The 57,671-nt window shown below is 72.6% G+C and carries 45 protein-coding genes (2 of these 45 only partly in view); 21 read left to right on the top strand and 24 right to left on the bottom strand.

Translation table 11 applies throughout. The annotated features are described in order from the left end of the window. Nucleotides 1–1,368, top strand: partial view of an MFS transporter gene (locus tag BCD48_RS31070; RefSeq protein ID WP_071051937.1) — the 3' portion only. Its footprint begins 111 nt before the window's first position; 1,368 of the gene's 1,479 nt are visible here — the last part of the coding sequence; its start codon lies off the left edge, out of view; its stop codon occupies nucleotides 1,366–1,368. Here BCD48_RS31070 and BCD48_RS52585 read toward each other — a convergent pair. Both BCD48_RS52585 and BCD48_RS31065 read right to left on the bottom strand, forming a co-directional pair. Further along, the gene (locus tag BCD48_RS52585; protein ID WP_198543463.1) at nucleotides 1,365–1,511 is read right to left on the bottom strand and encodes a hypothetical protein; all 147 of its coding nucleotides are present in this window, start codon (nucleotides 1,509–1,511) and stop codon (nucleotides 1,365–1,367) included. The two genes, BCD48_RS31070 and BCD48_RS52585, sit on opposite strands and share 4 nt — an antisense overlap. Before the next feature lie 144 nt (nucleotides 1,512–1,655). Continuing rightward, nucleotides 1,656–2,504, bottom strand: coding sequence for an NAD(P)H-binding protein (locus tag BCD48_RS31065; protein ID WP_071051936.1), 849 nt, complete (start codon nucleotides 2,502–2,504; stop codon nucleotides 1,656–1,658). 91 nt (nucleotides 2,505–2,595) lie between these two features. Here BCD48_RS31065 and BCD48_RS31060 point away from each other — a divergent pair, with 91 nt between their 5' ends. From BCD48_RS31060 to BCD48_RS31040, 5 genes are all read left to right on the top strand, one after another. Continuing rightward, nucleotides 2,596–3,105, top strand: coding sequence for a MarR family winged helix-turn-helix transcriptional regulator (locus BCD48_RS31060; RefSeq protein ID WP_071051935.1), 510 nt, complete (start codon nucleotides 2,596–2,598; stop codon nucleotides 3,103–3,105). 104 nt (nucleotides 3,106–3,209) lie between these two features. Next, the gene (locus BCD48_RS31055; RefSeq protein ID WP_071051934.1) at nucleotides 3,210–3,896 is read left to right on the top strand and encodes an NUDIX hydrolase; all 687 of its coding nucleotides are present in this window, start codon (nucleotides 3,210–3,212) and stop codon (nucleotides 3,894–3,896) included. Between the two features lie 236 nt (nucleotides 3,897–4,132). Next, nucleotides 4,133–4,921: a tyrosine-protein phosphatase gene (locus BCD48_RS31050; RefSeq protein WP_071051971.1), complete on the top strand. Its 789-nt coding sequence runs from the start codon at nucleotides 4,133–4,135 to the stop codon at nucleotides 4,919–4,921. A 225-nt stretch (nucleotides 4,922–5,146) separates the two neighbouring features. Continuing rightward, complete coding sequence (locus BCD48_RS31045) at nucleotides 5,147–5,584, top strand: PPOX class F420-dependent oxidoreductase (RefSeq protein ID WP_071051933.1); 438 nt, start codon at nucleotides 5,147–5,149, stop codon at nucleotides 5,582–5,584. 5 nt (nucleotides 5,585–5,589) lie between these two features. Beyond that, entirely contained in the window at nucleotides 5,590–6,570 is a 981-nt protein-coding gene (locus tag BCD48_RS31040) for a zinc-binding dehydrogenase (RefSeq protein ID WP_071051970.1), read from the top strand. A gap of 66 nt (nucleotides 6,571–6,636) precedes the next feature. Here BCD48_RS31040 and BCD48_RS31035 read toward each other — a convergent pair whose 3' ends face one another. Continuing rightward, nucleotides 6,637–8,046, bottom strand: a complete 1,410-nt coding sequence (locus BCD48_RS31035) for a sensor histidine kinase (RefSeq protein WP_071051932.1) — start codon at nucleotides 8,044–8,046, stop codon at nucleotides 6,637–6,639. Nucleotides 8,047–8,463: 417 nt separating this feature from the next. On the opposite strand from BCD48_RS31035, the gene BCD48_RS31025 reads away from it, so the two are divergent. Both BCD48_RS31025 and BCD48_RS31020 read left to right on the top strand, forming a co-directional pair. Further along, nucleotides 8,464–9,300 (top strand): undecaprenyl-diphosphate phosphatase, encoded by an 837-nt coding sequence (locus tag BCD48_RS31025; protein WP_071051930.1) that lies wholly within the window; start codon nucleotides 8,464–8,466, stop codon nucleotides 9,298–9,300. A gap of 185 nt (nucleotides 9,301–9,485) precedes the next feature. Next, nucleotides 9,486–10,172 carry a DedA family protein gene (locus BCD48_RS31020; RefSeq protein WP_071051929.1) on the top strand — a complete coding sequence of 229 codons (687 nt, stop codon included), beginning with the start codon at nucleotides 9,486–9,488 and terminating at the stop codon, nucleotides 10,170–10,172. 99 nt (nucleotides 10,173–10,271) lie between these two features. Here BCD48_RS31020 and BCD48_RS31015 read toward each other — a convergent pair whose 3' ends face one another. Then, nucleotides 10,272–11,036: an ABC transporter permease gene (locus tag BCD48_RS31015; protein ID WP_083419463.1), complete on the bottom strand. Its 765-nt coding sequence runs from the start codon at nucleotides 11,034–11,036 to the stop codon at nucleotides 10,272–10,274. A gap of 104 nt (nucleotides 11,037–11,140) precedes the next feature. Between BCD48_RS31015 and BCD48_RS31010 the strand changes: the two genes are divergently transcribed. Together BCD48_RS31010 and BCD48_RS47535 are read left to right on the top strand one after the other, a co-directional pair. Further along, entirely contained in the window at nucleotides 11,141–11,824 is a 684-nt protein-coding gene (locus BCD48_RS31010) for a response regulator transcription factor (RefSeq protein WP_071051927.1), read from the top strand. Nucleotides 11,825–11,898: 74 nt separating this feature from the next. After that, the gene (locus BCD48_RS47535; RefSeq protein ID WP_241842131.1) at nucleotides 11,899–12,039 is read left to right on the top strand and encodes a polysaccharide deacetylase family protein; all 141 of its coding nucleotides are present in this window, start codon (nucleotides 11,899–11,901) and stop codon (nucleotides 12,037–12,039) included. Nucleotides 12,040–12,132: 93 nt separating this feature from the next. On the opposite strand, the gene BCD48_RS31005 is transcribed toward BCD48_RS47535, so the two are convergent. The 4 genes from BCD48_RS31005 to BCD48_RS30990 are packed head-to-tail and all read right to left on the bottom strand — an operon-like array spanning nucleotide 12,133 to nucleotide 17,055. After that, entirely contained in the window at nucleotides 12,133–14,793 is a 2,661-nt protein-coding gene (locus tag BCD48_RS31005; RefSeq protein WP_071051926.1) for an FtsX-like permease family protein, read from the bottom strand. Then, the gene (locus BCD48_RS31000; protein ID WP_241842130.1) at nucleotides 14,790–15,620 is read right to left on the bottom strand and encodes an ABC transporter ATP-binding protein; all 831 of its coding nucleotides are present in this window, start codon (nucleotides 15,618–15,620) and stop codon (nucleotides 14,790–14,792) included. The genes BCD48_RS31005 and BCD48_RS31000 overlap by 4 nt, the downstream gene beginning before the upstream one ends. Before the next feature lie 50 nt (nucleotides 15,621–15,670). Then, nucleotides 15,671–16,360 carry an ABC transporter ATP-binding protein gene (locus tag BCD48_RS30995; RefSeq protein ID WP_241842129.1) on the bottom strand — a complete coding sequence of 230 codons (690 nt, stop codon included), beginning with the start codon at nucleotides 16,358–16,360 and terminating at the stop codon, nucleotides 15,671–15,673. Between the two features lie 14 nt (nucleotides 16,361–16,374). Beyond that, nucleotides 16,375–17,055, bottom strand: coding sequence for a hypothetical protein (locus BCD48_RS30990; protein WP_071051925.1), 681 nt, complete (start codon nucleotides 17,053–17,055; stop codon nucleotides 16,375–16,377). Nucleotides 17,056–17,233: 178 nt separating this feature from the next. On the opposite strand from BCD48_RS30990, the gene BCD48_RS30985 reads away from it, so the two are divergent. Next, nucleotides 17,234–18,520, top strand: coding sequence for a HAMP domain-containing sensor histidine kinase (locus BCD48_RS30985; RefSeq protein WP_071051924.1), 1,287 nt, complete (start codon nucleotides 17,234–17,236; stop codon nucleotides 18,518–18,520). A 9-nt stretch (nucleotides 18,521–18,529) separates the two neighbouring features. On the opposite strand, the gene BCD48_RS30980 is transcribed toward BCD48_RS30985, so the two are convergent. From BCD48_RS30980 to BCD48_RS30940, 9 genes are all read right to left on the bottom strand, one after another. Further along, nucleotides 18,530–19,228, bottom strand: a complete 699-nt coding sequence (locus BCD48_RS30980) for a response regulator transcription factor (protein WP_241842128.1) — start codon at nucleotides 19,226–19,228, stop codon at nucleotides 18,530–18,532. 68 nt (nucleotides 19,229–19,296) lie between these two features. Further along, entirely contained in the window at nucleotides 19,297–19,974 is a 678-nt protein-coding gene (locus tag BCD48_RS30975) for a response regulator (protein ID WP_071051922.1), read from the bottom strand. Then, nucleotides 19,971–21,314 carry a sensor histidine kinase gene (locus BCD48_RS30970; protein ID WP_071051921.1) on the bottom strand — a complete coding sequence of 448 codons (1,344 nt, stop codon included), beginning with the start codon at nucleotides 21,312–21,314 and terminating at the stop codon, nucleotides 19,971–19,973. The genes BCD48_RS30975 and BCD48_RS30970 overlap by 4 nt, the downstream gene beginning before the upstream one ends. A gap of 177 nt (nucleotides 21,315–21,491) precedes the next feature. Next, nucleotides 21,492–22,340 carry a hypothetical protein gene (locus BCD48_RS30965; RefSeq protein ID WP_071051920.1) on the bottom strand — a complete coding sequence of 283 codons (849 nt, stop codon included), beginning with the start codon at nucleotides 22,338–22,340 and terminating at the stop codon, nucleotides 21,492–21,494. Next, the gene (locus BCD48_RS30960; protein WP_071051919.1) at nucleotides 22,337–23,275 is read right to left on the bottom strand and encodes an ABC transporter ATP-binding protein; all 939 of its coding nucleotides are present in this window, start codon (nucleotides 23,273–23,275) and stop codon (nucleotides 22,337–22,339) included. Before BCD48_RS30960 ends, BCD48_RS30965 begins: the two co-directional genes overlap by 4 nt. A 188-nt stretch (nucleotides 23,276–23,463) precedes the next feature. After that, nucleotides 23,464–24,099, bottom strand: a complete 636-nt coding sequence (locus BCD48_RS30955) for a GNAT family N-acetyltransferase (protein WP_071051967.1) — start codon at nucleotides 24,097–24,099, stop codon at nucleotides 23,464–23,466. Nucleotides 24,100–24,248: 149 nt separating this feature from the next. Continuing rightward, the gene (locus tag BCD48_RS49865; RefSeq protein ID WP_131804134.1) at nucleotides 24,249–24,794 is read right to left on the bottom strand and encodes a hypothetical protein; all 546 of its coding nucleotides are present in this window, start codon (nucleotides 24,792–24,794) and stop codon (nucleotides 24,249–24,251) included. 563 nt (nucleotides 24,795–25,357) lie between these two features. Continuing rightward, nucleotides 25,358–26,530 carry a low temperature requirement protein A gene (locus BCD48_RS30945; RefSeq protein ID WP_083419460.1) on the bottom strand — a complete coding sequence of 391 codons (1,173 nt, stop codon included), beginning with the start codon at nucleotides 26,528–26,530 and terminating at the stop codon, nucleotides 25,358–25,360. Nucleotides 26,531–26,824: 294 nt separating this feature from the next. Then, a complete protein-coding gene (locus BCD48_RS30940) occupies nucleotides 26,825–28,114 on the bottom strand; it encodes an MFS transporter (protein ID WP_071051917.1) in 1,290 nt (429 codons plus the stop codon). A 301-nt stretch (nucleotides 28,115–28,415) separates the two neighbouring features. Here BCD48_RS30940 and BCD48_RS55085 point away from each other — a divergent pair, with 301 nt between their 5' ends. The 4 genes from BCD48_RS55085 to BCD48_RS30920 all read left to right on the top strand — a co-directional run bounded on the left by BCD48_RS55085 (nucleotide 28,416) and on the right by BCD48_RS30920 (nucleotide 35,457). Next, the gene (locus BCD48_RS55085; RefSeq protein WP_198543462.1) at nucleotides 28,416–31,406 is read left to right on the top strand and encodes an ATP-binding protein; all 2,991 of its coding nucleotides are present in this window, start codon (nucleotides 28,416–28,418) and stop codon (nucleotides 31,404–31,406) included. Nucleotides 31,407–31,493: 87 nt separating this feature from the next. Next, nucleotides 31,494–32,900, top strand: a complete 1,407-nt coding sequence (locus BCD48_RS30930; RefSeq protein ID WP_071051915.1) for an FAD-binding oxidoreductase — start codon at nucleotides 31,494–31,496, stop codon at nucleotides 32,898–32,900. Next, entirely contained in the window at nucleotides 32,897–33,832 is a 936-nt protein-coding gene (locus BCD48_RS30925) for an SDR family oxidoreductase (protein ID WP_071051914.1), read from the top strand. Before BCD48_RS30930 ends, BCD48_RS30925 begins: the two co-directional genes overlap by 4 nt. A 179-nt stretch (nucleotides 33,833–34,011) precedes the next feature. Continuing rightward, a complete protein-coding gene (locus BCD48_RS30920; protein WP_071051913.1) occupies nucleotides 34,012–35,457 on the top strand; it encodes an amidase in 1,446 nt (481 codons plus the stop codon). A 103-nt stretch (nucleotides 35,458–35,560) separates the two neighbouring features. Here the strand turns inward: BCD48_RS30920 and BCD48_RS30915 are convergent, their stop codons facing one another. Next, nucleotides 35,561–39,427, bottom strand: a complete 3,867-nt coding sequence (locus BCD48_RS30915; protein WP_071051912.1) for a HAMP domain-containing protein — start codon at nucleotides 39,425–39,427, stop codon at nucleotides 35,561–35,563. Between the two features lie 231 nt (nucleotides 39,428–39,658). On the opposite strand from BCD48_RS30915, the gene BCD48_RS30910 reads away from it, so the two are divergent. The 5 genes from BCD48_RS30910 (at nucleotide 39,659) to BCD48_RS30890 (ending at nucleotide 48,632) form a co-directional block, all read left to right on the top strand. Then, nucleotides 39,659–42,040 (top strand): SpoIIE family protein phosphatase, encoded by a 2,382-nt coding sequence (locus BCD48_RS30910; RefSeq protein ID WP_083419459.1) that lies wholly within the window; start codon nucleotides 39,659–39,661, stop codon nucleotides 42,038–42,040. 170 nt (nucleotides 42,041–42,210) lie between these two features. Then, the gene (locus tag BCD48_RS30905) at nucleotides 42,211–42,567 is read left to right on the top strand and encodes an ATP-binding protein (RefSeq protein ID WP_116271719.1); all 357 of its coding nucleotides are present in this window, start codon (nucleotides 42,211–42,213) and stop codon (nucleotides 42,565–42,567) included. Nucleotides 42,568–42,969: 402 nt separating this feature from the next. Next, entirely contained in the window at nucleotides 42,970–45,168 is a 2,199-nt protein-coding gene (locus BCD48_RS30900; protein ID WP_071051911.1) for a serine/threonine-protein kinase, read from the top strand. Nucleotides 45,169–45,627: 459 nt separating this feature from the next. Beyond that, nucleotides 45,628–47,517, top strand: a complete 1,890-nt coding sequence (locus BCD48_RS30895) for a glycosyltransferase family 2 protein (protein WP_071051910.1) — start codon at nucleotides 45,628–45,630, stop codon at nucleotides 47,515–47,517. Further along, nucleotides 47,514–48,632, top strand: coding sequence for a glycoside hydrolase family 26 protein (locus BCD48_RS30890; RefSeq protein ID WP_071051909.1), 1,119 nt, complete (start codon nucleotides 47,514–47,516; stop codon nucleotides 48,630–48,632). Before BCD48_RS30895 ends, BCD48_RS30890 begins: the two co-directional genes overlap by 4 nt. Nucleotides 48,633–48,703: 71 nt before the next feature. Here BCD48_RS30890 and BCD48_RS30885 read toward each other — a convergent pair whose 3' ends face one another. After that, nucleotides 48,704–50,407 (bottom strand): glycosyltransferase family 39 protein, encoded by a 1,704-nt coding sequence (locus BCD48_RS30885; protein WP_071051908.1) that lies wholly within the window; start codon nucleotides 50,405–50,407, stop codon nucleotides 48,704–48,706. A 242-nt stretch (nucleotides 50,408–50,649) separates the two neighbouring features. Further along, nucleotides 50,650–52,707: an NAD(+) synthase gene (locus BCD48_RS30880; protein WP_071051907.1), complete on the bottom strand. Its 2,058-nt coding sequence runs from the start codon at nucleotides 52,705–52,707 to the stop codon at nucleotides 50,650–50,652. A gap of 497 nt (nucleotides 52,708–53,204) precedes the next feature. Here BCD48_RS30880 and BCD48_RS30875 point away from each other — a divergent pair, with 497 nt between their 5' ends. Beyond that, nucleotides 53,205–53,837, top strand: coding sequence for a TetR/AcrR family transcriptional regulator (locus tag BCD48_RS30875; RefSeq protein ID WP_071051906.1), 633 nt, complete (start codon nucleotides 53,205–53,207; stop codon nucleotides 53,835–53,837). An 87-nt stretch (nucleotides 53,838–53,924) separates the two neighbouring features. Here BCD48_RS30875 and BCD48_RS30870 read toward each other — a convergent pair whose 3' ends face one another. The 4 genes from BCD48_RS30870 to BCD48_RS30855 all read right to left on the bottom strand — a co-directional run. Continuing rightward, nucleotides 53,925–55,130, bottom strand: coding sequence for an alpha-hydroxy acid oxidase (locus tag BCD48_RS30870; RefSeq protein WP_071051905.1), 1,206 nt, complete (start codon nucleotides 55,128–55,130; stop codon nucleotides 53,925–53,927). A gap of 122 nt (nucleotides 55,131–55,252) precedes the next feature. Then, nucleotides 55,253–56,044, bottom strand: a complete 792-nt coding sequence (locus tag BCD48_RS30865) for an ABC transporter ATP-binding protein (protein ID WP_071051904.1) — start codon at nucleotides 56,042–56,044, stop codon at nucleotides 55,253–55,255. Further along, nucleotides 56,044–57,000 carry an ABC transporter permease subunit gene (locus BCD48_RS30860; protein WP_071051903.1) on the bottom strand — a complete coding sequence of 319 codons (957 nt, stop codon included), beginning with the start codon at nucleotides 56,998–57,000 and terminating at the stop codon, nucleotides 56,044–56,046. Before BCD48_RS30860 ends, BCD48_RS30865 begins: the two co-directional genes overlap by 1 nt. A gap of 2 nt (nucleotides 57,001–57,002) precedes the next feature. Further along, on the bottom strand, nucleotides 57,003–57,671 hold the 3' portion of the coding sequence (locus BCD48_RS30855) for an ABC transporter substrate-binding protein (RefSeq protein WP_071051902.1). 333 nt of this gene lie beyond the right edge of the window; only the last 669 of its 1,002 coding nucleotides appear in the window; the start codon falls outside the window, past its right edge — the gene reads right to left on this strand; the stop codon is at nucleotides 57,003–57,005.

Raw genomic sequence — 57,671 nt, 5'->3', positions numbered from 1 at the left:
CTGGCGGTCGGCCTCGCCGCGCTGATGGTGTCGATGGCGCAGGGGCTGCTGGTGCCGGTGCTGCCGATCCTGCCGGCCGAACTGCACACCAGCCAGACCAACGCCGAGTGGCTGCTGACGTCGACGCTGCTTGTCGCCGCGGTCGCCGTGCCGGTGTTCGGACGGCTGGGCGACATGTTCGGCAAGCGCCTGATGCTGCTGATCGCGGTCGCGGCGCTGACGGTCGGATCGCTGATCTGCGCGCTGACCAACGACGTCGGCCTGATGATCGCCGGCCGCGCGCTGCAGGGGGCGTCGGGAGCGGCGATTCCGCTCGGGATCAGCCTGCTCAGCTCGCTGCTGCCCCGGGAACGCGCCGGTTCGGCGATCGCGCTGATCAGCGCGATGCTCGGCGTCGGCACCGCGCTCAGCCTGCCGGTGGCCGGCGTGATCGGCGAGCATGCGGACTTCCACGTGCTGTTCTGGATCACCTGCGTAGGCGGCGTGATCGCGTTCGCCAGCGTGCTCGGGCTGGTGCCCGAGGCGCCCAACCGCAGCGGCGGGCGCGTGGACCTGGTGGGAACCGCGCTGCTGAGCGCCGCCCTCGTCGCCCTCCTGCTGCCGCTGGCGGAGACCGCCAACTGGGGCTGGGGCTCCGCCCGGGTGCTCGGCCTGCTGGCGCTCGCCGTGGTGCTGCTCGTGGCGCTGGTCGTCGCCGAGCGCCGGGTCCGTGGGCCACTCGTCGACATCGCGACGCTGCGCCGCCGGCCGCTCGTCCTGACGAACCTCGCCTCGCTGCTGTTCGGGTTCGCCCTGTTCGCCTCCCTGATCGGGACGTCGTCCTACGTCCAGGCGCCCGAGGCGACCGGGTACGGCTTCGGGTCATCGATGCTCGTCGGCGGTCTGACGCTGCTGCCCAGCGGCATCTGCATGCTCGTGCTCGCGCCGGTCTCCGCCCGGCTGGTCGCCATGCGCGGCGCCGGGCAGACCCTCGCGCTCGGCGCGATCATCGTCGCCCTCGGGTGGGGAATGCGCATCATCCTCACCGGCTCGCTCTGGGAGGTCATCCTCGGCGCCTCCGTGGTGGGCATCGGCACCGGCATCGGATACGCCGCCATGCCCTCCCTCATCAACGCCTTCACCCCACCGGCGGAGATCGCCGCGGCCAACGGGATGAACACCCTGTTCCGGGCCATCGGCAGCTCGCTGGCGAGCGCCATCGGCGGCAGCATCCTCGCGGCGCAGACGATGTCCCTCGGCTCGGCCGAACTCCCCTCCCTCGCCAGCTACCGGGAGCTGTTCGCGCTCTGCGCCGCGGCCGGCGTCGCGGCCGCGATCGCCGCGCTGTCCATCCAACGCCGCGGCTCAGCCGGCGATACCACCGCCTAGGTCGCCCGGCAGGTGAACAGGCTCGGATCGGCGCCCGCCCTGGTGAGCAGCGCCCGCAGGCGCAGCTGCTCGTCCGGGGCGGGCACCGACCGGTGGCTGTCGTTCTCGTCCAGGATCTCGTTCGCCGACCTCGCTGACTTCATGCTCGCCCAGCTCACCCGGGACGACCTCGTCCGCCAGGCCGTCGCCGTCACCTCGTAGTCGCCAGATCCGACGTCAGCACGCACTGGGCCGCGGCGTGGCCCGGAGCCGGGCGGCTCCGGGCCACGCGGCGCGGAGGGCTGTCGTCAGTTGCGCTCGAAATCCGCCCGGTGGGTTTCGACCCAGGAGCGAAACGGTCGGGCGGGGTGGCCGGTGATGCGTTCCACGGTGTTGTTGACGGGGGCCGCCTGGCCGATGCTCGCCGCGGCCACGTCGAGCAGGGTTTCGAGGATCGGGCGAGGCATGCGGCCCTTCGCCTGCTCGAGTGCCTGGTCGCGCGTCAGGTCATCGACGGGTATCTCGACGCCGAGCACGTCGCCGACGGTCGTGACCACGTCCCGAAGGTGGAGCGAGCGCGGTCCGGTGAGGATCTGCATCCGGGCGCGGTGGGTGCCGCGGGTGAGCAGGTCGGCGGCGACCTGCGCGACGTCGTCAGGATGGATCGGCGTGACGGTCGCGTCGCCATAGGCCATGGCCACCCGTCCGGTTGTCCGGATCTGGTCGGCCCAGTCGCGCTGGGCGTTCGTCGCCAGCCAGCTCGGGTAGAGCACAGTGTGCTCGAGACCGGCCCCGGCGACGGCCCGCTCGACCGCGCGGTGGACCAGCCCGATCGGCCGGTCGAACTCCCCGGCCTCGTAGGCCGCCGGCGAGGACAGCAGCACCAGGTAGCGCACGCCGGCCGTAGCCGCCGCCGCCAGGAACGCGTCCACCGAGCCGATGACCGGGTAGAGGAAGACCGCCTCGACGCCACGCAGCGTGTCCGCCGCGGCCGGCCCGGGGTCGGTGATGTCGAGTTCGGCCGGCTCGGCGCCGGCAGGCAGCCGTAGGGTCGTGGCGTCACGGGCCGAGCCGCGGACCGGGCAGCCGGCCGCGGCCAGCGTCGCGACCAGGCGTGACCCGAGGTTCCCGCGCGCGCCAGTGACGAGGATGGTCATAACACTCCTACGGTGAGCTACGAAGACGCGACAAATAGCGTTTGCTAGCAAAGTAGTTTTGCCGACAAAGCTAAATACGGCGAGGAGGGCGATGTCAACCGGGCCCGGGCGCGGCGGCGAGCTCGACGTGGACGAGGCGGTCCGCGCGTTGTTGCTGTTGATGCCGCAGCTGGTCGGTCGGGCCAAGCGGACACCGCCGCCGGCCGAGCTGGCCGGGCTGGCCCTCGGCCCACGGCACCTGTCGTTGCTGTCCTACCTGCTGTTCGACGGACCCATGACCGTCAATGCCCTGGCCGCGCGGTTGGAGGTGGCGCCGACGACGGTCAGCCTCATGGTCGCCGACCTCAGCCGGGGCGGAGTCGTGGAACGCCGCGAGGACCCCGACGACCGCCGACGACGGATCGTGAGCATCACCGAAGCCGGTCGCCCGGCGATCGAGGGATGGCTCGGCCGAGGCGCCACCGCATGGCGGGAGGCACTCCAGCCACTGACCCCGGCCGAGCGACGGCTGGTCGTCGACACCCTGCGTGCCTACGAACGTGCCACCGCGGGCGAGCCGCAGCCGCATGGTGAGCAGGCTCCCGCTTCCACCTCACGCTGACCGGCGACGCCCGTCCGTCGTCGTCATCAGGCCCGGCCCCGACCCCGGCCGCGGTGACCGGCGATTCCGTCGGTTGTCACCAGGCACGTCCTACGATCGGCCGTATGACCTCGCCGTTGGCCGTGCCCGCCGCCAGTGCCGTGTTGCTGCGCGACCGGCCGTCCGGGCCGGAGGTGCTGTTGCTGCGGCGCAGCCCGACGGCATCCTTCGCGCCCGGTGCGTGGGTGTTCCCCGGCGGGCGGGTCGATCCCGGCGACCTCGGCGGCGAGATTCCGGGCGGTGGGTCGGCCGAGCTGGTGGCCGCCCGCCGGGCCGCCGCGCGGGAGACGGCGGAGGAGGCGGGCATCAGCATCGACGGCGCCGAGCTGACCCCGCTGTCGCACTGGTGCCCGCCCGCCGTGGCCGCGCGTCGGTTCCTGACCTGGATGCTGCTCGGCCGGGCGCCCGAGCAGGACGTCGTCGTGGACGGCGCGGAGATCACCGAACATCGCTGGATACGCCCGGCGGACGCCCTGGCGGCGCGCGACCAGGGCATCCTCGAGCTGCTGCCACCGACCTGGGTGACGCTGTGGACGCTCGCGCCGCACGCCGGCGTCGCCGACGCCCTGACGGCCGCGGCGGGCGCACCGCCCGAGCTGTTCGAGACCCAGTTCACCCAGGTCCCCGGCGGACTACTCGCGATGTGGCACGGCGACGAGGGGTACGCCGGCCCGGCGCCCGGCGCCCGGGAGGGCGCCCGCCACCGGCTGTGGATGCTCGACACCGGCTGGCGGTACGAACGCGTGGCCTGATCCCCGGGCCGGAAACCGACAACGCAAAAAATGAGCGCGGCCGCCTGGTTCGGCGGCCGCGCTCCCGCACTTCCTGACCCTCAGCCGGACGGCGACCACGGTCCGTCTCCAGGCCGTTCGCCTTTGCTGATGCGGTGGCGCGGGTGCCGCGGCCGGCGCCGCCGTTTCGACCGGCCGAGCCAGGCTGACCAGTGCATGTTCACCCGCGCTTCATCGGTCAGTTCTACGGTTCTGGGATGACTACCGCCCATCACGTGCCCAGCTGGATCCAGCTAGCCGGGGCCCACAACGTGCGGGACCTCGGCGGGCTGCCCGCAGGCGGGGGGACCGTCCGCCCCCGCGTGCTGCTTCGCGGTGACAACCTGGACAGCCTCACCACCGAGGACATCGCGTTACTGCGTGACGACGTCGGGCTGCGTGGCGTCGTGGATCTGCGCGCGCCCTTCGAGAACCCCAAGGAGGCCGAGTGGTTCCCCCAGCTCGGCGTCACCTGGCTGCACGAGCCGCTCATGGACTTCACCGGTCTTAGCAACCAGCAGGCGATGCGCGACCGTATCGGCAACGACTACACCTCGTTCTACGGCGTCATGCTCGAGGGGTCCGGTGCCGGGTTGGCCCGTATCCTGGAGTTCCTCGTATCGGGCCCGCGCACACCCGCCCTCGTGCACTGCGCGGCCGGCAAGGACCGCACCGGCATCGTGACCTCGGTCCTGCTCGCCGTCGCCGGCGTCGAACGCGACGCGATCGTCGCGGACTACCTGGCCACGGAACAGCGGATCCAGGCGGTCCGGGAGGCGCTGGCCCAGCGGGAGGAATACCGGCACCTGCGCGAACAGGCCGCCTCGAACCAGTCCACCGGGGCCACCGGGTCCCTCGGGTCCCTCTCGCTCGACCCGCGCGCCATCATCCACGTCCTGGACACCGTCGAGGCCGCGCCCGGTGGCGTGGCCGGCTTCCTCATCGCGAACGGCGTGACCCAGGAGCAGATCGACCGCTGGCGCGAAATGATCATCGAGCCGAGCTAACCGAAGAGAACGCCGCCGTGGGTTTCCGCCCACGCCATGTGTCATCCGCGGGGCCCGGGCGGGCGCGCTGCCCGCCCGGGCCCGGCTGGACCGCGCGGGACTCGGCTGTGCGCGCACGTCGCGTGTCGCCGCCGTCGCGATTTGGCCGAATCCGCGACTGCGACGACACGGAGGTAGTGATCTGCCCGTTGACCTCAACCTCACTTGAGGTCCTACGGTGAGGGCATGATCTTCAGCGACGCCGAGCAGCGGTTTCTGCTCCGCCAGCCCCGAGGCCACCTGTCGACCATCGGACCGGACGGCGTGCCGCAGGTCAAGCCGCTCGGGTTCACCTACAACCCCGCCCTGGGAACGATTGACATCGCGGGGTACAGGATGGCCTCCAGCGCCAAGTACCGCAACGTCCAGGCCAATCCGCGGGTGGCCTTCGTCATCGACGAGGTGACCGAGGCGACCATGCAGGGCGCGCACTTCCTGGAGATCCGCGGGGTCGCCGAGATCGCGACGCTCCCGTCCGCCGACCCGCATCTCGCGGCGGAGATCATCCGGATTCACCCGCGGCGCGTGGTCGCCTACAACGTCGACCCGGACAGTCCCGGCCTGCACACGCGCGACGTCACGCACGGCGTCACGCACGACAGCGCCTGGCCGGGCCGGGTGTGAACACCATGCGCGCGATCGAGGTGGCCCGCTTCGGCGGCCCGGAGGTTCTCGTTCCCACCGACCTTCCCGACCCGGTTCCCGGCCCCGGCGAGGTCCTTCTCGCCGTCACCGCCATCGACGTGATGTTCGTGGACATCCTGGTCCGGTCCGGGCTGGGCAAGGACTTCTTCCCGATCCGACCCCCTTACGTGCCAGGCAACGGCGTCGGCGGGCAGGTCGTCTCGGTGGGCGACGGCGTCGAGGACGGCTGGCTGGGACGACGGGTCATCGCCCACACGGGCGGCCCCGGCGGCTGGGGCGGCTACGCCGAGCGGGCCGTCGCCCCGGCGGACGAACTGGTCGCGGTACCCGACGGTGTCGACCCGCTCGAGGCCGTCGCGGTGCTGCACGACGGGCCCACCGCCCTGCGCATCGTCGAGCTCGCCCGCGTCGAGCCCGGGCAGCGAGTCCTGGTCCTGGGTGCCGCCGGAGCGATGGGCATCCTGCTCGTCCAGCTGCTGCGCGCCCGCGGCGCGCGGGTCGTCGGCGCGGCCCGCGGCAAGGCCAAGCTCGACGCGGTGGCGGCCGTGGGCGCCGAGGCCGTCGTCGACTACAGCCTCCCCGGCTGGACGGACCAGGTGCTGGAGGCGACGAGCGCCGCCCGCCCCGACGTGGTGCTCGACGGCGTCGGCGGCACCCTCGGCCTGGACGCCTACGGACTCGTCGCCGACGGCGGCCACTTCTCCGCCCACGGCACGCCCAGCGGATCCTTCGCCCAGGTCGATCCCGACGAGGCCCGCCGGCGTGCCGTCACGATCACGGGCATCGGTGACCTGCGGATCCCGGCGGCCGAACGGACCCGGCTCGCCCGCGACCTCCTGCCCGCCCTGGGTCGTCGGCTACACCCCGTCATCGGGCAGACCTTCCCGCTCGACGAGGCGGCGCGGGCCCATGCGGCGCTGGAGAACCGGGACTCGGTCGCCAAGACCGTGCTGACCGTGGGCTGACCGTCGGCGGGACGCACACGGGCGACGCGGAAAGCCCGCGTGCCTGTCACCCGCTCGGTGGCCGCGTCACGCGGTCGGTGGCCGCGGCCCGCTCTCGCCGAGCGGGAGGACGACGGTGACCACGGCGCCGCCGTCGGGATGGTTGGCGGCGGTCACGTGGCCACCGTGGGCGGTCGCGATCGCGGCCACGATGGCGAGGCCTAGACCGGCGCCGCCGTCGACCCGGCCGCGGGCGGCGTCGGCGCGGGTGAACCGTTCGAAGGCATGCGGGAGGAAGTCCGGCGGGAAGCCCGGGCCACGATCACGAACCTCGATCATCACCGCGGGTAGCGCCGTCGCGCCGTTGGCGCTGAGGTCAGTGAGCTCGGCGCGGACGTCGATGGATGAGCCGGCGGGCGTGTGCCTGATGGCGTTGCTGAACAGGTTGTCGACGGCCTGCCGGACCCGGTCCGGGTCGGCGTGGAGGACGACGGCCTGCGTGGTGGCGAGCCGAAGCGTCGTCCCGGCGCCCTGGGCCGCGGGCATGGCGGCCTTGACGGCGCGTTCGAGAAGCGGCGTGAGAGGCATCCGCTCTCGGTAGACGAACTGGTCGGGATCGGCGTCGTAGCGGGCGAGACCGAGCAGCGTCTCGGCCAGACGGATGAGGCGGTCGGTTTCGACGGCCGCGCTGGACAGCGCCTCGGTAAGGTCCTCGCGGGTCCGACCCGGTCGCTGGGCCAGGTCCAGCTCCGCCTTGAGGTTGGTCAGCGGGGTGCGCAGCTCGTGGCCCGCGTCGGCGACAAAGGCCCGGTCGCGGGTGCGCGCGGCATGGAGGCGATCCAGCAGGTCGTTCATCGTCGCGGCCAGCGCGGCGAGCTCATCGCGGGTGGGCGGGATCTCCAGGCGGCCACCGAGGTCGGCCACGCCCAGCGCGGCGGCCTGCCGGCGCATGCGCTCGACGGGCCGCAGCGCCGCGCCGGAAAGCCACCACGCCGCCAGGGTGGACAGGGCGACCAGGGGGACGCAGGCGATCGCCATCACGTCACGGATGCGGTCCTCGGCGTCGTCGGTGATGTCCCGGGGCGCGGCGACGACAAGCACCACCGGACCGACGGACAGGACGTTGACGGGCTCCGCGAGAACTCTCGCCTTCTCCCCCTGCATTCGGACGGTGACCAGCGTCGTCCTGTGCTGGGCCGCCTGGAGGACGTCGGCGCCGACCAGCGGCCGGGTCTCGGTGCTGGGGGACGCCGCGAGCACCCGGCCGTCGGCCGTGACCAGCTGGGTGAGCGGGCTCGCGGACGCCAACGCGCGCTCGGGTGACGTGCCGGTCACGGCGATGCGGGTGCGCAGCGCCTCGGCGCGAGCCGAAAGGGTCGCGTCCAGCGACCGCCACAGACTGGCCCGCAGCTGGAGGTAGAACAGCACGCCCGCGCCGGCGAGCACGAGCGTCGTGCCCAGCCCGAACAGCGCCGCGAGCCGAATCCGAAGGGACATCGACCGACCGTTCAGGCCGCCCGGCCGCGGAGCGGTCGTTCCACGGTCCGCGTCTCGTCATCCACCAGCATGGCCGCACGATAGGACCACCGAGATGTGGATTCGATGTATGCCCGCGTCGACCCACCGTCGGCCGTTCGCTTTCCACCCTCCACCGCCGGCTTTCGGCCACGGCCGGGCCGACGTGGTCCGCCGTTGGCGCCGGTGGCGCCGGTGGCGCTCACACAGTCCTCACATCCCCGGCCCGATAACGTCCACTTCGTCATGTCAAGGCCGCGCGGCCCCTGGCGTGGGCGGCTGGCGGACGGGCTCCCGGATGCATCTCCGTACTGTGAACGGCTTCGAGGCCGTGGCCGCCTCGCCTCGCCGGCGCGGGAGCGGCGCGAGTGCGCCGGAACCAGCGGAGGATCCGATCACGTGAGTGCGATCAGTGCCGGCCAGGCCGTCGTCCTGGGGATTGTGGAAGGGCTGACGGAGTTCCTGCCGGTATCGTCCACCGGCCACCTGAAGATCACCGAAGGCCTGATGAACATACCGGTCGACGACAACTCGGTCGTCGGTTTCACGGCGGTGATCCAGGCGGGCGCGATCCTGGCCGTGCTCGTGTACTTCTTCAGCGATATCCGGCGCTTCGCCGTCGCCTGGGGGCGTGGCCTCGCCAGCGCGCCCGCCCGGCGCGACCCCGACTACTCGTTCGCCTGGTGGGTCATCCTCGCGACCATCCCGGTCGTGCTCGTCGGGCTCGCGGCCAAGTCGCTCATCGACGGCCCGCTCGGCTCGCTGTGGGTGGTGGCCGGCTCGCTGCTGGTCGGCAGCGCGTACATGTGGGCGGGTGACCGTTTCGGTCGACACAAGCGCGGCGAGGGGGACATCCGGCTACCCGACGCGATGATCGTCGGCTCGTCCCAGATCCTCGCGCTGCTGTTTCCCGGGTTCTCGCGGTCCGGCGCCACCATCACCACCGGCCTCTTCCGCGACCTTGACCGGGTCGCCGCCACCCGGCTGTCGTTCTTCCTCTCGATACCGGCGTTGACGGGCGCGGGGCTGTACGAGCTGAAGGACGCCACCAGTGGCTCGGTGTCCACCACCGCCCTCGCGGTGGGAACCCTGGTGTCCTTCGTCGTCGCCTACGCCTCGATCGCCTGGCTGCTGAGGTTCGTCGCCGGCCACACCTTCCGCGCGTTCGTCGTCTACCGCGTGGTCATCGGCGTGCTCCTGTTCGGGCTTCTCGCCACGGGCGCCCTGAACGCCTGACCGCCGCGCGGGCCGGAGCCAGCCAGGCCCGGATCCGTTCCCCCGGCGGGCCGCTCGTCGGGCTCGGGCCCCGGCCGCCGCCAACGGCGCCCGCCCAGCCGGCCCGTCGGACAGTCGCCACCGACCCCGCCCAGTCGTTGTTCCCAGGCCCACCCCTCAGCATCGTTCTCGAAGGGACATCCACCATGCCAGGCCCACTGGCCGTCAACTTTCTTGACCCAGCTTCGCTCGCCTCGACCTTTGGCCTGACCGGGCTCATCCTGATCATCTTCGCCGAGACCGGCCTGCTCATAGGGTTCTTCCTGCCCGGCGACTCGCTCCTTTTCCTCGCCGGCGCCTACAGCGCGACCGCCGCCACCGGTGACCGCCCGCATTTCAACATCGGCGCCGTGCTGGTCGGTGTCGCCGTGGCGGCGCTTCTCGGCGCGCAGACGGGCTATTTCATCGGCCGGCGGACCGGCCCCAGGCTGTTCAACCGACCGGACTCCCGGCTGTTCAAGCAGGAGAACGTCGCCCGGGCCCAGGAGTTCCTCGAGCGATACGGCTACGGAAAGTCGATCATCCTGGCACGGTTCGTCCCGATCGTCCGCACCTTCATGAACCCGGTCGCCGGTGTCATCGGTGTCCCGGCCCGCACCTTCCTGCTTTACAACATCGTCGGCGGCCTGGTGTGGTCTGTGGGCGTGACGCTGCTCGGGTACGGCCTCGGCCGGTCGGTTCCGATCGACCACTACATCATCCCCATCACCCTGGTCATCGTCCTGCTCTCGGCCATCCCGGTCCTGCGGGAGCTGGCCAGCCGGCGCTCGGCCAGCGGCAGGCACCGCTCCCCCGAGCACGCCGAGGACACCGACCCCCGGCCGACCCGCTGAGCTCGGGCGCGAAATCGTCGAAACCAGTCGGGCGACCGGGCGCGCCGCTCCCACGCGCCCAGGCGTCCGCGCCTCCAGGAGTCCATAACCTCCAGGCGCCTACGCGCCGCCGCGGTGTTCGGAGGGCTGGGGGCCGAGGGGAAGCACCCGGGGCGCGCCGAGCAGGTAGGCGAGCGCGACGGCGGCGACCGTCTCCGCCGTGAGCAGACCGGTCAGGATGACGATCTGGAAGCGGGCCGCGTCCCCGGGGCTCGCCCCACCCAGCAGCGCCCCGACGAACGCCCCGGGCAGGGTCACCAGTCCCGTGGTGCGGGTCTGGTCCAGCGCGGGCACCAGCGCCTCACCGACCGACCTGCGGGCGATCGGCGCGCAGGCCTGCCGGGGCGTGGCACCGAGCGCGAGCCAGCCCTCGACCTCGTCACGACGCTGCGCCAGCCCGTCGGAAAGCCGGCGACCGACCAGGGTGCAGGCCGTCATCGTGCCGCCGAAGACGCTGCCGGACAGCGCGATCAGGTGGCGCGTAGACAGGTCGAGAACCGGAACCGCGAACACGATGCCCAGCGTGACCGCGGCGCCGGCCACACACGAGCCTGCGACGGCCAGGAACGGCCGCCGGAAGGCCGTCAGCCTGCGCGTGGAGGTGATCACGGCGGCGCCCAGCATCACGGCCAACGCCGCCGCGGCGGCCGGCGGGGCCGAGAACACCCCACGCAGCGCGAGGCTGACGAGCGCGAGCTGGACGACCGCGCGCACCACCGCCGTCACCGCCGCCGCGGCCCCGTCGACCCGCGCCCACAACAGGCACCCGACCGCCACCGCGAGAAGGCACCCAAGCCCGACAATCATGCGTACGTCCACCGGCACCGACGAGATTCTCCTCGCGCTGGCGGGCAGCGAACCGGCACGCCCGGCGCCGCACTGGCCGGGTGCACATCGAATTCACATCTTGGTGGTCCTATCGTGCGGCCATGCGGGTGCTGGTTGTCGAGGACGAGACGCGCACCGCCGCGTTGCTGCGCCGGGGGCTGACCGAGGAGGGGTTCGCCGTCGACATCGTCGCGGACGGCGCCGACGCGGTGTGGCAGGCCAGCGAGGTCGCCTACGACGTGATTGTTCTCGACCTGATGCTGCCGGGGCTCGACGGGTTCGAGGTGTGCAAGCGCCTGCGGGCCGCCGGCCGCTGGGCCCCGGTGCTGATGCTCTCGGCCCGAGGTGACGTCACCGACCGGGTCCGCGGGCTGAACGTCGGCGCCGACGACTACCTGCCCAAGCCCTTCAGTTTCGACGAGCTCTCGGCCCGGGTACGGGCGCTGATCCGGCGCGGATCCCACGAACGCCCCGTCGTGCTCGACGTCAGCGGGCTGCGCCTGGACCCGGCGGGCCGGGCCGCGAGCCGCGACGGCGTCGGCCTGGACCTGTCCCCGAAGGAGTTCGCGCTCCTGGAGTACCTGATGCGCCATCCCGGCGAGGTCCTCAGCCGCACGGCCATCCTCGAACACGTCTGGGACTTCGCCTACGACGGCACCTCCAACGTGGTCGACCAGTACATCGCCTATCTCCGACGCAAGATCGACAAACCGTTCGGGGTCTCGCAGCTGGAAACAGTGCGCGGGGCCGGCTATCGGCTGAGGACGAGCGCCCAGGCCGACTGACCCACCGACACGGCGCTGGTCACAGCTTGTTCGGATGAAGTCACGGGCACGCTGTCGACGGCAGGGGAGCCCGGGTGCGGGCCGGTGCGCGACCGGGCTCGATCGTGAACATGCACTTCGGCCATCCGGGAACGGTCCGCGCGTTTCCTCGGATCGTCGCGAACCTGCGCGCGGCCGGTCTGGCTCCGGTCCTGGTGCACGACCTCCTCGCCTGACCTGCCCCCTGGCCGCACGCGGCGGCGGGCCAGGTGGGCACGGGCGTCGAGGCCCGGCGTCGGGAGCCGGCGTCGACGGCGCCGTGGCCGTCCTCACAGCTCCCGCAGCAGGGTCAGGGCGGGGCGGCGAGCGAGGTGGCTTGCCACGACGGCAACGCCGAAGAGGGTGACGACGGCGGCCGCGAGGGCGCCGAGAAGGTAGGCCCAGGGCACCGCGAGCGCCGACGGCGGCGGGTCGAAGACGCCGGTGAGGACCTTGGCCAGCATGAGGGACAGACTGGCGCCGGTCGCGACGCCGGCGACCAGCCCCCCGATGGACACGGCCGCCGCCTCGCTGAGGATCATGGCGCGCAGGTGCCGCGGACGCGCGCCGAGCGCGGTGGCCAGGGCGACGGTGCGCCGGCGCTCGCTCAGGCCGAGCCCGAAGACCAGGCCGCCGGCGGCCGCGGCGAGCACCAGGGCGAAGGCGAGCTCGACGCGGGTCAGGCCGGCGAGGTCGACCGAGGTCAGGCTGGAGCCGACGCTCCCCCGCACGGTCGCGATGTCGGTGACGGTGGCGGCCGACCCGAGCAGGGACGCCGCCGTGTGCGCCACCGCCGTTGTGTGGTGCCCACCGGTGTCGATCAGGAACGCTCCGGCGGCGCCGTTCCCGGTCCGCTGGGCGACGTAGTCGGCGTTGGCGACGAAGAAGCTGTCCTTCGGCGCCGTCGGGAACTCGGTCACGACGCCGACGTACCGGAACCGGACGGGAACCTGGCGGCCGGAGCCTCCCTCGAGCAGCCGCAGGGTCAGCGGGTCACCCGGCGAGAGCTGGTAGTCCTTGACCGTCTCGGCCGAGACGAGGATGGCATCCGGCTCGGTCGCGATCCGGTGGATCAGGTCGGCGGCGGTGCCGCCGCGGAAGTAGGCGTCCCGCAGCGCCGTGGCGCGCGTGATGGTGCCCGGCCGCACGCCGTAGAGGTCCTGCAGGTCGGGGCCGATGTAGGCGAACCGGTGCTGGATCGGTTCGACGGCGCGCACGCCGTCGATGGCCGCGAGCCGGTCGGCGAGGCCCGCGGGCGGCGTCGTGCCCGGCACGGGGGTGGCGGTGACGTCGGCCCCGTTGGTGAGCTGGGCGTCGACCTCGGCCTGCTGCCGGTAGGTGGCGTTGAACACGGCGGTCGAGACCGCGAAGGACAGTGCCAGGGCGAGCAGCACGACCGCCCTGGCCAGCGGGCGGCGCTGCCGGGCCATGCCGCTGGCGATCGTCGCGTACAGCCGGCCGGTGAACGGGCGCAGCGCGGCGGCGACGACCCGGCGCCCGGGACCGAGGACCAGGTCGCTGACCCGCCACGCCAACAGGCCCGCGCCGAGCCAGAGCAGCGCCGGGCCGGCGAACGCCCAGTACGAGACCGAGAGGGTGGGCACCCCTTCCGGGGCAACGACCAGCTGGTACCCGTTGCGGCTGGTCGCCGAGAACACCAGGCCGGCGACGAGCAGCAGCACGGCGTCGAGGCCGTACCGCGCCCACAGCGGATACCGCGGCGCGGCCAGCCGCCGGCGGGACGCCGCGACGGTTACGACCCGCGCGTCGCGCCCGGCGGGGACCAGGATCGTGAGGAGTGCGACGAGCAGTCCCGCGCCGGCCGCCGCCGCGCCCCAGGCGAGCGCGGCACCGGTGGTCGTTCCGAACCGGACGGTCCCGAAGGCGGCCACTCCGACCAGCGCGGCCGCCGCGAGACCCAGTACGGCGCCGAGCGTGGCGACCACGCCCGCCTCCGTGGCGGCCAGCCGGGTCAGCTGCCGGGCCGTCGCGCCTCGCGCCCGCAGCAGTCCCTGCTCGAGGCGGCGCCGATCGCCGCCCGCCGCGACGATGACGGCGGTGAGCAGGGCCGCGAGGATCGCGCCGGGCAGCCCCAGGAACAGGAACAGCACCTGGGCGTAGGCGGCGTCCTGGCGGGCGGCGTCGAGCGTGGCGGCCAGGTTGTCGCCGACGATCGCGGCGCCGGCGGCGCGGGCGAGGACGTTGTTCGAGGCCCGGGTCGCGGCGGTGTAGGCCGCGGCCGGGTCGGCGGGCAGCGCGCGGGCCGTGGCGACATGGAACTGGGTCGTCACCAGGTCCGGCCGAGCCGCGGCCAGCGGTGCGAAGTCCTGTTGCCACTCGTCCTGGGAAAGCAGCAGGACGTTGTCCGGTGGAGCGGCCCGCTGCGCGGTCGGGGGGGCGCCGACCACCTGGAACAGCGAGTCCGCCAGCGGCAGCTCGACCACGCCGGCGATCCGGGCCTGGACCGGGGGCAGCCCGGCCCGGCCGATGGTGACGACGTCCCCCGGCCCGGCGTGCAGGTTCGCCGCGGCCTGCTGGGCGAGCACCGGCCCGTCCAGCATGCCGGCGAGCAGGCGCAGCTCGCCCGGGAAGGTCCGCTGGTAGCCCGCGCCGAGGCCCAGCACGACGCCCGGCCCGGTGGTCTGGGTGGAGCCCTGGGTGTCGGCTGACAGCCCGGTGCTGGTCGCGAACCCGACGGGCACGGACGCGGCGACGGTGGGTGTGTCCTGCAGGAGCCGTTCGACTTCCCCCGTGCCGGCGCCGGGCTGCACCTGGACCTGCCAGTCCACCGAGACGCCGTGCACCGCGCGGGAGGTCATCGTCGCCTTCGAGTGCGTCAGGAACGCGCCCAGCGAGGCCAGCAGCGCGACGGCGATCGCCACGCCGAGCGCGGCGGCGACGAGCCGGCCGGCGCGGCGGCGCAGCGAGCCGAGGAGCCAGAGGCGGATCATCTCGTCACCTGCCCGGCGGGATCGGCCGCCGCGCTGGCCGTGACGAGGCCGCCGTCGCGCATGACCCACTGTCGGGACAGCCGGCCGGCGATGGCCCGGTCGTGCGTGGAGATCAGCAGGGCGGCGCCGGTCTGCTCACAGGCGGCGAGCAGCGCGGTGAGGAGCGCGGTGGCGGTGGCGTGGTCCAGGTGTCCCGTCGGCTCGTCCGCGAGAATGAGGCGGGGCCGGCATGCCAACGCGCGGGCGACGGCGACCCGCTGGGCCTGTCCGCCGGAGAGCTCGTCCGGCACCCGCGCGGCGAGGAAGCCGATGTCCACGGCCCGCAGGGCGGCGTGTGCCCGCCGGGTGGCCTTGGCGGGGTCGGTGTTCGCCAGCAGCAGCGGCAGCATCACGTTCTCGACGACGTCGAGCGAGGGGATCAGGCTCGGCGCCTGGAAGATGGTGCCGACACGTCCGGGAGAACCGAGCGGGTGACCGCCGAGGCCGGGCCAGCTGATCGTCCCGGCCGTCGGGGGCACAAGGCCGCCGAGCAGGTGCAGCAGGGTGGACTTGCCCGAACCGGACGGTCCGGTGACGGCGATCTGGTCGCGCGGCCGGATCTGGACGCTCACGCCATGGACGGCGACGACTGCCGACGGCCCCGCGCCGAAGGTGCACGCCAGCTCGTGACAGTCCACCAGGACGGCCTGCTGGGGAACGGTCCGCTTGGGCGAGGTCTCGGCCAGCGTGGTGTCGACCAGCCCCGCCTTGGCAGGCCCCGCGTCCATCGACGGCGCGGCGGTCGACGTTGGATCGGTCGACGGACCACCGGCCGACGTGATGCTCACGTCGGGTTTCATGCCTTTTCGCCCCCCTCCGGCTGGTACGTCCTGGTGGGTCACGGATCGAGCCTTCCGTCGGTGAGCGACACGGTGCGGTCGGCCGCGGCCGCGACCGCTGGGCTGTGACTGGCGATGACGACCGCCAGACCGGCGCGGGCGCGGGCACGCAGCAGCTCGAGGACGGCGCGCTCGGTGGCGAGGTCGAGCTCGCCCGTCGGCTCGTCGGCGAGCAGCACGACCGGGTCGTTGGCGAGGGCGACCGCCAGTCCGGCGCGGGCCAGCTCGCCGCCGGAGAGCTCGGCGGGGTAGGCGCCGCCGCGACGGCCGATGCCGAGCTGGTCGAGGAGATCGTCCACCGGCGTGGCCACCGGGCCGCGCACAAGCCGGCGCACGAGCTGGATGTTCCGCGCGACGGTGAGGTGCGCCAGCAGGTTGGCACTCTGGAACAGCAGTCCGACGAGACTGGCGCGCAGGCGCGCCCGCTCGGCTTCGAGGCGATGGCTCAGGCGGCGGCCGGCGACGGTGACCGTGCCGCCGTCGGGTTCGTCGATGCCGGCCAGACAGGCCAGCAGCGTCGACTTCCCCGAGCCGGACGGGCCCGCCACGGCCAGGATCTCCCCGGGCGCCACGGCGAGCGACACGCCTTGCAGGGCCAGCGTCTCCTCGTCGCCGGCCCGGAAGAAGCGATACAACGACGCGGCCCGCAGCACGACGGGATCCGGGCGGGCGTCCACCGACGCGGTCACGACGGCCTCGGCTCTCAGCGCCAGCGAAACGAGTCGGTGACCTGCCGCCACGGATCGACGTTGTCCGATCCGACGGGTCCGGCGAGCGTCAGGGCCACCTCGGTTCCGGCCTGGAAGAACTCGTAGCGCTCGACGTCCTCGACCGCCACCTTCCCCGTGACCGGGTTCGGGGGCGAGTAGGCGCGGTAGGTCATCAGCACCGCCGGCCCGGCCTTGCGCCGCACAGTGCCGACGACCTTGCCGTCCGCGAAGCCCTGGCTGGCGGCCTGGACGGCGGGCAGCTCGGTCGCCTTCGCGTAGGCGACCGGGTCGCTCGGCGCGGCCTTCGCGACCGTGATGGTGATCATGTTGTACTTGTCCGTGAACGTCGCGCCGCCCGTCGCGGTGGTGCGGGCCCAGCCTTCGGGAACCTCGACGCTGTAGGGCGCGCCCGCCGGCGCGTATGTGACGAACGCCTGCGAGTCGGGGATGTCGCCGGCGGGGTTGGACTCCGTCTCGGGCGCGGCCGGTATCGAGGAGCCGGAGCCGCCGCCGGGCGTCGAGGATGCGGGCGCGACCGTTGCCGGGGTGACTGAGCCGCCTGGCGAGGGGGCTGCTGTCGGCGTGGAACCGCTGGAACTACATGCGGTCACCGCCAGCGCGGCGGTCGCCACGCACGCCGCGATCCGTGCCCGCCTGGGATGCGCCAACGCCATCGCCTGGCCCCTTTCCTCGGTCGTCGTATGCCTCGGGCAGCGACGCTAGGCAGGGCTGGGGAAGGCGACTGCTCGGCGAGGGTAAGCGGCTGGCAAACGGACGCGGCACCGGCCGCCGGTGCGCGACGCTGGCCATAGCGTCGTAGCCCTCGGCTGGCGGTTCCCGACGGAGGTGAGCGTGCGCGCACGGGTGGTCGCCCTGGCCGTACGGTCGGCGGCGGTGGCGATCGGGCTGTTCGCCGTCCCGCTCGCCGTGGCGGTCGCGCTGTATGTCGTGAGTCAGGAGCACAGCGAGCTGCAGCGGGCCGCCGACACCGCCGCGGTCGCCGTGACCGGCGACCTGACCGTCGGGTCCGCGCCGACCCTCTCGGCCGACTCCGATGCCCGGATCAGCGTGTACCGCGTCGACGGCCGCCGGGTGTACGGCGCCGGGCCGGTCCTCGCCCCGCCGATCGTCGGGGGCGCGCTCGCCGGCCACGGCGCCTCCGCCGTCCTCGACGGGAGCTACGCGGTCGCGGTCCCGGTGAGCGACGGCGACGCCGTCTCCGGGGCCGTGCTCGCCACCGTCGGCCGCGCCGACGCCTACCAGCGCATCGGGCTGGCCTGGGCCGCGATGGCGGTTCTGGGAGCGGCCGCGCTCGCCGCCGCCTGGTTCCTCGCACGACGCCTGTCCCACCGGCTCGCGGGGCCGGTGGAGGCGCTGCGCGCGGCGGCGGACGGGCTCGGCGACGGGGACTTCAGTGTCCGCGCGGCGGGCAGCGACATCGCCGAGCTCGACTCGCTGGCCGCGTCGCTGAACAAGACCGCTGGGCGCCTGGGAACCCTGCTCGAACGCGAGCGCGCCTTCGCCGCCGATCTGTCCCACCAGCTGCGCACGCCCCTGACCGGCCTGCGCCTCACGCTCGAGACCGCCGCCGCCGAGCCGGACGCCGACCGGGACCAGGCCCTCGCCACCGCCCTGGCCGCCGCGGACCGCCTGGACGTCACCATCAGCGACCTGCTCGCCCTCACCCGCGACACCGCGCGCGGCGGCGATCCGGTCGACCTCACCCGTCTGCTTGAGGAGATCCGGCAGCGATGGCACGGCCCGCTCGCGGCGCGCGGCCGGCCGCTGCGGGTGCTGCCGCTACTGGACGCGGCCCAGCCGCGCATGTCGCACGCCTGTGCCCGTCAGATCGCCGAGGTCCTGCTCGACAACGCCAGCACCCACGGCCGTGGCACGGTCACCGTCCGCCTGCGCGAGATCGCCGGTTCCGTCGCGCTGGAGGTCAGCGACGAGGGGCGAGCGCTGGCCGGCGAGACCGCCGACCTGTTCAGCCGGCGCTCGACGCGGGCCGCCGGAACCGGCATCGGCCTGGCGCTCGCCCGCAGTCTCGCGCTCGCCGAGGGCGCCCGGCTCACCGTGACCCACCGCGCGCCGCCGACCTTCACGCTGTTCATGGCCGCGGACGACGACGGCCCCTGAGCACGTCGCCTACACGGGCTCCATCCGGTACCCGCGGCCGCGCACCGTCACGATCTCGGGCGCGGGCACGGCCGCCTGCCGCGTCGCGGCGGCAAGCTTGGCGCGCAGCGCCGACACGTGCACGTCCAGCGTCTTCGTCGACCCGAACCAGTGCTCGTCCCACACGTCCCGCATCAACGCGTCGCGCGTCACGACCCGGCCCGGATCGGACGCCAGCCGCGCCAGCAGGTCGAACTCCTTCGCCCGCAACTCGATCTCGACCTCGGCCAGCCACGCGCGCCGGGCCGGCCCGTCCACGCGCAGCGCGCCGACGCTCAGCCGCCGCGCAGCCGCGACCATCGCGCTCCCGCGCCGCAGATGCGCGCGAATCCGCGCCGCGAGCTCGGCCGAGCGAAACGGTTTCGTCAGATAGTCGTCGGCCCCCGCCTCCAACCCGACGACGACATCGATCTCCTCATCCCGGGCGGTGAGGATCACGATCACCGATCCGGGCAGCCGAGCCCGGATGTCGCGGCACAGCTCGATGCCGTCCCGGTCCGGCAGCCCCAGATCGAGCAGAACGAGGTCGAAGGAGACGCGCCGAACCGCGGTCATGGCGTCGGCACCCGTCGGTGCCAGGGTGACCGAGTGGCGGTACGAGCGCAGGGCGGCCTCGAGCGCACCACCGATGGTCGCGTCGTCCTCCACCACCAGAAGCTCCGCCACCACGCACTGTCCTCCGCTTCAGCCGCCGCTCGCCGACGACAACCAGTTACCACCCCGCGGTCACCCCGCGGTCACACGGCCCCGGGCGGCCGGTTCAGGCCCAGGTCGTACGCGAAGATCACAGCCTGGATGCGGTCACGCGCGCCGATCTTCGCCAGCACCCGGCCGACGTGGGTCTTGACGGTCGACTCCGACAGCACCAGGCGCTCGGCGATCTCGCCGTTGGTCTGGCCACGCCCGATCGCGACCAGGATCTCCCGCTCGCGATCGGTCAGGGCCTGCCAACGGGGATCGTCCTGGCTGCGCGGCGCGGCCGGGTTCGCCGGCAGGTGGTGGGCGTAGGCGTCGAGCAGACGCCGGGTGAGGGCGGGCGCGATGACGGCATCGCCGCAGGCGACGGCGCGGATCCCGGCCAGCAGCTCCTCCGGATGGGCGTCCTTGAGCAGAAAGCCGCTGGCCCCCGCGCGCAGTGCCGCGTAGGCGTATTCGTCCAGGTCGAACGTGGTCAGGACGAGGACGCGGGAACGGCCGCCGGTCGCGATGATGCGCCGGGTTGCCTCGATGCCGTCCATCCCTGGCATGCGGATGTCCATGAGGACGACGTCGGGCCGCAGTTCGGCCGCCCGGCGCACGGCTTCGGCTCCGTGCGCGGCCTCGCCGATCACCTCCGTGTCGGGCGCCGCCTCCAACAGCATCCGAAAGCCATAGCGCTGCAGGGGCTGGTCGTCCGCGATGAGAACGGTGGTCATGCCAGGCCGCCTGCCCCGCCCGGGAGCGATGTTACGTCGAGGACCGCCTGGACGGTCCAGCCACCGTCGACGGCGGCGCCCGCGGTGACGGTGCCGCCGTACAGGGCTGCTCGTTCCCGCATGCCGGCGATGCCGTGTCCTTCCTCGGGCGCCGGCCCTGGTTGCCCGGCGCCATCGGGCGGCCCCGTGTTGTGGACACGTATCCGCAACCGCGTCCCTTCCACCGCAAGCGTCACCTGGGCCCGGGCGCTGGGATCGGCGTGCTTGAGGGTGTTGGTGAGGGCCTCCTGAACGATGCGGTACGCCATCAGCTGCACCCCGCGGTCCAGCGCGTCCAGGTCGCCACCGGACCGGTACACGACGTCCGGCCCGGCCTCCCGGACACGGGCGCACAGCGCCTCGATGTCGGCGATCCGGGGCTGGGGGCTCAGTTCGGGCGCGTCGGACCGCTCGCGCAGGACGCCGAGCAGGCGGCGCAGTTCACCCAGCGCCTGGCGGCCGGTATCCCCGACGAGCCGCAGCGCCTCGGTGCCTCGTTCGGGGCGGGTCTCGGCCGCGTACGCGCCGGCGTCGGCGAGGGTGACGATGACGGACAGGCTGTGGCCGATGATGTCGTGCATCTCGCGGGCCACCCGGGTGCGTTCGGTGGCGGCGGCCAGCTTGCTGCGCTGGTCGCGTTCGAGCTCGAGGCTGGCCGCGCGCTCGCGCAGGCCGGCGAGCTGGGCGCGGCGGATCCGCACCGTGAGTCCCAGGGCGATCGCGGCCGTGGCGGTGCTGAGCAGGAAGAACAGCACCTCCCACACGGATGCCGCGGCGGACACCCGGATGGCCACCAGCACCAGCACGCCCACCGCGGCCGCGCACGCCCAGGGCAGCTGCCGGAAGCGTCCGTGCAGGGCCACGCTGTACAGCGCGACGAATAGCGCCACGTCGGCGCGCAGGAACGCTCCGAGGAACCAGTGCAGCAGGAACACCACCGCGATCGCCGCGAACGCCGCGAACGGTGCCCGGCGGCGCCACAGCAGGGGCAGCAGCAGAGCGGCCTGCAACGCCAGCGTGGCCGCCACCGGAAGGTGCCTGAAGGTGATCGCCAGCTCGCCTGGCTCGTCGGAGGGGTGCGGGCCGTCCCCGTCGTGCACGAGACCCGGTAGGCCGAACACCAGGAAGACCGCGGCCATCACCGACGTGTCGAGGACCCACGGATGGTTTCGGTCCATCCGCCGAAGGCGGTGGCCGGCGCGGACCAGCCACGCGATCAGCGGGTGCCCTGGCAGGGGGTGGGTCGCGGCAAGCGGCCGGGCCGGCGATACCTCCACCCCCGCGAGGCTTTCGCTGCTCATGGATATCACCTGCCCTGTCGACGGCACGTGCCGGCACGGCGCCGGGCACCGCGCCGACCGTACGCGAGGACGCTGTGCCCGCCGGTAGGCCGTGAACCCGCGAGGCTCGCCAGCGCCTGCCTGCAGGCGCCCGAAGGATCCGCGGACGCGGATCCTTCGGGAAACCCCGCGACGAGGTCAGGCGTCGGTGCGGACCAGCCGATAGGCGGCTCCGGCCAGCGCGAGCACCGTCCAGCCGACGAAGGCGACGAGCCCAGCCGTGGGCGACAGGCTCGTGGCGTCATGGGTCAGCGCGAACATCGACTGGCCGGCGTTGCTCGGCAGGTACGGGCCAATGTTGTCCTGCCAGCTCGACGGCAGCAGCGAGATCAGGCCGGGGACCAGCATCAGCGCGCCGACCAGCACCGCGATGCCGCCCGCCACCGACCGCAGCACCGCGCCCAGCGCGACGCCGATGACACCGACCAGGCCGAGGTAGAGGCCCGCCCCGAGCAGGCAGCGCACCACGCCCGGATCCGAGATCGTCATCGCCGCGCGCGTACCGGAGACGATGCCGCTGGCGATCAGGAAGGTCACCACCACGCTGACGGTGGCGGCCACGAGCGCGATCAGGCCGAACACAGCGGACTTGGACCACAGCACGGGCAGCCGACGCGGTACGGCCGCCAGTGTGGAGCGGACCATGCCGGTGGTGTACTCACCGGCGCTGACCAGGACGCCCAGCACGCCCAGTGCCAACTGGGCCGGGCCGGTGCCGAACAGCGAGAGGCTCACGGCGGTCGAGTCGGCCCAGTCCGGGTCCAGGCGCTGCCCGGAGGTGATCACCGACTTGTACCGGGCCGCGGCGATCAGGCCGAACGCCACCAGGAACAGCACGCCGAGGCCGAGCGCGATCCAGGTGGAGCGCAGTGACCACAGCTTCGCCCATTCCGAGCGCAGCACCCGTGGCCCGGTCACCTTGTAGGCCGGGCGGGTGGGCCGGGCGGGAGTCGACGCCGAGGCCGGGGCCGAGGTGATGGTGGTCATGCCGCCCGCTCGATCGTCGCGCCGGCGGCGGTGGTGCCGTGGTACTCCACGGCGTCCCGCGTCAGGTCCATGAACGCCTCCTCCAGCGAGACCGTCCTCGCGGTGAGCTCGAACAGGGCGATGCCGTGCTCGGCGGCCCGCAGCCCGATGGCGCGGGCCGACATGCCAGTCACCCGCAGTTCCTCGGAGCCCGCTCGGCCGGTGATCTCGATGCCGGGGCCGGCCAGGATCTCGCGCAGGCGGCCGGGGTCGGCCGAGGCCACCTGCACCGTGTCGCCGCCGGCGTCGCGGACCAGGTCCTGCACGGTGGTGTCCGCGAGCAGCCGGCCGCGTCCGACGACGATGAGGTGGGTGGCGACCAGCGCCATCTCGCTCATGAGGTGCGAGGACACGAAGACCGTGCGTCCCTCGGCGGCCAGCCCGGTGAGCAGGTTGCGGATCCACAGGACGCCCTCGGGGTCCAGGCCGTTCACCGGCTCGTCGAGCATCACGGTCGCCGGGTCGCCGAGCAGTGCCGCGGCGATGCCCAGCCGCTGTCCCATGCCGAGTGAGAACTTGCCGGCCCGCTTCGTCGCCACCGCCTGCAGCCCGGTCAGCTCGATCACCTCGTCCACGCGCCGGCGCGGGATCCCGTGGGTGTACGCCTGCGCCAGCAGGTGGTTGTAGGCGGAACGGCCGGGATGGACCGACTTAGCCTCCAGCAGCGTCCCGACCTCCTGCAACGGGGCGCCGTGCTGGGCGTAGCGGCGGCCGTTGACGCTCACGGTGCCACTGGTCGGGGCGTCCAGCCCAATGATCATCCGCATCGTCGTGGACTTGCCCGAGCCGTTGGGTCCCAGGAAGCCGGTGACGGTCCCGGGCCGGACGGCGAAGTCCAGCCGGTCCACCGCCATCTTCTCGCCATACCGTTTCGTCAGCTGGTGTGCCTCGATCATCGCCCATCCCCGCTCCGGACCGTGCCGGTCCGTCCGGCGCGTCTATCCGCGACGCTAGAAGCGGGACCCGCGCGGTCCGTGGTACCGCGGGGGGAAATCCGACCGGCGGGTAGTACCGTCGTACCACCCGGCGAGACACCGTCGACTTCTCCCGCGGCCGGTACAGCTCACTCATCGGCGATAAGGAGTCAGCCGTCCTGGCCTCGCAGGGCGCGCCATTCCCGGTCGAGGATCGCGAAGTCGATCTCAGTGCTCCACCGGCCCTTGAACCACTCGTTCTCCACCAGCACCGCCTCCCGCCGCATTCCGAGCTTCGTGAGCACCGCCGCCGAGGCGGGGTTCTCGGCGTCGATGCGGGCGGTCACCCGGTGCAGCCGGAACTCGTCGAAAAGCAGCGCCAGCAGTGCCCGTGCCGCCTCCGTCGCGTAACCGTTGCCGTGGTGATCAGGGTTGATGACATACCCGATCTCACCGCCGCGGTGTTCAGTGCTGCGCCAGAAAATGACCACATCGCCGATCAGCTCCCCCGTCTCCTTGAGGACGACGGCGAGCGTGAGCGCCTGCCCCTCCCGGTCGAGCTCCGCCCGGGAGAAGTCCGGGTTGGCGAGCCGTTCGGCGATCTGCGCCCGGTCCATCGGCTCCGGCGGGATGTAGCGGCAGACATCCGCTCGGGAGCGGTAGGCGTGCATCCCGTCGACATCCCCGACGGGGTCGATGGGGCGCAGCAGCAGCCGCTCGGTCTCCACCGGGTAGCTCGGCCGGAGCGGCCCGAGCGCGGGGCCGGGAAACGCGGGGCTGGGGAACGCGGCGCCGGGTGAGGTCATGGCGGCGACCCTAAGGAGCGTCGCCGCCGCGGCGGCGGCCGGGTTTCCGGACACTCCGCGGGCGGAGCCGCGGCGGCCGGTGGCTGCCCAGGACCCAAGCCGTCGGCCTCGGCCTCATGGTCGGGCACCGGGCCGCCCGGGTGGTCGTGTCAGCTGGGTACCGATGCCGCCGCGATGGCTGGCGTACCCGTCGTCGGCGCGCCGGCGGGGGTGCCGTCGTTCGCCGGCTGTCGCGCATACCAGCAGACGGTCGCCCAGTCGGGGCCGCGACTACCACCGAAGTACCAGCCGCCCGGCAGGAACGTCCCCCAGTCGACCGCCACAGCCGTCGAGAGGTCCGTCGGTAGCTCGCTTGGGATCTGCAGCGGCAGCGCGCCCTGGTGGCAGCCGGTACCGCCCGGGCGCACGACCGGATGGCCCGCCTTGAACGAGGTGCGGCAGGCTATCAGCGTGCTTGGTGGCCAGAAGAACCCGCTCAGCGCGTAGAAGCCGGTGTCGACGTGCACGGCCGGGTGAACCGGCGCGCCCGCCTCAGGGATGGTGATGTTCACCCGGGTACCGCTCGGGCAGGTCGCGCTCGGCACGCCGCCGGCCTGAGCGGCACCGCCCCCGCTCGCGATGAGCGCGAACGACGCCGTGAGCAGCGCCGGGACCAATGCCCAGCGCGCCTTTCTCGTCCTTACTGCTGCCAGCATCCTCGGATACCTCCTCATCCCGTGCCCCTGGGCACGGACGACGAATAGCGACGCTCGCGTCGAATCAGGCCAGCGGGCCGACGTCGCCACCGCGCCGGCTTTCCGCTCGGATCTGCGGGACGCCGGACGGCAGAATAGGCCCGACGAATATGTGGGCAAGGAATCCGGGCCGGACCTCACCATGTCAGGAACCCGACACGGCCGGCGCGCGCCCGGTGAGCCGCGCGGCGCTCGCTCCATGTGGGGCCGCGCGAATTGTCTCATTCCTGGGCGATACTGTCGATGCGGAAGCGGCGGTGAGCCTCCCGCGGTTCGCGCGAAGGTTTCACCGGCGCGACGGACCGCCACACCAGATGGCGAGACCGGCGGCTCCGGGCGATTTCGAACACGGTTCCCGCGTCGCTTACTCGCACAGGCGAGTAGCAGTATTCCCGTGTCTTCGGACGCCTTGCGCTGGTCGTGGCCGGGTGGGGCCGGCCACGCGTCAGCCACCTGGCTGGCAGGTCACCGCGGCAGGCGTGGTCCCGTAATGAGGAACTCGACTTCCCGAATGGGAGAGGCTCTCAGTCCGAGCGGGCCTGCTCGACCGCCGCGGCGCCGATCAGAACGGCGGTGAGGGCTCCCACGGCCGTCAGGCTGGCGACGCCGGCGACGAGCGGCGCGCAGCCGAGTATGACCACCGCCACCGCCAGCGGCCACCAGGCCCGGCGGCGGCCGACCCGCGCGCAGCAGGCCGCGAGGCCGGCGAGGAGAAGGGCGGGGCCTCCACAGGTCGCCAGGGCGCCCGCCAGGTGCAGCTCGTCGTGAGGGTGGGCGATCACCAGCTCGAGACCGACGGCCGAAAGCACGATGCCGGCGACGATCGGCAGATGCAGGTAGGTGTAGACGTCCCGACCGAGCCGGCCGGCCTCGGTCGGCGCACTGCGGCCGATCCGCCGCGCCACGGCTTCGGAGACCTGGCCGAAGTACAGCCACCACAGCGCCGTCGACAGGAGGAACGCGACGCCGAGCGCGACGACGACCGCGGCGGTGAGATCCGACTCGGACGCGGTCGCCCCGGCCAGCACGATGCTCTCCCCGAGCGCGATGATGACGAACAGCTGGAAGCGCTCGGCGAAGTGGTTGCCGTCGACCTGCCACTGGCTGGTGGGTGTCGACCCCATCCGGGGAACCCAGTACAGGACGAGCGGCGCGACCAGGTCCACCAGCAGCGCGGCTCCCCACGGCGCCCAGCGCGCGCCGCCGTCGACGAACCCGCCCACGATCCACAGCGGCGCCGACAGCACACTCCAGGCGAGGATCTGCTCGAAGTTACGGTGGAACGCGCCGGCGGGGGTGACGGCGACGACGAAGACGTTGCGGCCGATCTGCAGCGCCACGTAGCTGGCCGCGAACAGGAGCCCGCGCTCACCGAACGCCTCCGGAACCGCGACCGCCATCAGCAGGCTCGCCAGCATGACGAACACCAGCACCAGGCGGACGGCGACCGTGCTCGGGTCGAACCAGTTCGCCATCCAGGTCGTGTAGTTCCACGCCCAGTAGACGACGACCAGCAGGAAGGTGGCCCGGCCGGCGCCCGCCCAGCTCAGGTCCGCGAGCAGGTAGTGCGAGAGTTGCGTGACCGCGAAGACGTAGACGAGGTCGAAGAACAGCTCGAAGAACGTCGCGCGATGCTCCCCGCCGGTCCGCTTGCGGATCAGCCGGATATCCGGGATGACCAGCTCGGAGGTCCCCACCGGAACCCTCGGCCCCGGGACCGCCACGTCGCCGACGGGATCCCCGCCACTCCCCGGGCCGGGCGCCAGCCGGGCGTCCGCCTCGCCCGGCCCGGCCGGCCCCGCCCACGACGGGAACGGTGGCCGCGACTCTGGATCCGCCGAGGACGGTGCCCGCGAAGCCGGGTCTTGACCCATGCGGCCGAGCATACCCAGCCAGCGATCTTCGCCGCGCTCCGTAGGCGAGAAGCCAGATTGATCACGGTCTGCGCATGCACAAAACAGACTCGGGAGCCGTCGGCTCTGAGGGATCCGTCACCGGTCTCCGGCGGCGGCGCGCGTCGCGCGCTCGGCGACGGCGTGCTGGTCGGTACGCGCGTCGTAGGACCGGAAGTCGCGCAGCCAGGCCGCCGTCGCGCCGACGCCGACGACGCAGGCCAGGCCGCCGGAGGTGATGCTCCCGCGGACGCTCCACAGATCGGCGGTGACACCGGCGCGCACCTGCCCGCCGAGCGGGCCGAGAGAGTAGGAGAGCAGCTCGATGCCGGCCAGCCGGCCGCGCATCGTCTCGGGGATGGTCTGGTTCCAGATGGTCGAGCGGAAGACGCCGGAGATCATGTCGGCGGCGCCGGCCGCGGCCAGGGCGCAGGCCACCAGCCACAGCGTGGGCATCACACCCGCGAGCGCGATGCACAGCCCGTACACCGCCGCGGCCGCCGCGATCGCGCGGCCGTGGTGGTGCACCCGGCTGGTCCAGCCGGACAGCGCCGTCGCGACCAGCGCCCCGACCGTCTCGGCCGAATAGAGCAGGCCGAGCAGCTGCGGCTGGTGGAACGTCCGCTCAGCCAGCGCGGGGAAGAGCACCACCGGCATCGCGAGCAGCATCGCGGCGACGTCGACCAGATAGGTGCCGACCAGGTCCCGACGGGACAGGGCGTAACGCAGACCCTCGGCGACCGCGGCCAGGCTCGGGGGTGTCGTCTCGACCCGATGCGGGTAGCGGCGCATCAGCGTGTACAGCAGGCTGGCGATGAGCAGGCCACACACGTCGATCACGAAACACCAGCCGATGCCCGCATACGCCACCAGGAGGCCGCCGAGGGCCGGGCCGGCGAGCATGCCGGCCTGCAGGCCCATACTGTCGAGCGCGCTCGCCGCGGGCAGTTCCTCGTGGGCGACGGTGCGCGGGAACAGCGCCTCGCGGGAGGGCCGCTGCAGGCTGCTGGTGCTCGCCAGCGCCGCGGCCGCCACAAAGATCACCCAGGTGCTTGGATGGCCCCGGAAGGCGTTGGCCGCGAGCACCGCCGTGACGGCCGCCTGCGCGAGGCCGCTGCGCACCAGGAGGCGGCGACGGTCGACATGGTCGGCCAGCGCCCCGCCGTACAGGCCGAAGACGAGCAGGGGAAGGAGCTCCACCGCGCCGACGGCGCCGACCATGGCGTTGGAGTGGGTCAGGGCGTAGAGCTGGTAGGGAACGGCGACGTAGGTGACCATGCCACCGAGGTAGAAGACGGTGCCGGCCGTCAACAGCAGGCGGAAGTCACGCGAGGTGCGCAGCGGCGTCGTGTCGACGCGCAGCGCCTCGAACCGATCGAACCAGGCCACGGGAGGACATCCTCGCAGCGTGCCGCCCGGCTGGGCCGACCCAGCCGGGCGGCACGGATTCGGGCGGCCGTCGCGGGATCCCGTGGCTCGGCCGCCAGCGGGGACCGGACTCCTCCAGGATCCAGGTGATCTGTCCGGCTAGAGGGCCAAAGGGTGTGCGAAAATGATCTTCCTTCGCACACCCGGCGGCCGTTGTCCCCAGGATCACTGATGGGTTCGTCTCGGTCGCGGGTTTCCGGTCGGCGCCTGGCGCGCTTCAACTCGCTGGTTCGGCCGGAGATCTCGGGCGAGGATGGGCGACGTGCTGGAGGTACGCCTGCTCGGCGCGTTCGAGGTCCGCTCGGGCGGGACGCCCGTCGTGATGACGTCGTTGCGGGCGCAGTCGCTGCTGGCATATCTGGCGCTGCGGCGGGGCGCCCCGCAGCGACGTGAGCAGGTCGCGTTTCTCCTCTGGCCCGATTCCACCGAGCAACAGGCCCGCACGAACCTCAGGCATGTGCTGCACACGCTGCGCGCCCTGCTTCCCGCCGCGGACCGCCACGTGGAGGTGACCGCGCAGACGCTCTCACTTCGCGAGTTCTCCGCGGACATCACGGCGTTTGACGCGGCTGTGGCGGCGTCCAGCGAGACCGCACTGTCCAGCGAGACCGCTCAGCCCGACGAAGCCGCCCAGCCGGGCGAGAACATCCAGTTCGGCGAGAACGCCAAGCCCGGCGAGAACGATGCCAACGCGCTGGAAAGGCTGCGACTGGCGGCCGACCTGTACGCGGGCGACCTGCTGGACGGCTGGTACGACGAGTGGCTGATCGCGGACCGGGAGCAGTACCGCCAGCGGGTCATGGCGGTACTCGCCCGGTTGGTGCCGCTGCTCACGAGGCGCGGCGAGATCGACGCCGCGGTCGGCTACGCGGAACGCGCCCGCCGTTACGACCGGCTCGCCGAGCCGCCCTACCGGTGGCTGATGCGGCTGTACGACGCGCAGGGCGACCGGGCCAGGGCGGTGAACGCCTACCACGAATGCGTGGCCACGCTGGAGGACGAACTTGGCGTCCAGCCGTCCGACAAGACCCGGGCGTTGTACGAGACGCTGCTACCGAAGGGCGACGACGCGCCGAGAACGAGCGGCGCGGCGGCCTTCGTGGGACGCCAGGCGCAGCGGCAACACCTGACCGAGCTGTGGCGCGACGCCGGCTCCGGAGTGCCCCATCTCGTCGCGGTCACCGGCGAGGCCGGCGTGGGCAAGACCCGCCTGGTCGAGGAGTTCCGGCACTGGGCCGCGCGGCGCGGCGCGGCCACCGCGCACGCCCGGTCGTACGAGGCGGAGGGGGCGCTGGCGTACGCCCCCGTGGCGGCCTGGCTGCGCGACCTCGGCGTGGCCCGCTGGCGCGGGCACCTCACCCCCGCGCAGCTCGCGGCCCTCGCCCCGCTGCTGCCGGAGCTGTCGGTCCAGCGGGCCCCGGCGGAGCCAGGCTCGCGCCTGCGGCTGTTCGACGCGGCCGCGCAGGCGCTGCGCGCGGGCGCCGGCCAGGGACCGGTGCTGCTGGTCGCGGACGACCTGCACGCCGCCGACGCCCCGACGCTGCAGTTCCTGCACTACCTGGTGCGCGCCGACCCACCGGCGCCGCTGCTCGTGGCCGCCACGGCTCGCCTAGTCGACACGGACCCCGGGCACCCGCTGCACGGGCTGCTCGGTGGCCTGCGGGCACTCGGCCGCCACACCGAGCTGGCCCTGGGCCGGCTGGAGCGGGCGGAGTCAGCCGCGCTCGCCCGAGGGCTCGGGCATGACCTGGACCGCGCGGACGCCGACCGGCTCCATGACGAGACGGCGGGCAATCCGTTGTTCCTCGTCGAGGCGCTGCGGGCGGGCTGGCGCGGTGCCGAGCCGCGAGTGCTCACGCCGCGGGTGCAGGCCGTTCTGGAGGCACGGCTGCTGCCGTTGACGGACAGCGCCCGGGACCTGATCGGCGTGGCGGCCGCGGCGGGATCATCGGTCTCGGTCGATCTGCTCGTCAGGATCCACCCAGGTGGCGAGAACGAGGCCGCCCGGGACCTCGACGAGGTGTGGCGGCGGCAGCTGCTGCTGACCAGCGGCGGCGACACCTACGACTTCAGCCACGGCAAGCTGCGCGAGGTCGCCTACCGCCTGATGTCGCCGGCGCGCCGCCGCCACAGCCACACGCAGCTCGCCCGGGCGCTCCAGGACATCCACGCCGGCCGGTGGGACGAGGTCGCCGGGCAGATCGCCGCCCACCTGCACCAGGCCGGCGCCCGCGACGAGGCGGTCGACTGGTACGCACGCGCCGCCCAGGCGGCGGGGCGGCGCCACGCCGACGCGGAGGCCGCCGACCTGCTGGACCGGGCCTGGACGCTCCTGCGGTCGGGGCCGGAGTCCCGGAACCGCGACGAGCACGAGCTGGCCCTGTTGACCGCGCTGCCCGGGCCGCTGAGCGCCGCCGCCGGGTACGCGTCGCCTCGGCTGCGCACGGCGTTGGACCGGGCGTTCGCCCTCGCCGAGCGCCTCGGCGTCGAACCGGCGGCACCGCTGATGCGGGCGCGCGCGATGGCCGTGCTGTCGCGTGGGGAGTTCGACGCGGCCCTCGAATATGGCGGACAGCTGTGTGCTCTGGGTGAGAGTGACGACGTGCTCGCCGTCGAGGGCAACTTCGTCCAAGGCGTCGCGGCGGCCTGGCGGGGCGACGCGACGTCGGCTCGCGATCATCTGCGCGCCGCCATCGACCGCTACCGACCAGAGAACCGGCCGGCGCATCTGCTGGCCTACGGCCAGGACCCGCAGGCGCTCTGCCTCGCCCGCCTCGCGCACGTGCATTTCTGCCTCGGCGACATGCCCGAGGCACACCGGTTGCGGCACCGCTCGCTCGAGCTCGCCCGGGCGGTCAACCACCCGTTCACGCTCGCCGGGGCCCTGCTGTTCGCCGCGCTGCTCGACCTGGACCTGGCGGACCTGCCGTCGCTGCGGCAACATGTCGCGGAGCTTGCGGCGATGCGCCAGCGTGTCGAGGCGCCGCCGATCCGGCTCGTCACCGACGCGATGACCGGCTACCTCGACGTCCTGGACGGCGCGGCGGGTTCGGGACTGGCGGTCATCGACGCCGCGCTGGCCGATCCGGGCTGTGACACCGCCCCGGGCGTGCCCGCGATGCTGCTGCGTTTCCGCCTGGCCGCCGCGCGGGCCGCCGGGCTCGACGGCGAGCGCCGCGAGACGGCCAGGCGACTGCTGGCCGACGACGTGCGGGTCTGGGACGCCGCGGCGCGGGCGGAGCTGGACACCTGACGGCCTGACACCGGCGAACCGGGCGCCAAACGCTGAGCCCGGCGTCGAGGAACGCTCGCGGAACGCCCGCCCGCGCACCCTGCCCGCATGACCACGACAACCTTGCGCCGCGATCCGCCGGACGCGCTGCGCCGCAACTTCCGCGGAACGGTGCTGCGACCGGGCGAAGAGGGCTATGCCGAGGCCCGTCAGGTCTGGAATGGCGCCGTCGACCGCCATCCCGCCCTGATCGCCCGCTGCGCCGGCACCGACGACGTCCAGGCGGCGATCCGGTTCGCCCGCGAACGTGACCTGCCGGTCGCGGTCCGCGGCGGCGGCCACTCCGTACTCGGGTACGGCGTGTGCGACGACGGCATCGTGATCGACCTGTCGCAGCTGAAGGCGGTGTCGGTCGACCCCGCCGGCCGCACCGCGCGCGCGGCGGGCGGCCTGACCTGGGCCGAGTTCGACCTCGCAACCGGGCGGCACGGCCTGGCCACCACTGGCGGCTCGGTCAGCTCCACCGGGATCGGCGGGGTGACGCTCGGCGGCGGGTTCGGGCACCTGATGCGCCGGCACGGGCTGACCGTCGACAACCTGCTGGCCGCCGACCTGGTCACCGCCGACGGCGACCGGCTGCGGGTCGACGCCATGACCGAGCCGGAGCTGCTGTGGGGGCTGCGCGGCGGCGGCGGCAACTTCGGCGTCGTCACCGCGTTCGAGTACGGCCTGCACCCGGTCGGGCCCGTCGTCCTCGGCGGACCGGTCTTCTGGCCGCTGGACCAGGCGCCACAGGTGCTGCGCTTCCTGCGGGAGTTCGCGCCCATGGCTCCCGACGAGCTCGGCGTCGCCCTCGTCGCCATGCTGGCTCCCCCGATGCCCTTCCTGCCGGCCGAGCGGTACGGCACCCCGGTGCTCGGGTTGCTGCCCGTCTGGTGCGGCGATCTCGCCGAGGGCGCCGCGGTGTTGGCGCCGCTGCGCGGGGTGGGAACACCGATCGGCGACCTCGTCCGCCCGGTCCCCTACCGCGCCCTGCAGTCGCTGCTCGACATCAGCGCCTCGCCAGGGAACTGCTCCTACTGGCGCTCCCACCGGCTGCCGGACCTGTCCGACACGGCCATCGACGCCGTCGTCGACGCCATCGCCTCGATCACGTCACCGCTGTCGCTGCTCAACGGGTGGATGATCGGCGGCGCGGCCAGCCGGGTGGCGCCGGACGCCACCGCCGTCGGCCCTCGCGAGCCCGGCTTCGAGCTGCGCCTGATCGCGAACTGGCGCCCGGGCGACCCGGGCCACGAGCGGCACCTGGCCTGGGCGCGCGACGGGTGGCAGCGCCTGCGGCCCGAGAGCGCCGGCCAGTTCGCCACCTTCCTGTCCGACGAGGGCCCCGCCGGCGTCCGGGCCGCGTACGGCGACCGGCTCGGCCGGCTGACCGCCCTCAAGGACCGCTTGGACCCGTCGAACGTCTTCCGTCTCAACCCGAACATCCCCACGAGCGAGGGAGTCTCCCGATGAAGATCCTGGTGACCGGCGCGACCGGTACCGTCGGCCGGCACGTCGTGCGCGGCCTCGCCGGCCGCGGCGTCCCGGTGCGGGCGTTCGTCCGCGACGCCGACGCCGCGGCCCGCGTCCTCGGCCCCGGCGTGCAGCTCGCGGTCGGCGACTTCTCCGACCGCGAAACGCTCGCCCGCGCCCTGTCCGGCGTCGACCGGCTCTTCCTGGCCTGCGGCAACGTCCCCGGGCAGATCGGGCACGAGCGCGCGGCGATCGACGCGGCGGCGGCCGCCGGCGTCGGCCTCGTCGTCAAGCTGTCGGGCCCCGACCCGTACCCCGCCTCACCACTGGTCTTCGACAGCTGGCACGGCGCCATCGAGCGGCACCTGGCCGCGTCCGGGCTGCCCATGGTGCTGCTGCGCCCCCGGACCTACCTGACCAACCTGCTGGCCCACGCCCAGGCCATCGCGAGCACCGGGATGCTGTTCGCCCCAGCCGGCGCCGCCGAGATCTCCTTCGTCGACCCGCGGGACGTGGCCGACGTGGCCGTCGAGTGCCTGACCGGCGAGGGGCACGAGGGCCGGGCCTACACGCTGACGGGACCGGAGGCGATCACCTTCGAGCGCGTCGCCCGGGAGCTGGGCACGGCCATCGGCCAGCCCGTCCGCTACGTCCATGTCGGCGACGAGGACGCCCGGCAGGCCATGACCGCGGACGGGCTGCCGCCGATGGTCGCGGACGCCATCGTCGCGATCTTCGTCGCGCAGCGGGAGGGGTGGATGGCGACGACCACCACCGACGTGCGGGACGTCACCGGTCGGGCGCCACGGTCGGTCACCGACTTCGCGCGCGACCACGCCCACCTGTTCCAGCCGGCCAGCCCGGCGCAAGGCGACGGCGGCGAGGACGGCCGCGCCGAAAATGCCTTGGCAAAGGCGGGCGACCTGGCGTAGAGGTTCCACCGATGAATCTCTCCAGGGACGTCTCCGCCCGAGTCTGACGGCGTAGCGACGTAGTGCCAGCCCGGCCGGCTCGGTCACCCGAGCGCGGCCGGGCCACCGTCCTATGCCCTGACCTGGACCGACGTGGGGCGGGCGCCCGCGCGGCGTCCGCCCCGGAGACGAGACATTCCATGGATCTGCACGAATACGCGTGTCACGACGCGGTCGGCCTACGGACGCTGATCGCCAAGGGCGAGGTGAGCGCCGCCGAGGTCGAGGCGGCGGCGCGGAAGGCGCTGGGGTGGGCGAACGACCGGCTGAACGCCCTGGCCGCGCCCCTGTTCGGCCCGGCGCTGAGCCACGACCCCCAGGGCCCGCTCGGCGGGGTGCCGTTCCTCATCAAGGACACGGGCCCGATGGCCGAGGGGGTGCCGTTCCGGTGCGGGAGCCGGAGCCTGGGCCCCGGGATCCCGGCCCCGGCCGACCATGAGCTGATGCGCCGGTTCCGGGCCGCCGGCCTGGTGACGCTGGGTCTGACGATCTCCCCGGAGATGGGGCTGAGCTTCACCACCGAGCCGCTGCTGCACGGCCCGGTGCGCAACCCCTGGGATCCGTCCCGCACCGTCGGCGGCTCCAGCGGTGGCGCCGCCGCCCTGGTCGCGGCGGGCGCCGTCCCGGTCGCCCATGCCAACGACGGAGCCGGCTCGATCCGGGTGCCGGCGTCCTGCTGCGGCCTGGTCGGGCTCAAGCCGAGCCGCGGCCGGACGCCGACGGGCGCCGGGCTCGGGGCGGCGGCGTTCGGCATGCTCTCCGAGTTCGCGCTGACCCGCACCGTCCGCGACGCGGCGGCGCTGCTCGACGCGGTGCACGGGCCGATGGCCGGCGGCGCCTTCGCCGCGCCGCCACCCGCGCGCCCGTACGCGCGGGAGGTGCGGCCCGACGCGCGCGCCGGCGGGCCGTCCCAGGGCGGCGGCCTGCGGGTGGCGGTGACGACCCGGGCCTGGTCCGGCGCCGGGGTCGACCCGGAGGTCGCCGCGGCGACCGTGCACGCCGGCGAGGCGCTCGCGGCGCTGGGGCACCACGTCGAGGAGGCGTCGCCGCCGCTCGGGTGGGACGAGGTGATCCGGGCCTGCATGATCGAGACGGTCGCCATGGCCGCCCCGTTCCTGCTGGCCCCCCGGCAGCCGCCGGCCGACCGCCTCGAGGCCGTCTCCCGGCGGGTCCTGGCCTACGCCCGGGAGCACGGTGCCGTCGACCTCGTCGCGGGGCTGGACGCGGCCGGCCGGGTCGGGCAGGTCCTCGACCGTTTCCTCGCCGAGCACGACCTGCTGGTGACCCCGACGCTCGCGCGCCTGCCGGTGCCGCACGGCACGCTCCGCTATGACGACCCGGGCCACACCGTCGAGAGCTGGCTTCGCGAGATCTTCGACTTCGGGCCGTTCACCAGCGTCGCCAACGTGACCGGCGTGCCGGCGGTCAGCCTGCCGCTCGGGCAGAGCGCGGGCGACCTGCCCATCGGCGTCCAGATCATCGCCGCCCACGGGCGGGAGGACCTGCTGCTGCGCGTCTCGGCCGCGCTGGAGGAGGCGATGCCCTGGCGCGACCGCCGGCCGCCGCTCTCCGCCCGGCGGGCCTGACCGTCGCCGTCCGGGCTACCGGCTGCCGGTAGGGGCTGCCCCTGACCACCACGCCGCCACCGCGCTGAGGCGACGGCGTGGTGGCGTGGTGGCGTGGTGGCGGTCAGCCGGCCAGCCGGGCGCCCGGTACGGGCGGGGCCAGCACGCCCTGGACGCGGGCGAGCAGCTCGTCGACGTCAACGGGCTTGGTGACGTACTCGCTGGCGCCGGCGTCGAGGCACTTCTGCTGGTCGTCGGGCATCGCCTTCGCCGTGACCGCGATGATCGGGATGTCGGCGAACCGGGGCATGGCCCTGATCGCGGCCATCGTGGTGTACCCGTCCATCTCCGGCATCATCACGTCCATGAGGACCAGGTCGGTCGACGGGTTGAGCAGCAGCTTCTCGATCCCCTTCCGGCCGTCCGGGGCGTGGTCGACGGCCGCCCCGTAGAACTCGAGGATGCTGGTGATCGCGAAGACGTTGCGGACGTCGTCGTCGATGACGAGGACCGACCGCCCGACCAGGGTGTCCTCTTCATCGCTCGCCGCGGCGTCCCTCGCGGCGGCCGGCTGACCGCTGCGCGCCGCGGGGAGCGCGGCCGCCGCCAGGTCACCGGCGGGCGGAAGGTCCGTACGCGCGCCCTGGTTCGGCACATGAGCCGGCCGGTCCTCAGGGACCGTCCGGGCACCGGTCGCGCGCGGTTCGGCGGCGGGCAGCCGCGGTTGCGGGGACGGCGGGCCGGTGGCGGCGCCGCCCGCGGCGTCGCCGGGCGTTTCGTCCGCCAGGCTGGGCGGGCTCCCCTCGGCGGCCTCGTCCATGCCGGCCCCCTTCACGCCGGCCCCCTTCACGCCGGCCTGGTCGACCGCGGTCTCGTCCACGGCGCCAGCCGAGAAGATGCCCAGGGCGCCGGCCGAGGAGCCGGGGGTGGTGGCCGGCACGGCATCGCGTCCCTGCTCGGTGCTGGTCAGCTCGGCCGGCGGGGTGGTGGGCAGCCGCAGCGTGAAGGTGCTTCCGCTGCCGTAGACGCTGCGCGCGCGGATCTCCCCGCCGAGCAGGGTGGCGACCTCGCGGCAGATCGACAGCCCCAGGCCGGTGCCGCCGTAGCGCCGGCTGGTGGTGCCGTCACCCTGCTGGAAGGCGCCGAAGATCCGGTCGAGGTTCTCCTCGGCGATGCCGATCCCGGTGTCGGAGACGGCGAACAGGATGTGGTCGCCGGCGGTGGCGCCCGAGGCCGAGGCCATCGTGATGGCCAGGTCGACGCGGCCCTGCTCGGTAAACTTCACCGCGTTCGAGAGCAGGTTGCGCATGATCTGCGCGAGCCGGTGCCGGTCGGTGAGCAGGCGGTCGGGCACGTCCGGCGCGATGTCGACGGTGAGTCGCAGGCCCTTCTCGATGGTGACGGGCGCGAACGTCGCCCGCAGGTCGTCCACCACCGAGGCGACGGCGACCGGCTCGACGTGCAGGTCCATCTTGCCCGCCTCGACCTTGGACAGGTCGAGGATGTCGTTGATGAGCTGCAGCAGGTCCGAGCCCGCCGAGTGGATGACGTGGGCGTACTCGACCTGCTTGCCGGTCAGGTTGCCCTTCGGGTTGCGGGCGAGCAGGCCGGCGAGGATGAGCAGGCTGTTGAGCGGCGTGCGCAGCTCGTGCGACATGTTGGCGAGGAACTCGGACTTGTACTTCGAGGCGAGCGCGAGCTGGCGGGCACGCTCCTCGAGCTCCTGCCGGGCGTGCTCGATCTCGCGGTTCTTGACCTCGATGTCGTGCTTCTGCTGGGCGAGGAGATCGGCCTTCTCCTCGAGCTCGGCGTTCGAGCGCTGCAGGTCCCCCTGGCGGGACTGGAGCTCCTCCGACCGCGCCTGCAGCTCGCCGGCCAGCCGCTGCGACTCCACCAGCAGGGCGTCGGTGCGGGCGTTCGCGACGATCGTGTTGACGTTGACGCCGATGGTCTCGGTGAGCTGGTTCAGGAACGCGTGGTGGACCCCGGTGAACGGGGAGAACGACGCCAGTTCGATGACGCCCAGTGCCTGGTCCTCGAAGACGATCGGCAGCACGACGAGGGCGACGGGCGCGGCCCGGCCGACACTCGAACCGATCGTGATGTAGTCGACGGGGGTCTGGTCCACCACGATGGTGCGGCGGGTGCGGGCGGCCTGGCCGATCAGGGAGTCGCCGAGGCCGAACCGGCGAGGTGTCGCCGGTGAGGGCTGGTAGCCGTAGCTGGCGATGAGGGCGAAGGCCTGCTGGTCGACCGAGGAGTCGACCAGGAAGAACGTGCCGTGCTGCGCACCGACCAGCGGGGTCAGCTCGTCGATGACGAGCTGCGCGACGGTCGTCAGGTCACGGTGGCCCTGCATCAGCCCGGCGATGTGCGCCAGGTTGGTCTTCAGCCAGTCCTGTTCCTCGTTCATCCGGGTCGTGTCGCGCAGCGAGCGCACCATCGCGTTGATGTTGTCCTTGAGCTCGGCCACCTCACCTTGCGCGTCGACAGTGATCGAGCGGGTGAGGTCACCGGTGGCGACGGCGCTGGTCACGGCCGAGATGGCGCGGACCTGGCGGGTGAGGTTCCCGGCGAGCTCGTTGACGTTCTGCGTCAGGCGCTTCCAGGTGCCGGACACCCCCTCGACCGTGGCCTGGCCACCGAGGATGCCGTCGGTGCCGACCTCCCGGGCCACCCGGGTCACCTCGGCGGCGAACGAGGAGAGCTGGTCGACCATCGTGTTGATGGTCTCCTTCAGCTCCAGGATCTCCCCGCGCGCGTCGACGTCGATCTTGCGGGTGAGGTCGCCCTGGGCGACCGCGGTGGTGACCTGGGCGATGTTGCGGACCTGGCTGGTCAGGTTGTTCGCCATGAAGTTGACGTTGTCGGTCAGGTCCTTCCAGCTGCCCGACACGCCCTTCACGCTCGCCTGGCCGCCGAGCCGGCCGTCGGTGCCGACCTCGCGGGCCACCCGGGTCACCTCGTCGGCGAACGCGCCCAGCGTGTCCACCATGGTGTTGATGGCCGACGCGAGCGCCGCGACCTCGCCCTTCGCCTCGACCGTGATCTTCTGGGAGAGGTCGCCGCGGGCGACGCCGGTGGCGACCTGGGCGATCGAGCGCACCTGCGCGGTCAGGTTGGACGCCATCACGTTGACGTTGTCGGTCAGGTCCTTCCAGGTGCCCGACACGCCCCGCACGATGGCCTGGCCGCCCAGGTTGCCCTGGGTGCCGACCTCACGGGCCACCCGGGTCACCTCGTCCGCGAAGCCGGAGAGCTGGTCGACCATCGTGTTGATGGTCTCCTTCAGCTCCAGGATCTCCCCGCGCGCGTCGACCCGGATCTTCTGCGACAGGTCACCCTTCGCCACCGCCGTGGTCACCTGCGCGATGGAGCGCACCTGGTCCGTCAGGTTGTCGGCCATGACGTTCACCGACTCGGTGAGGTCACGCCATGTGCCGGAGACGCCCTTCACGTTGGCCTGGCCGCCGAGCCGGCCGTCGGTGCCGACCTCACGGGCCACCCGGGTCACCTCGTCCGCGAACGAGGACAGCTGGTCGACCATCGTGTTGATGGTGTTCTTCAGCTCCAGGATCTCGCCGCGGGCCTGCACAGTGATCTTCTGGGACAGGTCTCCGCGGGCGACCGCCGTCGCGACCTGGGCGATGTCACGGACCTGGCCGGTCAGGTTCCCGGCCATCGCGTTGACGTTGTCGGTCAGGTCCTTCCAGGACCCGGAGACCCCCGGCACCTCGGCCTGGCCGCCGAGCTTGCCCTCGCTGCCCACCTCGCGGGCCACCCGGGTCACCTCGGAGGTGAAGAGCGCGAGCTGGTCGATCATGCCGTTGAAGACGAGGGCGATCTCGTCCATCAGCTCGTCGCCCACCTGGGGCAGCCGCGTGCCGAAGTCACCTCCGCGTACCGCGGTGAGCCCCGCGAGAAGCTGACGCAGGGCGCTGTCGTCGGGCCGGGCCAGCGAGGCCTTCGAGGGGACCAGAGTGTCCGTCATCGACATTCTCCCGGCGAGTGTCCAGGCGCCGGCACGGTGCGGCGACATCGATAGCGATAGCGCATTGGCAGCCATCATGCCTTGGGATGGCCAAAGGGTGTGCGAGAACGATCTTTCTTAGCACACCCGGCGGCCGTGTCACCCAGCTATCAATGGCATCCCAGTAGGGTAAGCGGCGCCATAGCGGCCCGCAGGTGGGAAGCCTTCACGGGGGCAAGCAAGAGGAGAAGGGTGGCCCGAACGCCGCAGGAGCCCGAGCCGTCGCCAGAACGCCGCAACCGGCTCCTCGACATCGTCATCCGGCAACGGCAGCGGATCTTCGAGCTAGAAGCCCGGGCCTCCGGCGCCCACCTCGTGGACCTGGCCGTCGGCCTCCTCATGGCGCGGCTGGGCGCCTCCCCGGCCGACGCCGCCGACCAGCTCCAGCGGCTGGCGCACACCGCCGGCGTCAGCCCCGCCGAGTTCGCCGCCGAGCTGCTGGGCGAGCCACGGCCGACCGTCGCCGGCGCCCCCGCGAAGGCGGGAGCGTGGCGGCGGCTCTGGCGCGCCGCCACGACGGCGGACCACGCCGCGGACGGTGACGCGGTCGCCCGGGCGGTGCTGCAGGAAGGCCTCGCCGCCCATGGAGCCTGCGCCATCGCGCTCTGGATGCTGGAACCGGACGGCGCGCTCACCCTGGTGGGACAGCACGGCCTCACGGCGCTCGACGCGAGCCGCTGGCGGCGGATACCCCCACAGCTGGACTGCGCGCCCACCAGGGCGGTCGCCCAGGGGCAGCCGGTGTGGTGGCCGGCCGGAACGCCTCCAGACAACGGGGCCACCGATCCGCCGGCACCTCCGCGGCTGGGATCGTGGAGCGGGGCCCGGGCCGCGCTGCCGCTGCTGAACGCCGGCACCCTGGTGGGCGCGGTCGAGATCTGCTGGACGCGGCCGATGGAGGCCGACGGCACCCGCCTGCTGCGGGAGCTCGCCGCCCTCGCCGACGTCTGCCAGCGCGCGCTGCGGCCGCGCGTCGAGGAGGGCGACGGCCCGGCCGGCGCCGATGCCGCCACCGCCACCGCCACCGCCACCGCCGGCGGCGGCGACGGCGGACGGGTGCCGGATGCCTGGCTGCCGGCCCTGCTGGACGGGCTCGCCGGCTCGGTCCTGCTCGCCCAGGCCATGCGCGACAACGCCGGCGAGGTCGTCGACTTCCGGGTCACCTATGTCAACCGCGACTTCGTCGACCCCGCCCGGCTGCCCGCGGACGAGGTGCGCGGCGCCCGGCTGCTCGACCTCTATCCCCTGATGGGCGCGGACGACGGCCTGTTCGGCCGGGCGGTCGACGTGCTGAGCACCGGCGCCCCGTACGCGGCCGACCGCACGATGCTGCTCTGCCTGGTCGGCGACGTGATCGTCAGCCGCGAGATGGACATCCGCGTGACCAGGCACGCCGACGGGGTCGCGATCAGCTGGCGGTTCACCGACGGGGCGGACGCGCCAGCCTCGCTGGGCACCCACGTCCAGCGGCTCGGCGGTTTCGGCGGCTGGCAGGAGGACGTCGGCAGCGGGGCCATCCGGTGGACGGACAACACCTACGACCTCTTCCACCTCCCGCGTTCGGCGCCGCCGATCGCGCTCGAGGACCTGCACCCGCACGTCCACGCCGAGGACCGGGACGCGTTCGAGCACTTCCGCGCGGCGCTGCTACGGCTCGGCCGGGCTGCGACCGCCTCGTTCCGCGTCCTGCTGCCCGACGGCGGGCTGCGGCACTGGCGCACGTTCGCCGAGCCGGTCACCGACACCGCCGGCACCCTGATCGGCGTCCGCGGGGTCTACCAGGACCTCACCGACCAGTACCGGACCGAGCTCGTCCTGCACGCCACGCAGAGCCAGCTCGCGGACTCCGAGGCGCGGGCCGCGAGCCAGCACATGCTCGCGCTCGCCCTCCAGAAGGCGATCCTCCCGGAGGCCCAGCCGCTGCTGACCACCAGCGGCCTCGCCGTAGCCGTCCGTTACCGGCCCGCCGAGCAGGAGAGCCTGGTCGGCGGCGACTGGTACGACGCGATAGTGCTGCCCGACGGGCAGATCCTGCTGGCCGTCGGCGACGTCGCCGGCCACAGCATCCGGTCGGTCGCGGGGATGACGGCGCTGCGCAACGGCCTGCGAGGCCTCGCCGTCACCGGCGCCGGGCCCGGGCAGCTGCTGCGGTGGCTGAACAACGTCGCCTGCCACCTCACCGACGACATCACCGCCACCGTCGTCTGCGGCCTCTACCGGCCGGAGGACCGCGCCCTACGCTGGGCACGCGCCGGGCACCTGCCCCCCGTCCTCGTCCGCGACGGCCGGGCCGAGGCGCTCCCGGTCCCCGACGGCCTGCTGCTGGGTGTCGATCCCGACGTCTCCTACGAGGAGACCGTCACGCAGCTCACACCCGGCGACGCCCTGCTGCTCTACACCGACGGACTCGTCGAGCGGCGGGGCACCGGCCTCGACGAGTCGCTGCGTGACCTGCTGCGTCTCGCCGCCGCGCCCCACCCGGACGTCGGGCGACGGGCGGACTTCCTGCTCGCGCACTGCACGCCGGACACCGACGACGACACCTGTCTGGTCATCGTCGAACTGCTGGCATAACTGCGGGGTGATAGCGCCGTTCGGCCGGGTACGACCCGCATCGGCATCTTTCAGGCGGATCGAGAGAAGGTGGTCGCGCCGTGGGTCTGACTGTCCCGCCGACGGGCGAGCCGCGCTCTCTGCGACCTTCCCAGAGTCCCCCACGGGGCGCGGTACTCGATGTATTCGCGGTGCCGGCCAGTCCCGAGTCGCCCCGGACCGCCCGGCGGCGGGCGGCCGAGGTGTTAACCCGCCACGGATGCGAACCGGCCCTGGTCGACGACGCGATCCTGCTGCTGAGCGAAATCGTCACCAACGCGGTCGTGCACGCGGACAGCGCGGCCGAGGTCGAGGTCCGGGCCGGCGAACTGGTGATCTGGTTCGGCGTCCGCGACGCCGACAGCCGCCGGTGGCCGGTTCACTGGCCGGTGAGCCTGGGCGCGTCCGGCGGCCGCGGCCTCCACCTTGTCGCGACGCTCGCGGCCGACTGGGGCACGAACGTACACAGTGACGGGGGGAAGACCGTCTGGTTCTGGCTTGGTCGCTAGCCGCGCGCCTTAACCCGGCTGTCGATCTGTCGTCCTCCGGACAGAGCTGTCCGGAGGGTGAACCGAGCCGTGCGACTCGGCCGGCGTTCTCGTCGTATCGCCGTGGGCGAGCGGGACACAGCAGCCGAACACTGTGTCATGGTCGGATACACCAGCCGTAACACCACGGGCGACGATCACACTTCATGACTACAGACAGTAATCCATGGGTCGGAAACCTGAAAACGAGCGTGCCACGGAACACCCACTCGAAGTCATCTCCTGCCCCGCGACGGCCAGAAGCGGGATCGGCGGATACCTGAACGGATACCGCGCCGGGCGCGGTCTGCCCACCGATCTCTGCAGGTAGAGTTTCCACCGGGCCGAGAAGCCGTGGTCCGGCGGCGCGGGGAGGGAGCGGCCTTGGAGGCATTGGGTCCGAACGACCCGCCGACGGTTGGAAGTTATCGGCTCGCGGCCGTACTGGGCAGCGGCGGTATGGGACGGGTGTATCTCGCCTTCTCGCCGAGCGGACGCCGGGTGGCCATCAAGGTTATCCGGCCAGATCTCGTCCAGGAGACGCACATCCGTCAGCGGTTCGCCCGTGAGGTGGCCGCATCCAGGGCTGTGAGCGGATTCTTCGCGGCGCCGGTCATTGACGCCGATCTCGACGCGGATCCGCCCTGGCTGGCCACCGCCTTCATTCCGGGCCCGTCCCTCAACGCCGCGATCCATGATGCCGGACCGCTTCCGATGGCGTCCGTGCGAGCGCTCGGCGCCGCGCTGGCGGAGGCACTCACCGCCGTCCACGCCGCCGGCCTGATCCATCGGGACCTCAAACCCGCCAACGTGCTGCTCGCACCCGACGGTCCCCGTCTGATCGACTTCGGGATATCCTCGCTCGCGGATTCGGGGACCCTCACCCATGCCGGCGCCATGATGGGCTCGCCGGGATTCATGTCGCCAGAACAGGTGCAGGGTAAACCGGTCGGGCCGCCGACCGACATTTTCGCGTTCGGCGCGGTCCTCGCGTTCACCGTCACCGGAACCGGTCCGTTCGGCGTCGGGTCCGTGCCCGCGATGCTCTACCGGAGCGTGCATGCTCCGCCGGAACTAGCCCAGGTACCGGACGAGCTGCGGCCTCTGTTGGCCGCCTGCCTGTCCAAGGACCCCGCCAGGCGGCCTGATCTGGCCACCATCCTCAGGGAACTGACCGGCGGGCAGGGCGCCGCGGACATGTTCCCGCCGGGCTGGCTGGCCGCCGCCTTCGCCCAGGCGCCGATCACGATCGAAACACCGCCGCCCCTGATGGGACCGACGCCGGCCCCGCTGGGAACGACGCCCATCCCGCCGAATCCCCCGACCGACAGCCGACCCCCGGGGGCCACTCCATCCGGCGCGCGCGGGTCGGCGGACATGGCGACGCGGGAACAGAGCATCTCCCCCACGCCCATCCCCGTCGCGGGCGAGCCGACGGTCCGCCAGGAACCCGCGGAGCCCGCGCCCTTCTCCTGGGCCCGCACGACTCCCGAGGAACCACCTCTCCAGCCATCTCGGCAACCGCGGCCCAGCCGCCGCCGGCTGCTGATCGGCGCGATCGGCGCGGTGGGCGCGGCGGGCGCCGCCGCCGCCGGAACGACCGCCTGGCTGCTTCTCGACGACGACGCTCCTGCGTCCAGGACCCTGCGCTGGAAATTCCGCACGGTTGGCACCACGTTCTCCCGCCCCCGGGTCGCGGGCGACTTCGTATACGTGTCCAGCAACGACGGCACCTTGTACGCGCTTCGGACATCGACCGGGGCAGCGGCGTGGAAGTACAGGACCAACGCCGCGCTCGGATCGGCTCCCTTCACCCTCGGCGGGGTGGTCTACCTCGGCGCCGACGACACCAATCTGTACGCCATCGACGCCGTCACGGGCCAGCAGCGCTGGGCATACCAGACCGGCGGGATCGTACACACCGCGGTGGGGGGCGGGGGCGTCGTGTATGTCGGCAGCGCCGATTTCCACCTGTACGCCGTCGATGCGGTCGCCGGCACGCTCCGGTGGAAGTTTCCGACCGAGAACGACACGCATTCACCGACCATGGCCGGTGAGACCGTGTACGTCGGCAGCAGTGACACCAATCTTTACGCCGTGGACGCCTCCAGCGGAGAGCAGAGATGGAAGTTTCCCACCTCCGGCGCGGTGTCCGGTATTCCCGGCGTGATGGGCGGGATGGTCTACTTCGGCAGTGGCGATGGAACCCTTTACGCCGTCGACGCCGGCAGCGGGAACAAGGCCTGGACATTCGGCGGCGTCTCCGTCGGTGCCGGGCCGACCATCGCCAATGGTGTTGTCTATATGGGCGGTAATGATCGGACCCTGCACGCGCTTCGCGCCACAAGCGGGGAAAAACTGTGGACGTTCCGCGCCGCGGGGGACGTCAGCGCGCCGACGGTGGTCGGTAACACCGTCTACCTCGGCAGCAGCGATGCCAATCTTTACGCCATCGACGCCGCCACGGGGGCCCAGCGGTGGGCGTACCCGGCCAGCAGCGGAGTGCACACGGTCGCGGTCGCCGACGGCATCGCCTACTTCGGGACCGACGACAACGAACTCTACGCAGTGCGCGTCGGATGACCTCTTCGCGTGATCACGGTTTTCCCTCTGTGGATACCGTACGGTGCCCGCCGCCGCCCGGCCGGCGACCGGCGGCGAACGGCACCCTCCTGTCCGTGCGCGCGACCGCTTCGCTAAAGTGCCCAGAAGGCGGCCCTTCAGGTCGTTCCTGTTCGGGATCACCCTGTTCCAGTCCACCGTGGTCGTACGTGTCCGGCCAGCCGGTGGACCAGTGCTCGACGACCATTCGGAGCCATCCCGCCGAGAGTCCAGACCTCCCGCCCCCTCCGGTGCCCGCTCGATGTTTCACGGCCTTGCGAGGCGATCACCAAACGCGTTCGGCGACAGCTGTCGAGGCGCGGGGCACTGCCTTCTGACGTAACAAAGCCTTCTGACGTAACAAAGCTCACGTCCCTGTCGGCTCGCTGATTCCGCACCAGGAGCCAGGTGGTCAGGGCGGCCCATGGCGAGGGGGAAGCTATGGCGGTAGCCGGGCGGAAACCCGCGCGGCCGGTGGCGAAGCACGCCCGCCGCAACCTCACGGTGTGGGACGCCTATGCGCGCTGCGCCGAGGCATGTGGACCCCTGTCCGCTCCGCGGGGCGAGAGCCCGCGGGTGGAGTTCCGCTCCGTCGTGCCGCCGGGCCGCCGGTTCGCCCTCACCCTCCTGTTCGCCTTCACCGCGCTGGTGGACCTGCTGCTCATCGGATGGCTGCTGCTGCCGGCGCACGTGCCCGGCCCCGGCGTGATCGGGATCGGCGACTGGCGGCTGACCCTGGCCCGGGTGAGTTTCTGCCTCGTCATCCTCGTCGAGGTCATCAGACTCGTTCAGGTCACTGTCATCTGGATACTCGCCTGGAACGCCAAGGACCCCGTACCGTTCACCCCGCCCCCGGGGCTGCGGGTGGCGGTGCTCACCACGATCGTTCCGTCGAAGGAACCAATCTCCGTCGTGGCCCGGACCCTGCGGGCGATGCGGGAGATCTCCTACCCCGACGGTTTCCTGACACCGTGGATCCTGGACGAGGAGGACGATCCGGAGGTCCGGCGGATCGCGGACGAGCTGGGGATCATGCACTTCAGCCGCAAAGGACGCCCCGAGTACAACCAGCCCAGCGGCGAGTTCCGGGTCCGAAGCAAGTCCGGCAATCACAACGCCTGGCGCGCCGAACACGAGAGCCACTATGACGTGGTGGCCCAGATGGATCCCGACCACGTGCCACTGACCTGTTTCCTGGAACGCACCCTGGGCTACTTCCGCGATCCGGACGTCGCCTTTGTCGTGGCTCCCCAGGTCTACGGGAACATGCGTGAGAACTGGGTGGCGCGCGGGGCCTCGATGCAGCAGTACCTCTTCAACGGCGTGATCGAACGGGGCGGAAACGGCCTGGACGCGCCGCTGTTGATCGGCACCAACCACCTCTACCGCCCGGACGCCTGGCGACAGATCGGCGGCTACCAGGACTCGATCATCGAGGACCACCTGACCAGCATGCGGGTACAGGGCACGGTCAACCCGGCGACCGGAAACCCCTGGAAGGGTGTCTACACGCCCGACGTGATCGCGATCGGCGAGGGGCCGACCACCTGGACCGACTACTTCAACCAGCAGAAACGATGGGCGTACGGCGTCTGGGACGTCAAGCTGCGCCGCCGGGCGAAGGCCGGGATCAGGCTGCGCGCCCGCCAGCGGCTGCTGTACGGAATGGTGCAGTTCTACTATCCGAGCGTCGCCATGAGCCTGCTGTTCGGCAGCCTGGCAACGATCGCCTACCTGATTTTCGGCGCCACCGCGATCAGCCTGCCCGGTGATCCGTGGCTGACGCTGTGGTCAGCGAGCCTGGGCAGCTGGCTCAGCGTTTGGCTGTGGCTTCGCCGATTCAACCTCGCCGATCACGAAAGACGTGAGGCCGGGATATCCGGTATGGCTCTGACGCTGTTCGCCGGGCCGATCTACGTGTCCGCCGCGTTCGCCGCGCTGCTGCGCCGGCCGCTGGCCTACGCGGTCACCGCCAAGGGAGAGCTGCGCAGCAGCGAGTCGCTTCGCACGTTCCGTCTGCACCTCGCCTGGGCAGCCATCGCCGGGGCCCTGCTGGGCGTCAACCTCGCCGTGAACCGCCACTACGCCACCCCGCAGGCCTGGGCGCTCCTCAGCCTCGTGGTGGGGATGTCCCCGCCCCTGATCGCCGCGGTGGGAAGAATCGCCGCGCGCGGTGGGGCCACGACATCTGATGACGTGCCCGCATCCGGTGACCTGCCCGCGGCGGTGCCGCGCATACCCGCGCCCGCCGCCTCGGACCGGGTGGAGAACCAGCTCCTGCTGGCCCCGCGGCTGGCCGAGAAGACTCCGGGCAAGGAAGGCGCGCGGTGAGGCTCGCGGTGCCGCGGGTGCTCGGCCTGGTCCTGGTGCTCGCGCTCGCCGGCTATGTCTTTCGGGTGGCGCCGAACCTGGCCGGAGCCGAGACACCGCCGGCGACGCTGGCCGGCGAGCTGCCAGCGGATCTCATGCCGCCTTCCGCCATCCCGGACCCGGCGGGCCCCGCGACGGTCTTCCCCGACTGGGGAAAGGTCTTCCTCGGCATCATGACCGCCGAGGGAGTCCACGACTTCGGCGCCGCCGCGGACTTCGCCCGGACGACGACCTACCGGCCTCGGGCCTACCAGTTCTCCCAGGGCTGGGCCGCGGACGGTTTCAGTGCCGACGCGCTGGACAAGGTCGCGCGCCTGGGGATGATGCCGATAGTGGCCTGGGAGCCGTGGGACTACACCGTCGTGCCCATGAACGACAAGCTCCGCGGCGAACAACCAAAATACCAGCTCAGCAGGATCATCGACGGCTCCTTCGACTCCTACATCCGGTCTTGGGCGCGCGGAGTCAAGAAACTCGACTACACGATCGGCATGCGGTTCGCGCACGAGATGAACGGTTACTGGTACCCATGGTCCGAACAGGCGAACGGCAACAAGCCTGGGGACTATGTCCGGGCCTGGCGCCACGTCCATGACATCTTCGCGGCGGAGGGGGCGAGGAACGTCGTATGGATCTGGAGCCCGAACATCAGCTACCAGAACTCCACCCCGCTCGCCGAGCTCTATCCGGGCGACGCGTATGTGGACTGGGTGGGCTTCTCCGGCTACTACGGCACGGCGGGCCTTGAGGCCTACAGGTCCTTCGACGAGCTGTTCGACAGCAGCATCGCCGAGGTCTCGCGGATCACCCCGAAGCCGATCGTGATCACGGAGACGGGCGCGGCCGACGGGGCGGGGCGCAAGGCTGAATGGATCGCCCAGCTCTTCGACTCCCTTCCTCGGCACCCGGAGATCATCGGTGTCATCTGGCAGGAGGCCATGAAGGAGACCGACTGGCGGGTGGCCGTGTCACCCACGGCCGCGCGGGCATTCGCGGCTGGCGCCGCCGATCCGCGCTACGACGTGACCTGGCAGCGAGGGAACAAGCCCCGGTTGACCCTGGCGCCGCTCCGCTGACCTTGGCCCTCTGCTGCCTTCGGCCAATCTCGGCGTACGCCGGCAAGGGTCAGGGCGAGATCAGAGCAAGGTCAGGGGGCGACCCGGCGCCAGATGGTCCAACCGCTGGCATCTGGTACCTGCGCGATCTGGCGATATCTCGTCGTGTCATCGAGGATGTCGCGGATCTGTCGGTCGAGCGCCGCGGTAGGACCGTAGCGCAGTACGACGATCTCGAAGTAGCGATCGGTGAGGGCCGCGCGGTAGGCGCCCACACCGGGGATTGCTGCTTTTGTACGCGGGTCCACGTAGTAGAGGTAGTACGTGTTGTCCCACTGACCGGACGCCGTCCGGTCCTCCAGGTAGTAACGCGGTACTTCCGACTCCTCGACCAGATAATGGTCCGAGGGATTGCCGACCTGGGTCCTGAGGAACGCGACAAGGGGGCGGCTGTCCGCCCACTGGCCGAACAGATCGTGCGCGGTCCGTGCGCCGCTGTACAGCAGCACGAGACCGGCCGCCGACGCCAGGAGAATGCCGGGTTTCAGCATCCTCCCGGAGTTGCGAGCGCTGAGCCACGTGACCGCGCTCGCCAGCCCGGCGCCGGCCAGCGGGGCCGCGAAGGCAAGGCCGAAGGCCACATGCTTGTGCAGCGATGTCAGCTCACCAGACCGCGCCTGGAAGATGATCGGGAGAAGAGAGGTGATGAGTAGCAGGCCGGTCAGCGCCGGCCGCTGGCGCCCGACCAGCGGAACCGCCAGGACGGCCACCAGCAGGGTCGGCGCCGCCCACCGGAGACCGTGCTCGAATACGTCGAGCCGGCCCGTGGTAACGAATGGCGTGCGGGAGATGGTGGTCATCATCATGCCGGAGAGCTGCCTGGTGCCGGTGAGCCCCAGCCATACGCCGGCAACGGCCGCCGCTCCGACGGTGCCGCCGAGGGCGAGCCCGGCCAGCCGCACCGACAGCCGGAACTCCCGGCCGCGTGCTCGCCGTGTCGGCCTCCGGTGGCTACCGGTTGCCGACGCGCGCGCGGCTGGCGGCCGCGGCGCCGGAAACGGCGTTCCGGAGGCTTCCGCGCCCCGGTCCGACGGCGATCTCGACGTCCGAACGGTCATGGTGAGCACGATCAGACAGATGGAAGGGACGAACAACGCGACCATGTATTTCGTCGCGACGGCCCCGCCGAGAAGGATGCCCGCGACGGATGCGAGCAGCAGCGCGGTCCTGGTCCGTTCCGCGGCCGCGGCCCGGAGCCCGACGGCCAGGCCGCCGACCAGGAGCATGAGCGCCATCGCGTCGTAGGTGGCGAATCCACCGAGGAAGAGGACCGGTCCCCCGCAGACGAACGCCGCGGCCCCGGCCACGCCCGCGGCCCGGTTGAACAGTGAGCGGCCTACCGTCGCGACGAGGACCGTGGTGACCAGAGCGAAGACCAGGCTGAGCAACCGCGCGCCGGCGAGCCCGCCGGCGCCGTCCGCCAGGGCGCCGAGCGGTGGGTAGATGTACGGGGAGCCTGAGAAGTAGCTGGCGAAGTCGTCGTAGCCCGGTCCTCCGTGAATCCAGGAGTTCAGGATCTGCCGACCGGCGTGGAGGTAGAGCGCCTCATCCTCAAAGGCGGTGGCCGAGAGACCGGTGGCCGAGAGGCTCAGCGAGATCGCCGCCTGAACGGCCAGCACAGCCACCAGCCCGGCTGCCAGCCCCAGGCGGGCATCAACGACGAGTCGCGGCCGCCAGCGGCGCCGGTCGCGGATACTGCCGACCGTCTGTACCCGGTCAGGCTCGGTGGCTGTCATGAGGGAATTCCGCCGCGGCCCCGCCGCCAGCCGCGGCATCCGAGACGAACCCGGACCGCGTCGGCCGCGAGGTCTTTCTCCGGCATCCCGGGAAGGCACGCGGCCCGCGGGATCGCCTCATCCGTGACCGGATCGGTCTTCAAAGAACCCCGCGACGGGCGCCGACGGTGGTCAATCTGGCCCTCCTCCGAACCTGTGGCAGCCAAAGTACCCCAGGATGAGACAGTCCCGCCGCCCAGACTTTAGAACTTCGGGCCGTTGCGTCGCAGCTCCGCCAACCACACGGTGGCGTTCCCGTCGGAGGGAGCGCGCCAGTCGCCTCGCGGCGACAGCGTGCCGCCATAGGTCACCTTGGGGCCGTTGGGCAGCGCGGAGCGCTTGAACTGGGAAAGCTGGAAGAAGCGCTGGAGGAAATCCTCCAGCCAGTGTGTGATCGTCGGCAGGTCGTAGGCGTGCCGGCGGTCCTCAGGGAAGCCGGCCGGCCAGCGGCCGGCGTCGGCGTCGCGCCACGCATGCCAGGCCAGGAACGCGACCTTCGACGGCGGCAGCCCGTAGCGCAGGATGTGGTAGAGGAAGAAGTCGTGCAGCTCGTAGGGGCCGATGCGGTCCTCTGTACTCTGCATCGCGCCCGTCTCCTCGTCGGCGGGTACCAGTTCGGGTGAGATCTCCGTACCGACGATCTCGTCAAGCAGGTGTCCGGTCGCCTCGTCGAACTGCCCGGAGACGATGGTCCAGCGGATGAGGTACTGGATGAGCGTCTTGGGCACGCCCGCGTTGACGGCGTAGTGGCTCATCTGGTCGCCGACGCCGTAGGTGCACCAGCCGAGCGCCAGTTCGCTGAGATCGCCGGTGCCGATCACGAACCCGCCGCGCTGGTTCGCCAGCCGGAACAGGTAGTCGGTACGCAGGCCAGCCTGGACGTTCTCGAAGGTCACGTCGTACACGGGCTCGCCCGCGGCGGCCGGGTGCCCCAGGTCGTTGAGCATCTGGCGGGCCGCGGGGCGGATGTCGATCTCCGCCGCCTCGACGCCGAGCGCGCGCATCAGCGCCCAGGCGTTGGCCTTGGTCTTCTCCCCCGTGGCGAAGCCGGGCAGGGTGAACGCGAGGATGGACGAGCGCGGGATCCCGAGCCGGTCGCAGGCCTTCGCCGCGACGATCAGCGCGTGCGTGGAGTCGAGGCCGCCGGAGACCCCGATCACCATCGTCTTCCCGCCCGTCGACCGGAAACGCCGGGCGAGGCCGTGTACCTGGATGTTGAACGCCTCATAGCAGTCGAGGTCGAGCCGTTCGGCTGTGTCGGGGACGTAGGGAAAGCGACGCTGCCGGCGCTTCAGCCCGACATCAAGCCGGTGCGGCCGGTGCTCGAACTCGACGGTCCGGAACCGGCGCTCGGGGTGGTCCGCATGGATCGCGTTGTCGTTGAACGTCGGGGTGCGCATCCGCTCCAGCCGTACCCGCGCGAGGTCGACATCGGCGACCAGCAGTTGCGGTGTCTCGGCAAACCGTTCGGACTCGGCGAGCAGGTCCCCGAGCTCGTGGATCGTGCCCTGGCCGTCCCACGACAGGTCGGTGGTGCTCTCGCCGGTGCCCGCCGCCGAGTAGACGTAGGCCGCCATCGCCCTGGCCGACTGGGCCGCGGACAGCAGGGCGCGCTCCGCGGACTTGCCCACCACGATGTTCGACGCCGAGAGGTTGGCGAGCAGCGTGGCGCCGGCCATCGCCTGGTAGGACGACGGCGGGATGGGGCCCCAGTAGTCCTCGCAGATCTCGATGCCGACCACCAACTCGCGCAGGTCCGTCGCCGCGAAGATCAGGTCGGTCCCGAAGGGCACCGTCTGGCCGGCGACCGAGATCTCCTCGCCGACGACGCCGGCGCCGGGCGCGAACCAGCGCTTCTCGTAATACTCCCGGTAGTTGGGCAGGAACGTCTTCGGCACCGCCCCGAGGACACGGCCGTGCGAGATCGCCAGCGCGGTGTTGTACAGCCGGCCGCGCCGGCGCAGCGGCGCGCCGACGAGCAGCAGCGGGGCGAGGCCCCGGGAGGCGTCGCGCACCTGCGCCACCGCGTCCTCGACGGCGTCCAGCAGCGCGTCCTGCAGGTGCAGGTCGTCGATCGCGTAGGAGGACAGGCCGAGCTCCGGGTAGACGACGACATCGACGCCGTCCGCGTCCGCCTCGCGGGCCAGCATGATCGTCGCGTCCGCGTTGCGCGCCGGGTCGGCGGTCGCGACCAGCGGGGTCGCCGCCGCGACCCGGACCAGCCCATGGCTGTGGATGGCCCCAAACGCGCGCTGACTCACATCATCTCCAGGTGGTGTCACGGGTCCGGCCCGAGTGCCCGAGCAGCTGGCGGCCTGGCCGGCTCACCTCTATCCTCGCGAGTCTGGCCCGCCGGTCAGCTGCTGGTGTGGCCGGCGAATCGTCCAGGGCGGCCACGAGTCCGCCAGCTGATCTTGAAGCGGAGCGGATGCCGGCGGTGGCTTGATCGCCAATCGTGCCCCGCGGTGGCCGCGATCCGATCTCGTTGACGACCACCAGAGGGCAGCAACGGCGATCAATGCCGGGCGTTCAGGAACTCGCTCCCGTCGAATCACTGGCCTCTTGGCCTCTCGCGCCAGAATCAATCAGGAAAGCGCCGAATGGCCCACCGGCGCCGAATTTGTATTCGCGGCGCGGGCGGTGGCCGCCCAGGTTATGCGAAGAAATATCGGCCTTCATTGGCGGCATGTTACTATTTACCAACAGCCCGCCTCACCAGGCGGATCCCGAGCGACGGGAAGGATAATTCGCCGTGTCCATGGCGAGCAGTTCGGCCCGTGCCGAGGAACCACGGGGCCGCCGGATTCGCCGGGATTTCCTGGCCAGCCGGCGGGATCTCCTGGAAGCAGCCGAAAGATTGCTCGCGAAGCAGGGCGGGCGTTTCAGCCTGATCGAGCTGGCGGCCGAGGCCGGCGTGTCGACAGCCACCGCCTACCGGCATTTCCCGGACGTCGACGCGGCCCTCGACGCCTACTACACGCAGCTCGTCGAGCGCCTGGTCACCCGCATGGAAGCTGTGCCGGCCGGGCCGGACGCGCTGCGCCGGTTCGTCGACGTGTGTGAGCTGTGGGTCCAGGAAGCCGTGGGCTGGGGCCCGGCCGTGGTACACGTCCGGTCCTACCGTGGCTTCCTGCAACGGCTGCGCACGGGCGACCCGGTGATCGCACGGCTGTTCGGCGCGCTCGCGCCGATGCTGGCCGCGCTGACCGACGCCGGGGGCATCCCTCCCACCTCCGCCGAATACGGGGTGCTCCTCTGGGTCACCGTGTTCGACGAGCGGGTGGTCGTCGACCTGCACGACAGCCTGGGCTGGCCGGCCGAGCGGATCGCGACGGAGCTGACCGGTAGTGTCCTGCGCGCCCTCGGCCGGCCGGCCGGGATCATCGGCTGAATCGGGATCCAGGCCGCCGGGCGGGGCCCGGCCGGCGGACCGCCCCGGCCGCCTGACCAGCCGCCCCGGTCCCGGCCGCCGTGCCGCCTACCAGCCCGGCACCGCCCGCCCCGCGGCCGACGTGATCATCTCGCTGGTCAGCCCGTCGACGCCGGTCGCGCCCAGGAGCTTGACCGTCGTCGAGATCTCCTCGCGGAACAGCTCGAGCAGCCGTCCGACTCCCTCCTCACCGCCGGCGGCCAGCGCCATGGCCGCCGCCCGGCCGATGACCACGACATCCGCGCCGAGCGCCAGCGCCTTGACGACGTCCCCGCCCCGGCGGACCCCCGAGTCCAGCGCGACCGGCACCCGCCCGCCGAGCGCCGCCACGATCTCCGGGAGCTGGTCGAGCGCCGCCGGCACCGCGTCGAGCTGGCGGCCGCCGTGGTTGCTCACCAGTATCCCGGCGGCGCCGGCCCGCGCGGCCGCCACGGCGTCGGCGCCGGTGAGGATGCCCTTGGCGAGCCAGGGCAGCGGCGAGCCGGCCATCCGCCCGGCCAGCTCGTCCCAGGTCCAGATCGGCTCCCGGCGGACGAACAGCTGGCCGAGGGTGTCGGCCAGGTCGGCCGGGCCGGCGTGCGGGTAGTTGCCGCTGACCACGTCGACGTCGACGTCGACGTCGAACCGGTTGCGCATGTTGCGCTCCCGCCAGCCGGCGGTCGGGCAGTCCAGGGTGAGGCAGAGGGCGGAGAAGCCCAGGTCGGCGGCCCGCCGCAGCATCGCGGCGAAGTTCGCCGGGTTGCCCATCGGGTGCAGCTGGGCGATCCGGGCCGCGCCCGGGGCCGCCATCGTCACCTCCTCCCAGGAGTACGAGCCGGCCTCCGGGACGATCGAGGCCACCCCGGCCTTGGCGTTCGCCCGGGCGACGGCGAGGTGGCCGTCCCGGTGCAGCAGCCGGTCGGCGCCGAAAGGGCTCGTCATTACCGGCATCGACAGCTCGATGCCGAGGAAGCTCCTGGCCAGGTCCGGCTCGCCCGCGCCGGTCATCAGCCGGGGCAGCACCGACCAGCGCTCGAACGACGACAGGTTCGCCCGCAGCGTCTGCTCGCCGCCCGAGCCGCCGTCGAGAAAGTCCCAGACCGGCGGGGGCAGCGCGCGGCGGGCCGCCTCGTAGATCTCCCCGACCGTGGCGAACCGGTCGGACGAGGTGAAGGAGACGAACGGGTCCGTGCCCGGCTCGGCCTGCGTGGCCGCGGCCGGCGAGGCGCCGGACCGCGTGGCTCCGGCCGGGGCCGAGGCGTCAGCGGCTGTCACGGGTCACTCCACTCCTTTCTGATCAGCTGACGGGACCGTGGGCGGCCGCTCCTGGCGCGCCGCGCGTCCACAGGCCCCCGAAGATCCCCTGTTCCCGGGGGCACCGACGTCGGCGAGCCGGGTCAGCCGGCGAGCAGCTGGCGGTCCGACGGCGCGTCTCCGAGCCCGGAGATGATGTCGACCAGGCCGGCCGGCGTCAGCGCCGCCTTCCGCTGGCCGGCGACGTCGTAGACGACGCCGCCCCGGGCCATCACCAGCAGCCGGTCACCCACCTCGATCGCGTGCCGCATGCTGTGCGTGATCATCAGCGACGCGCAGCCCAGCCGCTGATGCGTCCGGACCGTGAGGTCGAGCACCCGGTCTCGGGTCCGGGGGTCCAACGCCGCCAGGTGCTCGTCGAGCAGCAGCAGCCGGGGCTGGCGCAGTCCGGCCATCAGCATGGTCACGCTCTGGCGCTGTCCGGCGGACAGGAGCGCGACCGGGTCCGCGAGGCGTCGTTCCAGGCCCAGGCCGAGCATGGCGAGGTCGTCGCGCATCGCCGCCCGCCGGCCGCGGGTGATGGCGGGCAGCAGCCGGCGCCGGCGCCCGCGGGCGCCGGCAAGCGCCAGGTTGTCGGCCAGGGAGAGTTCGGGCGCGGTGCCGGCGAGTGGGTCGTCGAACACCCTCGCGACCGCCGCGGCGCGGGCGTGGTCGGGCAGCCGGGTCACGTCCCGCCCGTCGAGCAGCACCCGGCCGCGGCTCGGCCGGTGCGCTCCGGCCACCACGCCCACCAGGCTGCTCTTGCCGGCGCCGTTGCTGCCGACGACGGTGACGAACTGACCGGCTGGGATTTCCAGGTCGACGTGGTCGAGCGCGACGACCTCGGTCGGGGTACCCGGGTTGTGCACCAGGCGGACGCCGTCCAGTCGCAGCATCAGCCCGCCTCCTTCGCCGTCGCCGAGGCCTCCAGGGCGCCACGGGGGTGGCGGGCGGCCGTGCCGACCCGGCCGAGCGACCGACCGAGCTCGGGCAGGTAGCGGTTGAGCGCGACCGCCGCGACCAGGGTGAGCGCGGTGATGCCGGCCAGGTCGGTCGCCTGCAGCCCGGCGCGCAGCGCGCCGACCAGGACCAGCCGGTACAGCAGTGTGCCGACGGCCACGGCGACGAGCACCCGGCCGACCCGGGACGCCCCGCCCGGCCGGGCAATCAGCTCGCCCAGCATCACCGCGCCGACGCCGGCCAGCAGCGTGCCGGTGCCGGTCGCGGAGTCGGCGAAGCCCTGGGACTGCACCGTCAGCGCGCCGGACAGCCCTGCGCTGGCGTTGGCCAACGCCAGGCACAGCGCGAGCGAGCGCCGGTCGTCGACGCCCTGGGCCCGGGCCATCCGGGCGTTGACCCCGGTGGCCCGCAGCGCCAGGCCGATCTCGGTCAGCAGCAGGTATCCGACCGCGGCCAGGAACACGCTGGCGAACGCGGCGAGGATGGCGATGGTGAGCCAGTCCCGGACGCCCGGAGCGAGGCCAGCCAGCCCGCTGAACAGGGTGCCGCCGTCGCCCAGGCTGATCGACGGCCGGCCCAGGACGCGCAGGTTCAGCGTCGTCATCCCGATGCTCATGACCAGACCGGCCAGGATGACCGGGATCCGCAGCGCCAGATGCAGCCCGGTGGTCACCAGCCCGGCCACGGCCGCCCCGGCCACGGCGGCCAGCATCGCCAGCGGCACACCGACGCCGTGGCCCAGCAGCAGGGCGGTGAGCGCGCCGCCGAGGGTGAAGCTGCCGTCGACGGTGAGGTCGAAGTCCTGGCGGATGCGGACCACCAGGTAGATGCCCATGACGACCGGCAGCAGCGGAAGGCCCGCGATCAGGGTGTCGGTGAGGAGGTACCGCATGGCTACCCCATCGCCGCGGGCGGGAGGGCCACGCCGAGCGTGCCCAGCGTCGAGCGGTTGACGCCCCATTCGAGCGCACCCGGCCGGCCGAACGGGGTGTCGGCCGGCTTGGCCCCGTCGAGGACCATCGAGGCGACGCCGGCCGACGCGGCGCCGAGATCGGCGTAGCTCGGGCCGAGGGTGGCGAGCACCCCGGTGGTCGCCGCGTCGCCCGAGGTCAGGTACAGCGGGATCTTGTTCGACAGGGCGACCGCGCCGACCGCGGCGACTCCCGAGGCCACGGCCGCATCGGGCCCGACGAGGATCGTGTCGGTCCGGCCGATGAGGGAGCGGGCGGCGCTCTGCACGTCGCCGGCGCCGGCCACGGTCGCCTCGACCAGTGACATCCCGGGCCGCGCCTTGGTCGCCGCCCGCAGCTGGGCCACCCAGACCTGGCTGTTCTCGTTCGACGGGTCGTAGATCGTTCCGATCCGCCGGGGCTGTGGGGTCACCTTGGCCAGTTCGTCGAGCAGCTTGGCCGGATCGACGAAGTCGATGGTGCCGGTGACGTTGTGCCCCGGGTGGTCGAGGCTGTCCGCGACCTTGCCGCCCACCGGGTCGCCCATCGCGAGCGCGATGATCGGATGGGTCTTGTCCTGCTGGGCCATGGCGATGACGGCCGGGGTACCGAT

Origin of the sequence: Pseudofrankia coriaricola, assembly GCF_001854805.1 — a bacterium.
In the GTDB taxonomy this organism is placed as follows: Bacteria; Actinomycetota; Actinomycetes; order Frankiales; family Frankiaceae; genus Pseudofrankia.
Note: the sequence above shows the minus strand (reverse complement) of the source record. Positions and strands in the feature narration are given on the sequence as shown.

Excerpts from the sequence above, each read along its gene's own strand:
- BCD48_RS30895 (WP_071051910.1), top strand. The coding sequence starts at position 45,628 with ATGGCGGTAGCCGGGCGGAAACCCGCGCGGCCGGTGGCGAAGCACGCC.
- BCD48_RS30865 (WP_071051904.1), bottom strand. The coding sequence starts at position 56,044 with ATGCTGCGACTGGACGGCGTCCGCCTGGTGCACAACCCGGGTACCCCG.
- BCD48_RS30875 (WP_071051906.1), top strand. The coding sequence starts at position 53,205 with ATGGCGAGCAGTTCGGCCCGTGCCGAGGAACCACGGGGCCGCCGGATT.
- BCD48_RS49865 (WP_131804134.1), bottom strand. The coding sequence starts at position 24,794 with ATGCTGGCAGCAGTAAGGACGAGAAAGGCGCGCTGGGCATTGGTCCCG.
- BCD48_RS31010 (WP_071051927.1), top strand. The coding sequence starts at position 11,141 with ATGCGGGTGCTGGTTGTCGAGGACGAGACGCGCACCGCCGCGTTGCTG.
- BCD48_RS30885 (WP_071051908.1), bottom strand. The coding sequence starts at position 50,407 with ATGACAGCCACCGAGCCTGACCGGGTACAGACGGTCGGCAGTATCCGC.
- BCD48_RS31005 (WP_071051926.1), bottom strand. The coding sequence starts at position 14,793 with ATGATCCGCCTCTGGCTCCTCGGCTCGCTGCGCCGCCGCGCCGGCCGG.
- BCD48_RS30930 (WP_071051915.1), top strand. The coding sequence starts at position 31,494 with ATGACCACGACAACCTTGCGCCGCGATCCGCCGGACGCGCTGCGCCGC.
- BCD48_RS31020 (WP_071051929.1), top strand. The coding sequence starts at position 9,486 with ATGCCAGGCCCACTGGCCGTCAACTTTCTTGACCCAGCTTCGCTCGCC.
- BCD48_RS30960 (WP_071051919.1), bottom strand. The coding sequence starts at position 23,275 with ATGATCGAGGCACACCAGCTGACGAAACGGTATGGCGAGAAGATGGCG.
- BCD48_RS31065 (WP_071051936.1), bottom strand. The coding sequence starts at position 2,504 with ATGACCATCCTCGTCACTGGCGCGCGCGGGAACCTCGGGTCACGCCTG.
- BCD48_RS31035 (WP_071051932.1), bottom strand. The coding sequence starts at position 8,046 with ATGTCCCTTCGGATTCGGCTCGCGGCGCTGTTCGGGCTGGGCACGACG.
- BCD48_RS30860 (WP_071051903.1), bottom strand. The coding sequence starts at position 57,000 with ATGCGGTACCTCCTCACCGACACCCTGATCGCGGGCCTTCCGCTGCTG.
- BCD48_RS31040 (WP_071051970.1), top strand. The coding sequence starts at position 5,590 with ATGCGCGCGATCGAGGTGGCCCGCTTCGGCGGCCCGGAGGTTCTCGTT.
- BCD48_RS30975 (WP_071051922.1), bottom strand. The coding sequence starts at position 19,974 with ATGACCACCGTTCTCATCGCGGACGACCAGCCCCTGCAGCGCTATGGC.
- BCD48_RS52585 (WP_198543463.1), bottom strand. The coding sequence starts at position 1,511 with ATGAAGTCAGCGAGGTCGGCGAACGAGATCCTGGACGAGAACGACAGC.
- BCD48_RS31060 (WP_071051935.1), top strand. The coding sequence starts at position 2,596 with ATGTCAACCGGGCCCGGGCGCGGCGGCGAGCTCGACGTGGACGAGGCG.
- BCD48_RS31045 (WP_071051933.1), top strand. The coding sequence starts at position 5,147 with ATGATCTTCAGCGACGCCGAGCAGCGGTTTCTGCTCCGCCAGCCCCGA.
- BCD48_RS31055 (WP_071051934.1), top strand. The coding sequence starts at position 3,210 with ATGACCTCGCCGTTGGCCGTGCCCGCCGCCAGTGCCGTGTTGCTGCGC.
- BCD48_RS30920 (WP_071051913.1), top strand. The coding sequence starts at position 34,012 with ATGGATCTGCACGAATACGCGTGTCACGACGCGGTCGGCCTACGGACG.
- BCD48_RS31050 (WP_071051971.1), top strand. The coding sequence starts at position 4,133 with ATGACTACCGCCCATCACGTGCCCAGCTGGATCCAGCTAGCCGGGGCC.
- BCD48_RS30955 (WP_071051967.1), bottom strand. The coding sequence starts at position 24,099 with ATGACCTCACCCGGCGCCGCGTTCCCCAGCCCCGCGTTTCCCGGCCCC.
- BCD48_RS30925 (WP_071051914.1), top strand. The coding sequence starts at position 32,897 with ATGAAGATCCTGGTGACCGGCGCGACCGGTACCGTCGGCCGGCACGTC.
- BCD48_RS30965 (WP_071051920.1), bottom strand. The coding sequence starts at position 22,340 with ATGACCACCATCACCTCGGCCCCGGCCTCGGCGTCGACTCCCGCCCGG.
- BCD48_RS30990 (WP_071051925.1), bottom strand. The coding sequence starts at position 17,055 with ATGGCGTTGGCGCATCCCAGGCGGGCACGGATCGCGGCGTGCGTGGCG.
- BCD48_RS30915 (WP_071051912.1), bottom strand. The coding sequence starts at position 39,427 with ATGACGGACACTCTGGTCCCCTCGAAGGCCTCGCTGGCCCGGCCCGAC.
- BCD48_RS30970 (WP_071051921.1), bottom strand. The coding sequence starts at position 21,314 with ATGAGCAGCGAAAGCCTCGCGGGGGTGGAGGTATCGCCGGCCCGGCCG.